This is a genomic window from Kitasatospora sp. NPDC058170, assembly GCF_042883905.1.
In the GTDB taxonomy this organism is placed as follows: Bacteria; Actinomycetota; Actinomycetes; order Streptomycetales; family Streptomycetaceae; genus Kitasatospora.
The window spans coordinates 193,272-242,883 of the sequence record NZ_JBHVUV010000009.1 but is presented as its reverse complement, the minus strand read 5'-3'; the positions used below and the strand labels follow the sequence as shown (position 1 = coordinate 242,883).

Here is a 49,612-nt window from a genome sequence, read left to right as displayed (position 1 = left end):
TCGTACTGGACGTACTTGGGCTTTCGGCCGGTGCGGCGAGAGTGCGTGCCGGGCGTCGCGACGGGGCGAAGGTTGCCTGACGCGGCACTAGTCCCCGCGGTCCCGCCGCACCTGTGCACGGCCCGCCGGGCCCCGGAGCCTCCCGCTCCGGGGCCCGGCGGCGTTCGTTAGGCTCGCCGTATGCCCGAAGCAACGCCCCTCGTGGAAGCCGTCGACTCCCTGGCGGATCGTTTCCGCTCCATGCCGCAGAGCCGGCTGCTGGGCGCGGTGCCCGGCCACGCCTCGCGGGCGGCGGCCGCGCTGGCGCTGGCCCGGTGGCTGGCGGGGGCGGCGCGGGCCGCGGAGGGGCTGGCGGTGCGGGACTTCCCGGACGCCGGGGCGTTCGCGGTCGGCGACCAGCTCGCGGTGGCCGGGCACGACCTGGCGGCCGCGCTGGCCGCCCTGCCCGAGGGCGCCCGGGTGCTGCTGCCCGGCCCGGCGGACGGCCCGGGTGCGGCCGACGGCGCCGGGGCCAACGGCACTGGGGTCGACGGTGCGGCGGTGCTGGCCGGGGCCCTGGCCGAGGTGGCGGCCACCGCCGAGCTCTGCGCCTGAGCGGCGCGGGCCCGGACAGGCGAAAGGCCGCCCGGATCGGTAACCCCCCGATCCGGCCGGCCTCCTGGTGAGGTGTCAGATGCTCGCGACCACCCGGTCGGCGAGCACGTACACGGCGTCCTCGTCGGTGGAGAAGGTCAGCGAGTACGAGCCGGAGAACCGCGAGCCGCCGAGCAGCCGGACGTCCTCGCCGGCCCGGACGGCGTCGATCAGCCGGTAGGCGGCCTCGCGGTCGCCCGGGGCCACGCAGAGCGTGGTGCCGTCGGCGAAGGCGTACACGTCCAGGGTGCCGAGCGGGCCGGGGCGGACGTCGATCAGGGCGACGCACTCCTCGGCGAGCGTGGCCAGCCGGGTGTCGGTCCACTCGCGGGACGGTGCCTGGCTGGGCACGAAGTCGGGGTGGGAGGGGTGGCGGCGGGGGTCGGGGGCGACCACCGGGGCCTCCTCGACGAGCGCCTCGGCGTCCAGCAGCCCGGCCTCCAGACCGGTGGCCAGCAGGTCCGCCTCGCGCCGGGCCCGGGCGTCACCGCCGGTCTCGGCGGACGCCGCGCCCGCCGGGTGCCCGGGGCGCAGCGGGGCGCCGCCCTCGGGGCCCGCGGTCGGCTCGGCCGGGCCGGTGCCGCCCTCGTTGATCAGGTCCTCCAGCGCGGAGCGCAGTGCCTCGCCGAATTCCGGGTCCATCGTCCCGGAGTTGTCGGCGGCGTCCTGCGGGCCGGTCGGCCGGGGGAAGAAGAGCGGCCACTCCTCGGTGCTGCCGAGCACGCTCGCGAAGGGGGAGTCGAACAGCGGCGCGTCCTCGGCCGCGCGGGCCTCCTGCTCGGCCCAGAACGCGCGGGCCTCGGTGATCTCCCGCTCGCGGTCGGCGGCGAGGGCCTCGGTCACGGCCCGGCGTATCGCGGCCTCGTCGACGGGTGCGGGCTCGGTCGCGGCCTGGGCGTCCAACCGCCGGGAGAGCCCCCGGAGGTGGAACAGCACGGTGGTCGACACGGTGATCAGGATCAGCAGCAGGATGGTGTAGACGGCGCTCACGGAACGTACTCCTAGGGAGGAGTGGAACGGGGTTACCTCTCCACACTGCCGCATGCGGGGGTGTTACCGCAGTGGCGAATGTCTAATTTGTCCGTGACTTTCGCACTTGTCCCCAAATTGTTAGGTAACACCGTTCTACGCTGCGGAGTTGATCCGCTCCGCACTGTCGATTTCCGGGCCGTTTTCGAAAGGAAAGAGGGCCGGATCGACCTCGCGGTGTGATCCGGCCCTCAATTACTCTGCGTCACTCCAAATGGGTGGTCTGGACCGCCCGGGCTTGACGCGGGAGGGTCAGCTGAGCCGCTCGATGACCATCGCCATGCCCTGGCCGCCGCCGACGCACATGGTCTCCAGACCGAACTGCTTGTCGTGCCACTGCAGGGAGTTGATCAGGGTGGTGGTGATCCGGGCGCCGGTCATGCCGAAGGGGTGGCCGACCGCGATCGCGCCGCCGTTGACGTTCAGCCGGTCCAGGTCGATGCCGAGGTCCCGGTAGGAGGGGATGACCTGGGCGGCGAAGGCCTCGTTGATCTCGACCAGGTCGATGTCGCCGATGCTCAGCCCGGCGCGGCGGAGCGCCTGCTTGGAGGCCTCGACCGGGCCGTAGCCCATGATCTCGGGGGAGAGGCCGCTGACGCCGGTGGAGACGACCCGGGCGAGCGGGGTGATGCCCAGCTCGCGGGCCTTGGTGTCGGACATGATGACCAGCGCGGCGGCGCCGTCGTTCAGCGGGCAGCAGTTACCGGCGGTCACGGTGCCGTCGGGGCGGAACACCGGCTTCAGGCCGGAGACGCCCTCGACGGTGACGCCCGCGCGCGGGCCGTCGTCGGTGCTGACCACGGTGCCGTCCGGCAGCGTGACCGGGGTGATCTCGCGCTCCCAGAAGCCGGCCTTGATGGCGGCCTCGGCGAGGTTCTGTGAGCGCACGCCGAACTCGTCCTGCTCGGCCCGGGTGATGCCCTTGAGCGCGGCGAGGTTCTCGGCGGTCTGGCCCATCGCGATGTAGGCGTCCGGGACGAGCCCGTCCTCGCGCGGGTCGTGCCACTCGCCGCCGCCCACCTCGGCCCGCTTGGCGGTCCGGGCCTGGGCCGCGTCGAAGAGCGGGTTCATGGTGCCCGGCATGCCGTCCGAGGTGCCGTTGATGCTGCGCGAGACGGTCTCCACACCGGCCGAGATGAAGACGTCGCCCTCGCCCGCCTTGATCGCGTGCAGTGCCATCCGGGTGGTCTGGAGCGAGGACGAGCAGTACCGGGTGATGGTGGCGCCGGGCAGGTAGTCCATGCCCATCTGGACGGCCACGATGCGGGCCAGGTTGTGGCCCTGCTCGCCGCCGGGCAGGCCGCAGCCCAGCATCAGGTCGTCGATGTCGCGCGGGTCGAGCTGGGGCACCTTGGCCAGCGCGGCGCCGATGATGTGCGCGGTCAGGTCGTCCGGGCGGACGTCCTTGAGCGAGCCCTTGAAAGCCCGGCCGATCGGCGAACGGGCGGCGCTGACGATGACGGCTTCGGGCATGGCGTGCTCCTCGCTGAGTGACCTTCGGGCTGGGGGCGCCCGGCCCCGGGCCGGCGGCCGGCCGGGCGGGACGGTCGGACGCCCGGGAGGAAAGTTACCGTCTGGTAGGTCAGGCGTCACCCGCCCCGGCGTGTGAGCTCGCCGACGTGTTCCCGTCCGGTGCCGCAGGGCGGGCGGCGGCCTCCTCGGCCGCCAGGGAGCCGGGCAGGCCGACCCGCAGCCGGTGGCGCAGCAGCGCCCAGCGCGTGGCCGCCCCCTCGGCTCCGACGGCGGCCACTTCGGTGCCGGCCCGGCCGGCCGCGGCCGCGGCGGCCACCGCCACCGGCAGCACGGTGTCGCCGGGCACCGGGCCGCTCGGGCGGTCCTCCTCCGGCCAGAGGCCGAGCGCCGCGCAGAGCGAGGGCAGCACGGCCATCGCGGCGGTCGCGTAGCCCTGCGCCGAGGGGTGGTAGCGGTCGGCGGCGAACATCTCCGGGCGGGCCGCGAACTCCGGCCCGAGCAGCGAGCCGAGCGAGACCGTCCGGCCGCCCGCCTCCACCACGGCGATGGTCTGGGCGGCGGCCAGCTGTCGGCTCAGCCGCCGGGCCACCCAGCGCAGCGGCGGGTGGACCGGCTTGATCGTCCCGAGGTCCGGGCAGGTGCCGACCACCACCTCGCAGCCGTTGGCCCGCAGCGCCGCGACCGCCTCGCCGAGCTGGCGGACCGCGAGCTGGGCCGGGCTGTGCCGGGTGACGTCGTTGGCGCCGACCATGATCACGGCGATGTCGGGGCGGTGCGGCAGGGCCAGCTCCAGCTGGCCGGAGAGGTTCGCCGAGCGCCCGCCGGAGCGGGCCACGTTGATCAGCCGGACCGGCCGCTCGGCCACCGAGGCGAGGCCCGCGGCGAGCAGGGCGCCCGGCGTCTCGCGGGCGCGCAGCACACCCAGGCCGGCCGCGGTGGAGTCGCCGAGGAAGGCGAGCACCAGCGGCGGCTGCGGCTCGGCGCCGCCGTCCGCGAAGGCCTCCCCGTACACGCCGTCGGCCTTGGGGGGATCGCCCTCCAGGATGCCGATGGCCTGCACGGCCAGCTTGCTCTCGGTGACCAGCAGGCCCACCAGGCCCACCCCCAGCAGGCCCAGCCCCCCGCCGCCGTACGCCGCCGCGGTGGCGATCCGGCGCGCCACCCGGGCCCGTGACTCCTGTGCCCCTGGCATCCGGTGCCCCCTTCGCGTCCTCGTGCCGCCCCCGACGGGGCCACTCCCGTTGCCTGCACACCCCTCCTACCCGCCCCCGGCCGCGAGCTATCGGCGGGCGTGGGCCATCCGTGGGGCGGCCCTCCGGCGGCCGGGCCGGGAACGGTGTGGCGCGAGGGCGGGCTGGGGCCTGTGGCACGCCCTAGGCTTTGCAGTACCGAATGCACTCGCATGCCCACAGACCGGGAGGACCCCCGTGCGGTACCACAACTCGATCATCGACCTGGTCGGCAACACGCCGCTGGTCAAGCTGAACAAGGTCACCGAGGGCATCAGCGCGACCGTGCTGGCCAAGGTCGAGTACTTCAACCCCGGCGGCTCGGTCAAGGACCGCATCGCGATGCGCATGATCGAGGCCGCGGAGGCCTCGGGTGCGCTCAAGCCCGGCGGCACGATCGTGGAGCCGACCTCCGGCAACACGGGTGTCGGGCTGGCGATCGTGGCCCAGCAGAAGGGCTACAAGTGCATCTTCGTCTGTCCGGACAAGGTGTCCACCGACAAGATCAACACGCTGCGCGCGTACGGCGCCGAGGTGGTCGTCTGTCCGACCGCCGTCGCCCCGGAGCACCCGGACTCGTACTACAACGTCTCCGACCGGCTGGTCCGTGAGACCCCGAACGCCTGGAAGCCGGACCAGTACTCCAACCCGGACAACCCGGCCTCGCACTACCACTCCACCGGCCCGGAGCTGTGGGAGCAGACCGAGGGGCGGATCACCCACTTCGTGGCGGGCGTCGGCACCGGCGGCACCATCTCCGGCACCGGCAACTACCTGAAGGAGGTCTCCGGCGGCAAGGTCAAGGTGATCGGCGCCGACCCGGAGGGCTCGGTCTACTCGGGCGGCACCGGCCGGCCGTACCTGGTCGAGGGCGTCGGTGAGGACTTCTGGCCGACCGCCTACGACCGCGCCGTCGCGGACGGGATCGTCGCCGTCTCCGACAAGGACTCGTTCCAGATGACCCGCCGCCTGGCCAAGGAGGAGGGCCTGCTGGTCGGCGGCTCCTGCGGGATGGCCGTGGTGGCCGCGCTGGAGGTCGCCAAGGGCCTCGGCCCGGACGACGTGGTCGTCGTGCTGCTGCCGGACGGCGGCCGCGGCTACCTGTCCAAGATCTTCAACGACGACTGGATGGCCGACTACGGCTTCCTGCCCTCGGCCACCGACGAGGCGCACATCAGCGAGGTGCTGGGCCGCAAGGACGCCATCGAGCACGAGGGCATCCCGCAGTTCGTCCACATGCACCCCAACGAGACCGTCGCCGAGGCGGTCCGGGTGCTGCGCGAGTACGGCGTCTCGCAGATGCCGGTGGTCTCCCCGGGTGCCGGTCACCCCGACATCATGGCCGGCGAGGTGATCGGCTCGGTGGTCGAGAAGCTGCTGCTGGAGGGCGTCTTCTCGAACGAGATCCAGCTGACCGACACCCTGGACAAGGTGATGTCCAAGCCGCTGCCGGTGGTCGGCTCGGGCGAGACGGTCACCAACCTGATGACCGTGCTGGAGAAGTCCGACGCCGCGGTGGTGCTGGTGGAGGGCAAGCCGCAGGGCATCGTCACCAGCCAGGACCTGCTGGGCTTCCTGGCCAGCCGAGTCGCGCACTGACGCCGGGTCAGCCCTGACCGCCGCCGCCGCGGCTGAGGATTCGTCCACGGCCGAAGTGGTACACCGGCGTCACCTCCGCGCAGCACGTGGTTAACAACGGTCGGGCATCGTTGTGTGCACGGCAAGACGCCGAGCGAGACGACGGCAACCGTCCGGGAGCGGCTCCCCGGCGCCCGCGGTCGTCTCCGGACACACCGGCCGGCCCTGACCCGGCCGGCCGTGTCCCGCCCTCCTTCCCCGGCATCGGGAGCAGGAGGGGCCCGCCTGTGGGAGGCGCCGTCGTCCCGCCCCTGTCCGGCTCCGGCCGGTCGACAGGGTGCGGCGGCTCCCACGGCGTTCACCGCGCCGCTTGGCGCGTCTCCGCGGCTCCCGGGTGGGGGAGCCCGGCGGAGGCGGCGGGCCGGTCCCTCCTCGGAGGGACCGGCCCTTCCCGTGTGCGTTTCCTGTTTCCCGTAACCTCGCACGCATGACCAGCACTGACACGACCGGCCAGGACGCCCCGCGCTACGTCCGGCTCAGCATCGAGCTCATCGCCGAGATCACCGACGAGCAGGCGCTCAAGGCAGCCGCCCTGCAGCAGGTGACGGCCGACGAGTACCTCGACGACGACGAGCGCGCGCAGTCCGTCGAGGCCATCGAGGTGGACCCGTCGGGTTCCCTCGCCCACTTCATCGACCCGGTCGCCCTGCTCGGCGACGTTCCCGGGGTGGAGCTCGCCTCGGCGACCTGGGAGTCCGCGCAGACCGAGTTCGACCCCGAGGGGGAGTGGGACGAGTACACGGTGGACGAGTCCGCCGAGTAGTCACCCCGGGGGGCGACCCCCGACGTCACATTGCGTGACTGCCCGGTCTGCCCTGTGCAGGCCGGGCATTTTGTCCATATTTGGCGGGAAGTTGAGTAGTCTCATACGATCGCTTCCCGTTGGTGGTGGAACCGTGAAGGGGCGGATTGCGTTTTTCTATCCGTAATGCCCGGGATGATCAGCAGGGAGAGCGTGACGTGACAGCACGGGACGGGCAGGGTCGGACGACCGGGAGCAACTGGAGCCGACGCGGCGTGCTGGCGGGTCTGATCGGGGCGCCGGTCCTGCTGCTGGCGGCCTGCAACGACGACAAGAGCGGCTCCGGGGCTTCCGGCGGCAACGCGGGCGGCGGCGGGACGGCGGGTACCCCGGGTACCGGCGGTTCGGGCGGCTCGGGCGCGGCGACGACCGCCGCGAGCAGCTCGCCGAAGACCTCGGCCGCCGTCATCACCGTCACCCCCGCCGACGGCGCCACCGGTGCCAGCTTCAGCGACCCGGTCAAGGTCACCGTCGCCAACGGCACCCTGGGCTCGGTCAAGGTCACCGACGCCGCCGGCAAGGCCCTGGCGGGTCAGCTCTCCTCCGACGGCACCGGCTGGACCTCCGCGGCCGCGCCGGTCAGCGGCACCAGGTACACGATCGCCGCCACCGCCACCGACAAGGACAGGCTGGAGGCGGACGCCAACACCTCCTTCACCACGGCGACCCCGGCCAACACCTTCGTGGGCTACTTCACCCCCGAGGACGGCTCCACCGTCGGCGTCGGCATGCCGGTCTCGATCAACTTCAGCAAGCCGGTCACCGACCGCAAGACCGTCCAGCAGGCGATCACCGTCATAGCCGAGCCGGGTGTCGAGATCGTCGGGCACTGGTTCTCCAGCACCCGTCTCGACTTCCGGCCCCAGGAGTACTGGGCGAAGGGCACCAAGGTCACCGTCAAGCTCCGGCTCAAGGACGTCGAGGGCGCCAAGGGCGTGTACGGCACCCAGTCGAAGGACGTCCGCTTCACCGTCGGCCGGGCCCAGACCAGCGTCGCCGACCTCGCCACCAAGAAGCTCACCGTCACCACCGACGGCCAGGTGAGCGCCGTCTACGCGATCTCCGGCGGCGCGCCCGAGTACCGCACCTGGGGCGGCAAGATGGTCATCTCCGAGCAGTTCCAGCAGACCCGGATGAACTCGCAGACCGTCGGCCTCGGCAGCGAGTACGACATCTCCGACGTGCCGCACGCCCAGCGCCTGACCACCTCCGGCACCTTCATCCACGGCAACTACTGGTCGTCGTCCTCGATCTTCGGCAGCCAGAACACCAGCCACGGCTGCATCGGCCTGAAGGACGCCAAGGGCGGGCAGGACCAGAGCACCGACGGCTACCGGTTCTACAGGAGCTCGATGGTCGGCGACGTCGTCGAGGTCGTGAACTCCGGCGACAAGACCGTCGAGCCGTCCAACGGCCTGAACGGCTGGAACCTGGGCTGGGCGGCCTGGCGGGCCGGCAGCGCGATCTGACCTCCGAACGGCCCGCAGGCCGGTCCGGCTCCTGCCGGGCCTGCCTGTGCTGTGTCTGCGTGTGGGGTGTCTGCCTGTGCTGTGTCTGCCTGTGCTGCGTCGGCGCGGTTCGTGCGGCGCGGTCCAACGCGACGACCGAAACCCGCCGGACTCGGCGCGGCCCCGGAGGGAGGCTGGACGGCATGACGACCACCACCGCCCCCGTCCTGACCGTCCGGCCGATCGACCCGGCCGTGCACGCCACCCTGCTGGTCCGCGACGACGCGGGCCGCCCGCCCGTGCGGTCCGTGGACCACACCGGCGGCGCCCCGCTGCGCTGCTGCCTCGGCCGGGCGCTGCCCGGTGACCGGATCGCCCTCGTCGCCTACGCCCCGCTGCGCCGCTGGGCCGCCGAAACCGGGGCCGACCCGGGCCCGTACGACGAGGTCGGCCCGGTCTTCCTCCACGACGGACCCTGCCCCGGCGCGGGCTCCGACTGGCCGACCGCGTTCCACGGCGCCGAGCGGGTGCTGCGCGCGTACGACCGGCACGGGCACATCCTGGGCGGCGTGCCCGTCACCCCCGAGACGGCCGAGGCCGGTGCGGCCGCGCTGCTCGCCGACCCCGAGGTGGCCGTGGTGCACGTCCGCGCGCTGCACTTCGGCTGCTTCATGCACGAAGTCCGGCGGGCCTGAGGACGCGGCCGACCCCCGCCCGGGGCCTGCCGACCGGCAGGCCCCGGACCGTGACGGCCGGACGGAGCGGTGCTCAGCCCCCGGTGCGGGCGACCCCGATCGGGCAGCTCGCGCCCGTGCCGCCGAGGCCGCAGTAGCCGTTGGGGTTCTTGGCGTCGGACAGGTACTGCTGGTGGTACGGCTCGGCGGGGTAGAAGGGGCCGGCCGGGGCGATCTCGGTGGTGATCGGGCCGAGCCCGATCGCGGTCAGCGCGGGCTGGAAGGACTCCCGGGTGGCGGCCGCGGTGGCCGCCTGGGTGGGGGAGTGGGTGTAGACGGCGGAGCGGTACTGGCTGCCCACGTCGTTGCCCTGGCGGTTGCCCTGCGTCGGGTCGTGGGCCTCCCAGAAGGTCTTCAGCAGCCGCTCGTACGGGATCACCGCCGGGTCGAAGACCACCCGGACCGCCTCGGTGTGCCCGGTCCGCCCGCTGCACACCTCCTCGTACGTCGGGTTGGGGGTGTACCCGCCCTGGTAGCCGACCAGGGTCGTCCAGACGCCCGGCAGACGCCAGAACGTCCGCTCGGCACCCCAGAAGCAGCCCAGCCCGAAGTCGGCCACCTCCAGCCCCTCGGGGTACGGGCCGGAGAGCGGGTGGCCGAGCACGGTGTGCGGCTCGCGCAGGGTGAAGGCCGGGGCCTCCCGGCCGGGCAGCGCCTGGTCGGCGGGGACGAGCGAGGTCTTGTCGCGGTTGAACAGCACGGCCTGCTCCAGCTGGTCGGGAGGGGTGGTGCAGGTTCCAACGCGAACGGCCGCCCGCGGATTCCTGGGGCGCGGCGGCTTTCCGGCGGGCACCGCCGCATTCCGGGAGGCACTCCCGGATTCGCCCACTACGCTCGGAGCCATGACCGAGCACCAGCTTCCCCAGGGCTTCGAGACTCTCGCCATCCACGCGGGTCAGGAAGCAGACCCCCAGACCGGGGCCGTCGTCACGCCGATCTACCAGGTGTCCACCTACAAGCAGGACGGGGTGGGCGGCCTGCGCGGCGGATACGAGTACAGCCGCAGCGCCAACCCGACCCGGACCGCGCTGGAGGAGTGCCTCGCGGCGCTGGAGGGCGGCGCCCGCGGCCTCGCCTTCGCCTCCGGCCTCGCCGCCGAGGACACCCTGCTGCGCACCATCCTCAAGCCGGGCGACCACATCGTGATCCCCAACGACGCCTACGGCGGCACCTTCCGGCTCTTCGCCAAGGTGCTGACCCGCTGGGGTGTCGAGTTCTCCGTCGCCAACACCCAGGACCTGGCGACCGTCCGCGCGGCGCTGCGCCCCAACACCCGCGCGGTCTGGGTGGAGACCCCGTCCAACCCGCTGCTGGGCATCACCGACCTGACCGCGCTCGCCGAGATCGCGCACGGCGCCGGCGCGCTGCTGGTGGTCGACAACACCTTCGCCAGCCCGTACCTGCAGCAGCCGATCGCGCTGGGCGCGGACGCGGTCGTGCACTCCACCACCAAGTACATGGGCGGCCACTCGGACGTGGTCGGCGGTGCCCTGGTGCTGGCCGAGGCCGGTCTCGGCGAGGAGGTCGCGTACCACCAGAACGCGATGGGCGCGGTCTCCGGCCCGTTCGACGCCTGGCTGGTGCTGCGCGGCATCAAGACCCTCGGGGTCCGGATGGACCGGCACAGCTCCAACGCGGAGAAGGTCGCCGAGCTGCTGGCGGGCCACCCCAAGGTCAGCCAGGTGCTGTACCCGGGCCTGCCCGAGCACCCGGGCCACGACATCGCGGCCAAGCAGATGAAGGCGTTCGGCGGCATGGTCTCCTTCCGTGTCAACGGCGGCGAGGAGGCGGCGGTCGAGGTCTGCAACCGCGCGCAGCTGTTCACCCTCGGCGAGTCGCTGGGCGGCGTCGAGTCGCTGATCGAGCACCCGGGCCGGATGACCCACGCCTCGGTGGCCGGCTCCGCCCTGGAGGTGCCCGCCGACCTGGTGCGCGTCTCGGTGGGCATCGAGTCGATCGACGACCTGCTGGCGGACCTGAAGCAGGCGCTGGGCTAGGTCGGAGGTCGGAGGTCGGGACCAGGACCTAGGTCCGGTCCGCGGCGGCCCCGCGCCAGTCGCCCGTCCGCCCGGCCGCGTAGGACTCCATCGAGTCGTTGAAGCGGGCCAGCAGGGCGCAGAACGCGCGCTGCTCCTCGGGCGGCCAGTCGGCCACCAGCCGGCGGGCCAACTCGGCCCGGCCGGCCAGCACTTCGGCCAGCCGGCGGGCGCCGAGCGGGGTCAGTGCGAGCCGTACCGCGCGGCGGTCGGCCGGGTCCTGGACCCGGCCGACCAGCCCGGCCGCCACCAGGGGGGCGACCTGCCGGGTGACGGTCGAGGAGTCGACGCCGAGGGCGTCGGCGAGGGCCTTGATGTTGGCGGGCCCGTGCCGCTCCAGGCGGTCGAGCAGGAGGTAGGCGGCCCGGTCCAGGGCGCCCACGCCGTCGGAGGTCCGGACCTGCTCCATCCGGCGGGCGAACACCGCCAGGTGGTACTGGAGCTGGCTGTGCACGGGGTCGGTGCGGTCGGTGGCCTGGGGCGAGGTCGTCGTCATCGCGGCTCACGATCGTCGTGCGGTGAGGGAGGCTCAGAAGCAGCAGCGTACGCGCGCGGGGCGGGCCCGGGAACAGTCCCGACATCCCCGGTTGGCGGTGACGACCGCCGTAGGCTGGCGCTATGCAGAGCTGGCCGATCACCCTCGACGATGTCCGCGGCGCCCAGAAGATGCTCGCCGGGGTCGCCCGGGTGACGCCGATGGAGGGCAGCCGGCACCTCTCCGCGCTGATCGGCTCACCGGTCCACCTGAAGTGCGAGAACCTCCAGCGCACCGGCTCGTTCAAGCTGCGCGGGGCGTACGTGCGGATCGCGGGGCTCTCGCCGGTGCAGCGGGCCGGCGGGGTGGTCGCGGCGAGTGCCGGGAACCACGCCCAGGGCGTGGCGCTGGCGGCCGCGCTGCTCGGGGTCCGCTCGACCGTCTTCATGCCGGTGGCCGCGCCGCTGCCCAAGGTCGCGGCGACCCGCGAGTACGGCGCGGAGGTCCGGCTGCACGGTGCCACGGTGGACGAGGCGCTGCAGGCCGCGCAGCGGTACGCGGAGGCGAGCGGCGCGGTGTTCATCCACCCGTTCGACCACTGGGACGTGGTCACCGGCCAGGCCACCGTCGGCCTGGAGATCCTGGAGCAGTGCCCCGAGGTGCGCACCATCCTGGTGGGGGTGGGCGGCGGGGGACTGCTGGCGGGGATCGCGGCGGCGGTCAAGCCGCTGCGCCCGGACGTGCGGGTGATCGGGGTGCAGGCGGCGGCCGCGGCCGCGTACCCGCCCTCGCTGGCGGCCGGGCGGCCGGTGACGCTGGAGCACTTCGCGACGATGGCCGACGGGATCATGGTCGGCCGGCCCGGGGACATCCCGTTCGAGGTGGTCAACACCCTGGCCGACGGCATCCGGACGGTCTCCGAGGACTCGCTGTCGCGGGCCCTGCTGCTCGGGCTGGAGCGCCTGAAGCTGGTGGTGGAGCCCGCCGGGGCGAGCCCGATCGCGGCGCTGTTGGAGCAGCCGGAGTCCTTCGAGGGACCGGTGGTGGCGGTGCTGTCCGGCGGCAACATCGATCCGCAGCTGATGCAGCGGGTGCTGCGGCACGGGCTGGCGGCGGCCGGCCGCTACCTCTCGCTGCGGGTGCGGCTGGCGGACAAGCCGGGCGCGCTGGCGGACCTGCTCGCGGTGCTGACCCGGGTGGACGCCAACGTGCTGGACGTGGCGCACGTCCGGATCGACCCGCAGCTGGGCCTGACCGAGGTCGAGGTGGACCTGCACCTGGAGACCAAGGGGCCGGAGCACTGCGCGGTCGTGGTCGGCGAGCTGCGGGACGCGGGGTTCGTCGTGTCGCGGTAGTGCCCGGGCCGACCGGGGCGGGCCCGGTCTGACCGGGCCGTGGCCCGGGTGGGCCGGGATGGCCGACCGGAGTGGCCCGGATCACATAAACCCCTTGACGCGATATATCGTGAGCTGCCAGGCTCGCGATACATCGCGTTCTTCGTGCTGGGTGGGTCCGAGCGCGCGGAAACCGAGTCGCCCGCATGCCGGTGTTCGGGGCAGAGTGGGACAGATCACCCCATATCGTCCGAGGAGATGAGGCAGGCCCATGCCGCCAGCCATCCAAGCCGAGAACCTGGTGAAGACCTTCGGAGACGTACGAGCCCTGGACGGCGTCAGCCTCGACGTCCCCGAGGGCACGGTGCTCGGGCTGCTCGGCCCGAACGGCGCGGGCAAGACCACCACCGTGCGCGTCCTCACCACCCTGCTCCAGCCCGACTCCGGCCGCGCGGTGGTGGCGGGGGTCGACGTGCTCAAGCACCCCAACCGGGTCCGCAGCCTGATCGGCCTCTCCGGCCAGTACGCCGCCGTCGACGAGTACCTCACCGGCTTCGAGAACCTGCAGATGGTCGGCGAGCTCTACCAGATGAGCAGCCGCAAGGCGAAGGCCCGGGCGCTGGAGCTGCTGGAGTGGTTCAACCTCGCCGAGGCCAAGGACCGCATCGCCAAGACCTACTCCGGCGGTATGCGCCGCCGGCTCGACCTGGCCGCCGCCCTGGTCGTCCGGCCGCCGGTGATGTTCCTGGACGAGCCGACCACCGGCCTCGACCCGCGCAACCGGCTCGCCCTCTGGGAGGTCATCGAGACCCTGGTCGAGCAGGGCACCACCCTGCTGCTCACCACCCAGTACCTGGAGGAGGCGGACCGCCTCGCCCACGACATCGCCGTGGTCGACCACGGCCGGGTGATCGCCCGGGGCACCGCCGACCAGCTCAAGGCGCAGATCGGCGGTGAGCGGATCGAGGTCGTGGTGCACCGCGCCGACCTGGTCGCCGAGGCGGTCACCGCGCTGTCCGCGTACGCCAAGGGCGAGGCCGCGGTGGAGAAGAACACCCGGAAGATCACCGTGCCGGTCAGCGGCGGCGCCCGGGTGCTCGCCGACGCGATCCGCGAGCTGGACTCCCGCTCGATCGAGATCGACGACATCGGCCTGCGCCGCCCGACCCTCGACGACGTCTTCCTCTCGCTCACCGGCCACGTCACGGAGGCCGAGGAGGAGGAGGGCGCCGCGGGCAAGGGCAAGGGCAGGGGCCGCGGGCACGGCGGCAGCGGGTCGGGCGGCGACGACCAGGGCCCGGACAAGCAGGCCGTTCCGGCCGGCAAGGAGCTGTGAGATGACGACCGCCACCGAGCACGCCATCGGCGGGGCGATCCCCAAGCAGCGCCGGGGGGCGGCAGCCACCCTGCACGACTCCTGGGTGGTCGCCAAGCGGAACCTGCGCCGGATGACCAGGATCCCCGAGATCGTGGTCTTCGGCCTCATGCAGCCGGTGATGTTCGTGCTGCTGTTCTCGTACGTCATGGGCGGGGCCATCCAGATCCCCGGGACGCAGGCCAGCTCGTCCACGTACATCCAGTTCCTGATGGCCGGCATCTTCGCCCAGACCGTCACCTTCGCCACGGCCGGCGCCTCCGCCGGCATCGCGGAGGACATGACCAAGGGCCTGGTCGACCGGTTCCGCTCGCTGCCGATGGCCCGCTCGGCGGTGCTGGTCGGCCGCACCCTCGCGGACCTCTGCCAGACGGCGTTCACCCTGGTGGTGCTGGCGGTGGTCGCGCTGCTGGTCGGCTGGCGGATCCACAACGGCGTGCCGAAGGCGCTGGGCGCGTTCGCGCTGCTGCTCCTGCTCGGCTACGCCTTCTCCTGGATCGGCGCGCTGATCGGCCTCTCGGTGCGCAGCCCGGAGGCGGCCACCTCGGCGGGGCTGATCTGGCTCTTCCCGCTGACCTTCATCTCCAACGCCTTCGTGCCGATCAGCAGCATGCCGGGCTGGCTCCAGGGGATCGCCTACTGGAACCCGTTCAGCGCCACCGTGCAGGCCTGCCGCGACCTGTTCGGCAACCAGGTCGGCCCGGTGGACAGCGCCTGGCCGATGCAGCACGCGGTGCTGATGTCGGTGCTGTGGTCGCTGGTGATCACCGCGGTGTTCTCCTGGCTGTCGGTGCGCAAGTACCGCTCGGCCTCGGGCTGACCGGGCCCGCGCGGGTACGAACGGGCCGGCGCGGGTACGAACGGGCACGCGCGAGGGCGGCCGTGGATCGCCTCCACGGCCGCCCTCGTCGGTGCTGCGCGGGGTCAGCCGGCGTGCGGCTTGACCTCGATGATCTTGACCGAGGCCTGCTTGCCGTTCGGCAGCTCGTAGCTGGCGTCGTCGCCGATCGCCTTGCCGTCGATGGAGCGGCCCAGCGGGGACTGCGGGGAGTAGATGTTCAGGTCGGCGCCGCCGGCCATCTCGCGCGAGCCCAGCAGGAAGGTCATGGTGTCGTCCTCGTCGCCGTCGAAGGCGACCGTCACGACCATGCCCGGGGCCACCACGCCCGAGTCCGCCGGGGCCTCGCCGACCTTCGCGCGCTCCAGGAGCTGGGTGAGCTGGCGGATGCGCAGCTCGTACTTGCCCTGCTCCTCCTTGGCGGCGTGGTAACCGGCGTTCTCCTTGAGGTCACCCTCTTCGCGCGCCGCCTCGATCTTCTGGGCGATCTCGATGCGCCAGGGGCCGGTCAGGTGCTCCAGCTCGGCCTTGAGCTGGTCGTAGCCGGACTGAGTGAGCCAGGTCACGTGGTCGCTGGTCTGGGTCACGGGTGCTCCTCGTAGGTGCTGGGGCTGTGCTGAGGGTGTGAGTCGTCAGCAGGGGTGTGGTGGTGATATCGGTCTTAACTACAAAGCAACGCCCGCTCCCGTACCATCCGGTGCGAGAGGGGCGAAACCACGAGCCTAACAACTCCTGCCGACAAGCGGGAGGGTCGTTGGCGCGCCATTGACGACGGCATTGCGCCAAGGTGTACAGGACCGGTGCGTCGGACTTCCTGAACCGATTCCCGCTCGCCGGATCGAATATGCGCCGGGGCGGGCGGCAACCGCCACCGAATACCCGGCCTGGCGCGGGGGCCGGCCGGTCCTCTCCGGCCCTACTCGGCCGGAGTGCATCCCAGCAGCTCGGCGGTGGTGCCGCGGGCGGTGGTCCGCAGGCTCACCCAGGCGTCGTAGCTGTCGTGCTCGGCCGGGACGGGGAAGTCGGCCACCCCGACCACCGCGCCGTCCGCGCTCTGCGAGCGGACGGTACAGCTGCCCGCGGTGCCGTCGCTCTTGCGGACGGCCAGGTGCAGCTTCACCTCGGAGTCCGAGACCGCCTGGAAGGCCGGGACGCTGCCGTTGATGGTGGTCTCGCGGATCAGGTACGAAGCGCCCAGCCAGGCCACCAGGCCGAGCGCCAGGACGGCGACGACGGCGCCCACCACCTTGAGCCGGCGGTCCGCCTCGCGGTCGCTGCGCCGTCCGTAGCGGCCCTCGGGCAGCTGCGGGGCGGTGGTACCTGCGCTCATCGGGCTCAGTCCTCTCCTCGGAGGGCCGCCAGGGTGGTGCGGGGAATGTAAGGGTCCTCCAGTCCGTCACTATAGGAGGGGCACGCCCGCGGCCGCTGCGGCGGGGGCGGGGCTCGGCCGTGTCGGTGGCATGTCCGGCGGCCGGTCCCGCGGCGACGCGGTCCCCGAACCGAGCGGCTCGGACGATGGGCAGGCCGGAGACGACGGCAGGCCCGGACATTGGTGGAAGGAACGCAGGCGTTGACTGAGCAGTTGCGACTGATGGCGGTGCACGCCCACCCGGACGACGAGTCCAGCAAGGGCGCGGCGACCATGGCCATGTACGTCGAGCAGGGGGTGGACGTACTGGTGGCCACCTGCACCGGGGGGGAACGGGGATCCGTCCTCAACCCGAAGCTGCAGGGGCGTCCGGAGATCGAGGAGAACATCCACGAGGTCCGGCGCAAGGAGATGGACGAGGCCCGCGCGATCCTCGGGGTCAGGCAGGCCTGGCTGGGATTCGTCGACTCCGGCCTGCCGGAGGGGGACCCGCTGCCCCCGCTGCCCGAGGGGTGCTTCGCCCTGCAGGAGGTCAAGGACGCGGCCGAACCGCTGGTCCGGCTGATCCGCGAGTTCAAGCCGCAGGTCATCACGACCTACGACGAGAACGGCGGCTACCCGCACCCCGACCACATCATGACCCACAAGATCACCATGCTGGCCTTCGACGCCGCCGGGGACCCGGACGCCTACCCGGAGGCCGGCGAGCCCTGGCAGCCGCTGAAGCTCTACTACAACCACGGCTTCCCGATGGGCCGCATCCGGGCGCTGCACACGTACCTCAGCGAGAACGGCCACGAGTCGCCGTACGGCGAGTGGATCGAGGGCTGGGAGAAGAGCGGCCGCAAGGAGCGCGAGATCACCACCCGGGTCCGCTGCGACGACTGGTTCGACACCCGGGACCGCGCGCTGATCGCGCACGCCACCCAGATCGACCCGGACGGGCCGTGGTTCCGCGTCCCGCTGGAGGTCCAGCGGGAGGTCTGGCCGACCGAGGACTACGAGCTGGCCCGCACCCTGATCGACGCCGACCTGCCGGAGGACGACCTGTTCGCCGGCCTGCGCACGCCGAGCCTGGCGGCCGAGGCCGCCGACACGCGCGACTGACCCACCCCCGGTGGCCCGGCTCCCCGTGAGCCGGGCCACCATGGAGAGATGAGCACCCCCGTGAACCTCACCAGCCTCGCCGCCGACCTCGTCCCCGACGAGAAGGTGACCCCGGGCCTCCTGGGCTTCGTGGTCTTCGCCGCCCTCGGCGTCGCCACGTGGTTCCTGGTCAAGTCCATGAACAAGCAGTTCAAGCGCGTGAACTTCGTCGAGGAGCCGGAGCCCCCGAAGGAGTGACGCAGGCCCTGCGGGCGGACGTGCGGCGGCCGGCCCGGCGCCGACCGGGCGCGCGCCGACCCGTGGCCACGGCGTTCCCTCCGGGCCCGGGCCGCCGTGAGAGGGTGGCGGGGTGAATCGTCTCGCCGACGCGACCTCGCCGTATCTGCAGCAGCACGCCGACAACCCGGTGGACTGGTGGCCCTGGGGGCCCGAGGCCTTCGACGAGGCACGCCGGCGGGGGGTGCCGGTGCTGCTGAGCGTGGGGTACGCGGCGTGTCACTGGTGCCACGTGATGGCGCACGAGTCCTTCGAGGACGAGGCGCTGGCCGAGTACGCCAACGAGCGGTTCGTCGCGGTGAAGGTCGACCGTGAGGAGCGGCCGGACGTCGACGCCGTGTACATGGAGGCGGTGCAGGCCGCGACCGGGCAGGGCGGGTGGCCGATGACGGTCTTCCTCACGCCCGACAAGGACCCGTTCTACTTCGGCACGTACTTCCCGCCCGAGCCCCGCCACGGCATGCCGTCCTTCCGGCAGGTGCTGGAGGGTGTGGACAGCGCCTGGCGCGAGCGGCGGGAGGAGGTCGGCGAGGTCGCCGCCCGGATCCGGGCCGATCTGGCCGAGCGGGCCTCGGTGTACTCGACGGGCAGCGGGGTGCACCAGCCGCCCGGGGAGGCCGACCTGCACCAGGCGCTGGTCGCGCTCAGCCGCTCCTTCGACGCCGCCCGCGGCGGTTTCGGCGGGGCGCCCAAGTTCCCGCCGGCCATGGTGGTCGAGTTCCTGCTGCGCCACCACGCCAGGACCGGCTCCGAGGCCGCCCTGGAGATGGCCGTCCGCACCGGTGAGGCGATGGCCCGCGGCGGCATCCACGACCAGCTCGGCGGCGGCTTCGCCCGCTACTCGGTGGACGCGGGCTGGGTGGTGCCGCACTTCGAGAAGATGCTCTACGACAACGCGCTGCTGCTTCGCGCGTACCTGCACCTCTGGCGCGCCACCGGCGACGGGCTGGCCCGTCGCGTCGCGCTCGCCACGGCCGACTTCCTGCTGCGCGAACTGCGCACCCCCGAAGGCGCGTTCGCCTCGGCGCTGGACGCGGACAGCCTCGACCCGGCGAGCGGCAAGCCGGCCGAGGGGGCCTACTACGCCTGGACGCCGGAGCAGTTGGCCGAGGTGCTGGGCGAGGCGGACGGCGGCTACGCGGCGGAGCTGTTCGAGGTGACGCCGGAGGGCACCTTCGAGCACGGCTCGTCGGTGCTGCAGCTGCTGCGCGACCCCGAGGACCGGGCCGCGGCCGAGCGGGTCCGGGCCCGGCTGTTCGAGGCGCGGGCCGGGCGGCCGGCGCCCGCCCGGGACGACAAGGTGGTCGCGGCCTGGAACGGCCTCGCCATCGCCGCGCTCGCCGAGACCGGCGCCCTGCTGGAGCGGCCCGACCTGGTCGAGGCCGCCGAGCGCGCCGCCGACCTGCTGCTCGCCGTCCACCTGACACCCGAGGGCCGGTTGCTGCGGACCTCCCGGGACGGCCGGGCCGGTGCCAACGCGGGTGTCCTGGAGGACTACGCCGACACCGCCGAGGGCTTCCTCGCGCTGTACGCCGTCACCGGCGAGGCGGAGTGGCTGCAGCTGGCCGGCGGGCTGCTCGACACCGTGCTGAAGCACTTCGCCGACGAGGCGTCCGGCGCGCTGTACGACACCGCGGACGACGCCGAGGAGCTGATCCGGCGCCCGCAGGACCCGACCGACAACGCCACCCCGTCCGGCTGGACGGCTGCCGCGAACGCCCTGCTCGGCTACGCCGCGTACACCGGTTCGGCGCGCCACCGCACCGCGGCCGAGCGGGCGCTCGGCATCGTCGGGGCGCTCGCCTCGCGGGCCCCGCGCTTCATCGGCTGGGGCCTGGCCGCCGCCGAGGCGCTGGCGGACGGCCCGCGCGAGGTCGCCGTGGTCGGCCCGGCCGGCGATCCGGCGACGGCCGCGCTGCACCGGGCCGCCCTGCTGGGCACCGCGCCCGGCGCGGTGGTCGCCCTCGGCGAGCCGGGCGCGGACGGCGGTCCGGGTTCGGACGGGGTGCCGCTGCTGGCGGACCGCCCGCTGGTCGGGGGTGCGCCCGCCGCGTACGTCTGCCGGCACTTCAGCTGCGACGCGCCGACCACCGACCCTGAGGTCCTGGTGGAGCGGCTGGGCGGTACCGCCCGGTAGCAGGGGCGCGGTCCGGCGGAAAATCGCTTTGTCCCCGGCCGGGCCGGCGCGGGACAATGCGCCATGACCTGGACGGTGAGCAGCTCCCTCGACGACTTCCGCGCGCACACCGACGCCTTCCTGGCCGAGCGCCCGGCGGAGAACACCGTGCTGCTCACGGTCGTGCACCGGCTCGCCGGGCACGGGTTGGACGTCTTCGGGGAGCTGCCGCCGGTCTTCGGCTGGTGGCGGGCCGAGCCGGGCGGCCCGGTCGCGGGTGCCTTCGTGCAGACCCCGCCGTTCGAACCGCGGCTGGGCGTGATGCCCGTCGAGGCCGCGGCCGAGCTCGCCGAGGTGCTGGCGGCGGCCGGTGCGGACGTCCAGGGGGTGTCCGGCGGCGAGGCCCCGGCGCGGGCGTTCAGCGCGGCCTGGCAGGCTGCCACCGGGGCCACCGACTCCGTCAAGAACAACCAGCGGCTCTACCGGCTGGGCGAGTTGACGCTGGACCCGGCCCGTACCCCGGCCGGGCACCACCGCCTGGCGGTTCCGGCCGACCGCGAGCTGCTGATCGGGTGGTATCGGGCGTTCCTGGCCGAGACCGGGGTGCTGCTGCCCAACATCGCTCGCAGCGTGGACGATCGGACGGCCGCGGGCGGGCTGCACGTCTGGGAGGTCGCCGGCCGCCCGGTCACGATGGCCGGCGTCAGCCCGGTGATCGCCGGGATGTCCCGGATCGGCCCGGTGTACACCCCGCACGAGCTGCGCGGGCGCGGCTACGCGAGCGGGGTCACCGCCGCGGCCTCGGCGCACGCGCTGCGCAGCGGGGCGGCCGAAGTGCTGCTCTACACCGACCTGGCCAACCCGACCAGCAACAACATCTACCAGCGGATCGGCTACCGTCCGGTGGAGGACTGCCTGACGCTGGACTTCCGGCGCTGAGCGGCCGACGGCCGGCCCGCGGCCGCCGGCCCGGGGGTCTGCCGTGCCGCCCGTCCGGGTAGGCCGGGGGGTGGGGGTGTCAGGATGATGGACGAACTGCTGGCGTGGGCGGGCCGGTTGGGCCCTGCGGAGGTGGCGGCCGGCGCACTGGCCGCCAACCTCGGGCTGCTGGCGGTGTCGCTGGCCGCCGGCACGCTTCTGGTCCGGCGCTTCGGCGGGCGGCGGGTGACCCCGGCGCCCCCGCCGCCCGACCGGCGCGAGCTGGCCCTGGTCGTGGTCGCCGTCCTGCTCAACTCCGCCGTCGGTGTGGCCGGATGGGCGCTGTGGCAGGCCGACTGGATCCGGCTGACGGCCGACACCGGACTGCGGGCGGCCGCCGAGCTGCTGGTGTTCACCCTGGTGATGGACGCCCTGATGTACGTCGGCCACTGGCTCGCCCACCAGCGCCGGCTGTACCGGCTGGCGCACGAACTGCACCACCGCTACCCGGACCCGAGGCCGTCCACCCTGTTCGTCCTGCACCCGCTGGAGGTGCTGGGCTTCGGCGGCACCTGGCTCGCGGTGCTCTGCCTCCGGGAGATCTCCCTCGTGGCGCTGGCCGGGTACGTCGGTGTGAACCTGGTCTTCGGCCTGCTCGGGCACCTCGGCGTGGAGCCCTTCCCCGCCCGGATCCGGCGGCGCGCGCTGTTCCGCTGGGTGGCGCTGCCGATGTTCCACGCCGGCCACCACGCCGACCCGGGGGTGAACCTGGGCTTCTACACCACCGTCTGGGACCGCCTGTTCGGCACGATCGACCCGGCGTACGACCGCAGGCGGTCGGCGGAGCACCCGGCCCTGATCGACGCGTAGGGTCCGTCGGAGGGGTTACTCCCAGTCCCATCGGATGCCCAGGAGGCACGGCTGCAGGGCGGTGGCCACCAGGTGGACGCAGCGGTGGCCGTCGAGGGTCAGTTCCTCCGTCTCGTAGGGCGTCTCGCCGGGGGAGCGCAGGGCGAAGCGGTGGCAGCGGACGGGGAGGGCGTCGGGGTGGAAGGTGACCTGGAGGACGTACTGGCCGGCGCCGGAGTTGAAGCCGCGGACGTACTCGCAGCTGGGCTCGGGTGACGGGGCGTCGTCGAAGCCGTAGCCGAGCAGATGGGTGTCGCCGGCGCGCAGGCGGCGGTCCAGCAGGAGTTCGGCGACGAGCAGGTCGTGGGCCTGGTCGCGGCGGACGCGGCCGGGGCGGCAGTTCTCCTCGGCGCGGACCCCGACGCGGGCGATGTCGCAGCCAGGGTCGCCCTGGTAGAGGGCGAGGTAGCGGTCGATGCCGTCGCGGTGGGCGCGCAGGGCGTGCTGGGAGTCGCGGCGCAGCAGGGCGCGGTCGGCGCCGATGCGGATGCGCTCGATGTGGGTGATGGTGTGCAGCCCGGTGTCGCGCGGGCCCGAGATGGCGGCGAGCAGGTCGTCGACGGCACCGGGCGGGGCGATCAGGTCCCGGTAGGGGCGGACGGGCGGGCCGGCCGGGTCGGCGGGGGTGGCTCTTCGGGGGCCGAGGAGCCGGGTGAGGGAGTGCTCGGGTAGGTCCAGGACCTCCTCCAACGCCCTTACCGCGCGCAGGGATTCGGCGCGTTCGGGGCGGCGGCGCCCCTGTTGCCAGTAGCTGAGGCTGGTGAGCCCGACGTGGACGCCGCGCTGGGCGAGGTGCTCGCGGACCCGGTGCAGGGCGAGGCCGCGGGCGGCGATGGCGGTGCGCAGGGCGAGGTGGAACGGTCCGCTGCGCAGTGCGGTGGCGAGGTCGGTGTGGTCGCTGCGCGGCATGGCTCCTCCTCGGCCGGCGGGCACCCGGCTGGTCGTGAATATTCACATGCGGAGCCCGGTTTGTCACTGGTCGGGCCCTGTCGCGCGGGGATTTCCGCGGGCACGTTCACACCTGCCCGGGGCTGTTCACACCCCGGTGCGGGGGGACGTGGAGCCGTTGACCTGACTGTGTCAACGGCGCGATGCTCAGGACGCGATCCGGACCGCACCCCCACACTCCAACTCCTGCCCTGTGCAAGGAGGATTCCCCATGTCTCCACGTTCACGGACACGCCTGCGCCGTGCGGTCTCGGCGCTCGCGCTCGGTGTGCTCGGCCCGGCCCTCACCGTCGCCGCCACCACCCCGGCCCACGCCGCCCCCACGGCGTCGGCCCAGGTCAGGCCGGCCGCCGCGGCGGGCAGTACGGCCGACCTGGCCGGTACGTACAAGAAGCTCAACATCACCATGCAGCAGCAACAGCAGACCAACTGGTGCTGGGCGGCGAGCGGGAACACCATCGCCACCTGGTTCGGCTACACCTACAGCCAGAACCAGTTCTGCAACGCCGCGTTCGGCCGCTCGGTCAACTCCAGCTGCCCCAACAACCAGGCCACGCTGGGCGATGTGCAGAACGGCCTGAGCTGGGTCGGCATCAACCCGGGCTCCTACGTGACCGGCTACCTGCGCTACAGCACGGTGCAGACCGAGGTGAACGCCAACCGGCCGATCGAGACCCGGATCCAGTGGAGCTCCGGCGGCGGCCACATGCACGTGCTGTACGGCTACGACACCGGCAGCAACTGGGTCTACTGGGGCGATCCGTGGCCCTCCAACAACCGCTACAACTGGGCGGACTACAACTACTACGTGTCCAACGGCACGTTCTCCTGGACCCACTCCCTGTACCGGATCGGCGCGTGAGGGGCGATCATGACTGACCTCAGCAAGGCCCGCCGGGCAGCCGTCACCGTCCTGCTCGCGGCCGGCCTCGGCCTGGCCGTCACCCCGGCCGCGCACGCGGACACCCCGGCCGGCGCCCCCACGCCGGTCACCGCCGCCGAGCTGGCGCAGGCCCGCGGTGCGGCCCAGAACCCGGCGGTCCTGGACCGGTTGGGCCACTTCTTCGCCCGCAAGGGCGTGCCGCCGACCCAGCAGCTGACCATCGGCGCGGCCGAGGAGGCGAGGGCGGCCACGGCGGCCGCGCCGACGCTGGCGGGCGAGACGGTGCCGGTCTACACCCTGGACGCGGCCTTCGTGGCCGGGACCCCGGGCGTGCCGGTGGCGAAGGCCGAGTTCACCGCGAGCCGGGCCGTGTCGGCGGACGGCCAGGTCGCCTCGGTCTGGACGGTCAAGCAGGGCGACACCTGGCAGGTCGTCAACATCGCCTCCGGCGGCGACGAGGGCGACTACGCGGCGAAGGCGGCGGCGGGCGGCGGCACGGCGTTCCGCGAGCCGCAGCTCAACGCCTGGTACGTGCTGCGCGAGGGCCGGGTGCTGCCGCTGGACGACGAGGCGCGGCGCTCGGTGGGCGCGTCCGGGGTGAGCCTGGCGGCGTACCAGCAGCTGGTCCACCAGCGGTACGGCGACAAGCTGCCCGGCTCGGCGTACGACCGGGCCGGGAAGGGCGGCGGGTACCAGCCCGACGCCACGTCCGGGGCGGCGGCGGACGGTGGCGGCACGGCGCTGCCCGCCGTCACGGCGGCCGCCGCCCTGGGCGTCACGGCGCTCGCGGGCGCGGGCATCGCCCTGCGGCGGCGGGCGGGTGCCCGACGAGGGTAGGGCGCCCGCCCGTGCGCGGGGGCGGTGGATCCGGCGGCGGCCGGTCCCACCGCCCCCGCGACAACGCGACAACGCGACAACGCGACAACGCGACAACGCGACAACGTCGTCGTCGCGGAGTCGGGCCTCAGACGCCGCGGAAACCGCGCTCCAGGACGGCGAACGCGTGGTCGACCAGGTCGGCGATGTCGTCCTGGCCGCCGCTCTCGGCCCAGTGCAGCACCACCTCGGTGGTGGCGGCGCCGACGGCGGCGGCGGTGATCCGCATGTCCAGGGTCGGCTGCTCGACCCCGGCCCGCCGGGTGAGCACGGTGAGGTACAGCTGCTGCGGGTCGTTGGGCGCCTCGTGCATCCGGGCCCGCAGCACGGGGACGTCGTTGACCAGCCGCATCCGGGTGAGGAGCTCCTCGCGTTCGTGCTGGAGCAGTTCGCGCATCAGGCCGATCACGGCCTCCCGGCAGGAGTGCAGGAACGGCTCGTCGGCCGGGCGGGCCAGCAGCGCGGTGACCATCGCCGGGTCGTACTCGTCGGTGAGGACGAGGTCCTCCTTGGTGGCGAAGTACCGGAAGAAGGTGGACTGCGATACCTCGGCCGCCGCCGCGATCTGGTCGACCGTGGTGTTCTCGTACCCCTGCTCGGCGATCAGCCGGTACGCCTCGCGGCGGATCGCCTGGCGCGTCTTCAGCTTCTTCCGTTCGCGCAGCGACAGCGGCGCCTCCAGCATCGCCTGGACCAGGTTGGTCGGGCCTGCCGGGGGTGCCGCTGTCGGCTGCAGTGCGCTCATATCTTCGATTATCCGCGATCGGCGGCGGGCACGGCGGCCGGTCCCGAACCCGGCTCCGGCGCGGCCTCGGGTGCGGGCCCGGCGGCGGCCTGCGGTTCGGCGGCGGGCATCCGCAGGGCGACCAGCACCGCCGACAGGACGGCGATCACCCCGGCCACCAGCAGCACCAGCGTCATGCCGTGGACGTAGGCGGCGTGCGCGGAGGCGGCCAGCGCCGGGTTTCCGGTGGCGGTGGCGACGCCGTCGGCGGCGACCACCGACTGCCCGGCCTTGTCCGCGGCCCCGGCGGGCAGCCCTGTGGTGTCCAGCGCGTGCCGGTACGACCCGGCCAGCAGGCTGCCGAACACGGCGACCCCGATCGCACCGCCGACCTGGCGCAGCGTCTGCATCAGTCCGGAGCCGACGCCGGCCCGGGCGGGCGGCAGGGTGAGCAGCGCCGAGGCCTGCGCGGTGATGATCGACATCCCCATGCCGAGCCCGAGCAGCGGGAGCCAGACCGCGGCCAGGCCGTAGCCGTCCGAGACGTCGGTGGTACTGCCCAGCAGGAGGGAGGCGGCCAGCACGGCGAGCCCGATGGAGATCACGGCGCGCGGGCCGATCCTGGTGACCAGCCGGTCGCTCAGCTTGGCGGCCACCATCAGGCCGCCCATCAGCGGCATCAGCCGCAGACCGGTGCCCAGGGCGTCGGCGCCGAGCACGTTCTGGAAGTACTGCGGCAGGACGAAGAACCCGCCGAACAGCACGACCGACACCAGCGTCGCGGCCACCGCCGACCACCGGAAGGTCGGGTCGGCCAGCAGCGCCAGGTCGAGCATCGGGCTGCGCTGGCGGCGGCTGCGCAGCACCAGCGCGGTGAGCGCGACCACCGAGCCGCCGAGCACGCCGAGGACCAGGGGGTCGGCCCAGCCGCGGGCGGGGATCTCGATGATCCCGTAGGTGAGCGCCGACAGTCCGCCCGCACCGAGCACGGTGGCCACCAGGTCGATCCGCGGCGCGTCGGGGTTGAGGCTCTCCGGGAGCAGCAGCAGACAGGCGGTGATGCCGACGGCCACCAGCGGCAGGTTGATCAGGAAGATCGATCCCCACCAGAAGTGCTGGAGCAGGAAGCCGCCGATCAGCGGGCCGAACGGCATGCCGGCGGCGAGTGCGCCGGCCAGGATCGCGGTCGCGCGGCGCTGCTCGCCGGCCGGGAACAGCCCGGGGATCACCGCCATGGACATCGGCATGACCAGCGCACCCGCCAGGCCCATCGCGGCCCGGGCGGCGATCAGGGTGCCGGGGCTGTCGGCGAGCATGCCGACGGCGGAGGCGAGCCCGAACAGGGCGAGGCCGGTGGTGAGGGTGCGGCGGCGGCCGAAGCGGTCGCCGATCAGCCCGGCCGGGAGCATCACGGCGGCGAAGACCACGGTGTAGGAGTCGACGATCCACTGCAGTTGCCCGGTGGTGGCCTCCAGCTGGGTGGCCAGGGTGGGCAGGGCCACGTTGAGGATCGTCATGTCGAAGCTGATCACCAGGACGCTGAGCGCGACCGCGACCAGTGCGAGCCAGCGGCGTGGGTCGGGAACGGACGGCATGGCCAACCTCCGGGAAGCCCAGGGAAAGTCTCTGTCAAATGACAGTAACTCCCAAAAGGTGGGGGCCGTCAACATCTGGACCTATGACGAGTGTGCGACGCTCGGTGACGTGTCTGGGAAGTGCGCGTTCCGCACACGGAATTGACGCAACGTTGATCTGTCGTTCGCCGCCTCAGGGGCCTGGCGGGTGACTGTCGGTAGATACCATGTGGCAATCGGTCAGTGCGGACCGACGCGTGCCGAGAGCGGAGAAGGGGTGGGGCGGCAGGAGCCGACCACAAGCCCGGGCGCAGGAAGGAGAGCCGAATGGCCGGTAAGGAAACAGGTGGCGCCCAGGTGTGGGGTGCCGCCGTGGTGGTGGCATCCGCGCTGGCCGTGGTCGCCGCCTACCTGATCAACGGCGCCGCGCTGGTCCTGGCGGTCGCCGGGGTCGAGACGCTGCTGCTGATGGTCTACGTCGCCCGGCGGTGGCGGGCGCTGCACCGGCCGTCCGAGCCGAGCGGCCACCGCGAGCACCGGCGCGGTGCCCCGGTCGCGGCGCACTGCGAGCGCTGTGCGCGGGCCCGCGAGGCGCTGGACGCCCGCCACGTCCGCCGGGCCCCGGGCCGGCCTCCGGGCCGCCCGCCGGGCGGGATCGCAGAACGGGCGGCCGACCGGTCCGTGGACCGGCCTGCCGCCCGTCACGGGCTGTCCGGCTCAGCCGGCCGTGCTGTACGCCACCAGTGAGACCCCTACGTACTGCACGATGAAGGCTCCGAGGGTGAAGGCGTGGAACACCTCGTGGAAGCCGAACCAGCGCGGTGACGGGTTGGGCCGCTTGAGGCCGTACACCACGCCGCCGAGGCTGTAGAGCACGCCGCCGACGATCATCAGCACCAGGACGGTCACGCCGCCGGTGCGCAGGAAGTCCGGCAGGAAGAACGCGGCGGCCCAGCCCAGGGCGATGTAGACCGGCGTGTACAGCCAGCGCGGTGCGCCGACCCAGAACACCCGGAACGCGATGCCCGCCAGCGCGCCGCCCCAGACCGCCCAGAGCAGCACCTGCTGCGAGGCGCCCTGCAGCAGCAGGATGGTGAACGGGGTGTAGGTGCCCGCGATGATCAGGAAGATGTTCGCGTGGTCGAGCCGGCGCAGCACGGCGTCGCCGCGCGGGCCCCAGTCGAAGCGGTGGTAGACCGCGCTCACCCCGAACAGCAGCCAGGCGCTGGCCGAGTAGATCGCGCACGCGATCTTGGCGGGTGTGGACTCGGCCAGGCAGATCAGCACGATCCCGGCGGCGACGGTGGCGGGGAACATTCCGGCGTGCAGCCAGCCGCGCCACTTCGGCTTGCTCTCGGAGAGCTCAGCAGTCATGCGCAGCATGCTACCGGCTACCTACGGATGCGTAGGTTACTCGCCCGTAGGAAGTGGCGATCGTCACTCTTGGACGTTTTGGAGTGTTCGAGGTGATGGTGCGCATGCCCTCGCTCGGCCGGAAGCGACTTGTTACTGGCAAGTAATAGTACTGAAAGTAGTAAAAGATGCGTCAATTTCACCGCTGTGCCGTATTCGAGCCTTGAGGCCGGAGCTACGCTGCAAGCACCCTCAAACCCCCGCTACGCCGTCTCCCTGCCGAGATGGCGTGAAACGGAGCGATCGTGTCGTACGAGAACTCTGCTCTCAGCGCATCCGCGCCCACCCGCCACAAGCGACTGCTGGCCTGGGTGAGCGAGATCGCGGAGCTCACCCAGCCGGCTCGCATCGAGTGGTGCGACGGTTCCGAGGAGGAGTACCAGCGCCTCGCGGACCTGCTGGTGGCCCAGGGAACCTTCAAGAAGCTCAACCAGGAGAAGCGCCCCAACTCCTACTACGCCGCCTCGGACCCCACGGACGTGGCGCGCGTCGAGGACCGGACCTACATCTGCTCCGAGCAGGAGAAGGACGCGGGCCCGACCAACAACTGGAAGGCGCCTGCCGAGATGCGGGAGGTCTTCCAGGGGGAGAACGGCCTGTTCCGCGGCTCGATGAAGGGCCGCACGATGTACGTCGTGCCCTTCTCGATGGGCCCGGTGGGCTCCCCGCTGGCCGCGTACGGCGTCGAGATCACCGACTCCGCCTACGTCGCCGTGTCGATGCGCGTGATGACCCGCATGGGCCGGGCCGTGATCGACCAGCTCGGCGAGGACGGCGAGTTCGTCAAGGCCGTGCACACCGTCGGGGCCCCGCTGGCAGAGGGCGAGGCGGACGTCGCCTGGCCGTGCAGCACCACCAAGTACATCTCGCACTTCCCGGAGACCCGGGAGATCTGGTCCTTCGGCTCCGGCTACGGCGGCAACGCCCTGCTCGGCAAGAAGTGCTACGCGCTGCGCATCGCCTCGACGATGGCCCGCGACGAGGGCTGGCTGGCCGAGCACATGCTCGTCCTCAAGCTCACCCCGCCGAGCGGCGAGGCCAAGTACGTGGCGGCCGCCTTCCCGTCCGCCTGCGGCAAGACCAACCTCGCCATGCTCCAGCCCACCATCCCGGGCTGGAAGGTCGAGACGATCGGCGACGACATCGCCTGGATGCGCTTCGGCGCCGACGGCCGCCTGTACGCCATCAACCCCGAGGCCGGCTTCTTCGGCGTCGCCCCCGGCACCGGGGTGGACACCAACGCCAACGCCATCGAGACCCTCTGGGGCAACACCGTCTACACCAACGTCGCGCTGACCGACGACGGCGACGTGTGGTGGGAGGGCCTGACCGAGGAGCCCCCGGCCCACCTCACCGACTGGCGCGGCAACGACTGGACGCCGGAGTCCGGCACCCCGGCCGCCCACCCGAACGCCCGCTTCGCCGTCCCGGCGGCGCAGTGCCCGACCATCGCTCCCGAGTGGGAGGACCCGGCGGGTGTGCCGATCTCGGCCATCCTGTTCGGCGGCCGCCGCGCCACCGCCGTCCCGCTGGTGACGGAGTCCTTCAACTGGCAGCACGGCGTCTTCCTGGGCGCCAACATCGCCTCCGAGAAGACCGCCGCCGCCGAGGGCACCGTCGGTGAGCTGCGCCGCGACCCGTTCGCGATGCTGCCGTTCTGCGGCTACAACATGGGCGACTACTTCGGCCACTGGCTGAAGGTCGGCGCCCAGGCGGACGCCGCGAAGCTGCCGAAGATCTACTACGTGAACTGGTTCCGCAAGAACGGCGAGGGCAAGTTCGTCTGGCCCGGCTACGGCGAGAACAGCCGCGTGCTGAAGTGGGTCGTCGAGCGCCTGGAGGGCGACGGCGCGGGCGTCGAGACCCCGATCGGCGTGCTGCCGACGGTCGACGGCTTCGACCTGAACGGTCTGGAGCTGTCGAAGGAGGACCTCGACCTGCTCTTCACCGTCGACGCCGACATCTGGCGCCAGGAGGCCGCGCTCGTCCCGGCCCACCTGGAGCTGTTCGGCGAGCACACCCCCACCGAGCTGTGGGATGAGTACCGAGACCTGGTCGCGCGCCTCGGCTGAGCCTGAGCCTCAGCCGGCATGACGGCCGGTGCGTGGCACGAATCGCGCACCGGACGAGCGACAGGACGGCCGGAGCCCCGCCGGATGATCTTTCCCCGACCAAGGAGATCGTCCGGACCGGGACTCCGGCCGTAGCTTTTTCCGGTCCCGGGGCGCGCCCGCAGCGCCGCCGGGGCTGCGGGCGGCGTCCCCAGGGCCGCGTGTGGTGCTGTCAGGGCTGGGTGCGGCGCCGTCAGGGCTGGGTGTAGCCGCCGAGGAAGTCGCCGATCCGGGTGACGGCGTCGGTGATCTCCTCGGCGCGGGGGAGGGTCACCAGGCGGAAGTGGTCCGGCTCGGGCCAGTTGAAGCCGGTGCCCTGGACCAGCAGGATGCGCTGGGAGCGCAGCAGGTCCAGCACCATCTGCGCGTCGTCCTTGATCTTGTAGACCTTCGGATCCAGCCGCGGGAAGGCGTACAGCGCGCCCTTCGGCTTGACGCAGCTGACGCCCGGGATCTCGTTCAGCAGCCGGTACGCGGCGTCACGGGACTCCAGCAGCCGGCCGCCGGGCAGCACCAGGTCCTTGATCGACTGCCGCCCGCCGAGCGCCGCCGCCACCGCGTGCTGGGCCGGCATGTTGGCGCACAGCCGCATCGAGGCGAGCACGGTGAGGCCCTCGATGTAGCTGGCGGCCCGCTGCCGGTCGCCGGAGAGCACCATCCAGCCGGAGCGGAAGCCCGCCACCCGGTAGGCCTTGGACAGGCCGTTGAAGGTGACGCAGAAGAGGTCCGGCGCCAGGGTCGCCAGCGGGACGTGCTCCGCGTCGTCGTAGAGGATCTTGTCGTAGATCTCGTCCGCGTAGACCACCAGCTTGTGCCGGCGGGCGATCTCGACGATGCCCTCCAGCACCTCGCGCGGGTAGACCGCGCCGGTCGGGTTGTTCGGGTTGATCACCACGATCGCCCTGGTCCGGTCGGTGACCTTGGACGCGATGTCGGCGAGGTCCGGGTACCACTCGGACTGCTCGTCGCAGCGGTAGTGCACGGCGGTGCCGCCGGCCAGCGAGACCGAGGCCGTCCAGAGCGGGTAGTCCGGGGCGGGGACGAGCACCTCGTCGCCGTCGTCCAGCAGCGCGGTCATCGCCAGCTGGATCAGCTCGGAGACGCCGTTGCCGAGGAAGACGTCCTCGACGGTGAGCCCGTGCAGACCGCGGTCCTCGTAGTGCATCACCACGGCGCGGCGGGCGGACAGCAGGCCCTTGGAGTCGCCGTACCCGTGCGCGGAGGCCAGGTTGCGGAGGATGTCCTGGAGGATCTCCGGGGGCGCCTCGAACCCGAACACGGCGGGGTTGCCGGTGTTGAGCTTCAGGATGCGGTGGCCCTGCTCCTCCAGCCGCATCGCCTCGTCGAGCACCGGGCCGCGGATGTCGTAGCAGACGTTGGCGAGCTTGCTGGACTGGATGACCTGCATGCCTGCCTACTTTAGGGGTACGGCGGGGCCCCGCGGCGCGTGGTCCGGGACACGTGCCGCACCGCCCGCGAGGGCGTCCTTCGATCGGCAGGCGGGGGTGGCGACCGGCCTTCCGGATCAGTGGCCGGGCCTGCGGAACGCTGCCGAAGGCGAGGAATCCTCGCGTGGTGGGAGAAGGGGAGGAGACGGACCGCACACCGTTGCCGGCGCCGGCCGTCCGCCCGGCGCCCGGCCCGGCGCCGAGTCCGCCCTCGATGGCGGCCCGCGTGACGTGGATGATGTGGTCCGTGCGGTGCCCGGGTTCGACCGGGGAGCCGCCGACGTCGGACGCCGAGGAGCGCCGGGCGGCCCTCCGGGGCCGGGGCCGGCGGGGTGAGCGAGAGGGGGCGCCGTGATCGCAGCCGCGCTCGGGGCGGTGCTGGGGGGCCTGCTGGTGGCGCCGGCCCTGCGAGGTCTGGTGGTGCGCCACGCCGTGCCGGAGGGCGAACCGGCGTGCACGAGCTGCCCGGCGTGCGGGCGGGCGCTGCGCGGGCTGCCGCCCACCGGCCGGTGCCCGGGGTGCCGGGAGCGGCTCGGCCCCGGCGCCTGGCAGGTGGAGGCGGTCACCGTCGCGGTGGCGGCGGCCGCGCTCTCGGCGGCGCACCCGGCCGACGCGGTGCTGCTGCTCTGGGCGGCCGGCCCCGGTGTGGTGCTCGGCTTCGTGGACGCCCGGGCGCGCCGGCTGCCGTACGCGCTCAGCTGGACGCTGGCGGCGGGCCTGGCGCTGCTGCTGACGGTGGTGGAGCTGTCGGCCGGCCGGCCGGACGTCCTGCTGCGCTGCCTGCTGGTCGCGCTCGCCGCCGGTGCGCTGTACGAACTGCCGGTCTGGCTGGGGCTGATGGGCGGCGGGGACTCCGTCCTCGCGCTCGGCCTCGGCGCGCTGCTCGGCCGGTACGGCTGGTCCGCCGCCTTCACCGGGCTGTTCGCGGCCTCGGTGCTCGCCGGGCTCTGGTCCGTCGGCCTGGCCGTGGCCGCCCTGGTCCGCCGCCGCCGGGTGCGCGGGCTGGACGTGCCGATGGGCCCGTTCCTGCTGCTCGGCACGCTCACGGCGGCGCTGCTCGGCTAGGCCCGGCCCCGGATGGCTCGGACGGCTCGGACGGCTCGGACGGACGGACAGACGGGCAGACGGACAGACGGCCGGCCGGGAACGGGACGGGGCCCGCCGTACCGGTCCGGTACGACGGGCCCCGCCGTCGGCGCGCAGGCCCCACCCTCAAGGAGCGGCGCGCCGCGGGAGTTACGGCATCTGGTGGACGAACGGGCCGACCGCGTTGGAGAAGGCGTTCCCGTTGTTGGCGTCCCAGTTGGTGGACCAGGTCATCGCGCCGCGGATCGTCGGCCACTTGGCCGGCGGGACGAAGCTGCCGCAGTTCTTGCCGGTGGCCAGGCAGTCCAGCGCGTTGTTCACCACGGTCGGCGAGACGTAGCCGCCGCCGGCCGCCTTGCTGGAGGCCGGGACGCCGATGCCGACCTGGTCGGGCCGCAGGCCGCCCTGGATCTGGGTGCAGACCTGCGAGGTGATGAAGTCGATGGTGCCCTGGGTGTAGACCTTGCCGTCGCAGCCGTTCATGCCGCCCGAGTTGTAGAACTGGGTGTTGACGACGGTCAGGATGTCCTTGGTGTTCAGCGCCAGCTGGAAGTAGGCGCCGGCGGTGCTGTACATCCCGATGGTCTCGGGGGCCATGGTCAGCACGAAGTTCGGGCCGACCTTGCTCTGCAGGCTGTGCAGCGCGTTGCCGAGGTAGGTCGGGTTGACGCCGTTCTCCAGGTCGACGTCGATGCCGTCGAAGCCGTAGTCCTTGATGATCGCGTAGGCGCTGTCGGTGAACGCGGTCGCGGCGGCGGTGTCGCCGACGGCGATCGCGCCGTTCTGGCCGCCGATCGAGAGGATGACCTTCTTGCCGGCCGCCTGCTTGGCCTTCACGTCGGCGCGGAACTGCGCGTCGGTGTAGCCGCCGAGGGCCTTGGAGAGCGCCGGGTCGAGGGTGAAGCTGATCGCGCCGCCCTTGGTGGGCACGGCGTCGGCGAAGGAGACCGCGATGATGTCGTACGCGCTCTGGACGTCGCTCAGCTTCTGGACGGTGGCGCCGTTGTCGAAGTTGTGCCAGTAGCCGGTGACGACGTGCTTGGGCAGACCGGTGACCGGCGGGGTGGTGGTCGCGGTGGCCGTGGGGGTCGGCGTGGCGGTCTGGGTCGGCGTCGCGGTCTGCGTGGGCGTCGCGGTCGCGGTCGGGGACGCCGTCTGGGTCGGCGTGGCCGTGGCCGTCGGCGAGGCGGTGGCGGTCGCGGTCGGGCTCGGGGTGGCCGTCGGGGTCGGCGAGGCGGTGCCGGCCGGGCCGGTCAGCGTGATGTCGTCCGCGAAGTAGGCGCTCTGGCCGTACCAGCCGTGCACGTACAGCGTGATGCTGCGGGCGGAGGCGCCGGTGGTGAAGGTGGTGGAGAGCTGGTTCCAGCTGGTCTGGTTGGACCAGGCGCTCGGGTCGGTGCCGCCGGTGCCCCGCGCGCCGAGGTACACGTACGGGCCCTGCACCCAGGAGCTGAGCGTGTAGCTGGTGTTGGGCAGGACGCTGACGGTCTGGGTGCACTCGGCGGTGTCCGCGGCGCCCGGGGTCGCCTGCAGCGCGCCGGTGCCGGAGTGGACCGGGGTGGAGACGGCGCTCGCGGCACCGGTACAGCTCCAGCCGGCCAGGTTGCCGGTGTCGAAACCGCCGTTGGAGACCAGGTTGCCGACCGCCGCGTTGGCGCCGCCGGCGAAGAGGGCGAGGCCGGTGCCGGCCAGGGCGAGGGCGGTGGCGCCGGCCGCGAGGGCCGGAAGGGTGCTGCGCCGGCGCTTGTGCGCGGGCTGGTTCAGCGTACGGGCCATGGCGTGCGCTCCTGGGAGAGGAGGGCGGCCGCCGCGGTGGGGGTCGCGGCGGCCGCGTGTGGGGGAGGGGAGGTCCGCAGTACTGCCTCGGGGTGGGGCGGTCGGGGTGCTCGTTCCGCCTTGGTCAAAAGCTGGACTAGACCACTGGTGGTCGTCAAGCATCGAACGTCGGCTTACGGATTCCTTAAGGAATCGGAGACCGTTCCGTATCCGGAGTAGTCGGGACCGGCCGGCCGGCCCCCGAACGCCTTCCGGCCACATCCGCCACGCCGGTCGCAATGGACTCCACACAGGACCGTGACCGGACCGCTACCTGCGGCTTTACCGCCTGCCTCCGGGCGGGAGTAGGCTGCGCCGGGGGTTGTGACGCACCCCGGTGAAGAGTTACGGAGGGGCCGAAAACCATGGGTCTGCGCGATGTCGTCGAACGTACGCCGGGGCTGCGCACCCTGCTGGACGGTATGTACGGCCTCTACGGCCGCCGGGTCGAGGTCCACCTCGCCCGCACCCCCCACCACATCGGCGTGATCCTGGACGGCAACCGCCGCTGGGCCAAGGCCACCGGCGGCTCCACCGCGTACGGCCACCAGCGCGGCGCCGACAAGATCAGCGAGTTCCTCGGCTGGTGCGACGAGACGCACGTCAAGGTCGTCACGCTGTGGATGCTCTCCACCGACAACCTCTCCCGCCCGGCCGACGAGCTCGTCCCGTTGCTCGGGATCATCGAGGACGCCGTCACCGGCCTGGCCGCCGCCCGCCGCTGGAAGGTCAACCCGGTCGGCGCGCTGGACCTGCTGCCGCAGCACACCGCCGACGTGCTCAAGCGGGCCGCCGAGGAGACCGCCGGGATCGAGGGGATCACCGTCAACGTCGCCGTCGGCTACGGCGGTCGGCACGAGATCGCCGACGCCGTCCGCTCGCTGCTCCAGGAGCACGCCGGGCGCGGCACCTCGATCGAGGAACTGGCCGAAATCCTCGACGTCGAGCACATCGCCGAGCACCTCTACACCAAGGGCCAGCCGGACCCGGACCTGGTCATCCGCACCTCGGGCGAGCAGCGGCTCTCCGGCTTCCTGCTCTGGCAGAGCGCCCACAGCGAGTTCTACTTCTGCGAGGCGTACTGGCCGGCCTTCCGCAAGGTCGACTTCCTGCGGGCGCTGCGCGCGTACGAGGAGCGGCACCGGCGGATGGGTCTCTGATCCCGGTCGGACGGGACCAGGACCCCAGTAGGGCTGGCCTACCCGGCCGCCGGGCGAGGCCAAACGTTCACCGGCAATGATCCGTCAGTTCTCCGATGACGCGAATGCACCGCCCCTCGCCTGGGAATACTCCACTCAGACCGGCCCCGAGGCCACCGGGGCAGCGGGGGCCGGCTTGCCGCGGATGACGCAGGGTCATCCGCTCTGGAGGCCTAGTGGTCAGTTCCAAGAGCCGCCGGACGCCAGACCGGCGCACGTACGTTCTCGACACCAGTGTGCTCCTGGCGGACCCTCTCGCCATGACCCGCTTCGAGGAGCACGAGGTCGTCCTCCCCGTGGTCGTGGTCACCGAGCTGGAGGCCAAACGCCACCACCCGGAGTTGGGCTACTTCGCCCGCCAGGCGCTGCGCCTGCTCGACGACTACCGGATCCGCTTCGGCCGGCTGGACGAGCCGATCCCGGTCGGCGAGCTCGGCGGGACCATCCGGGTCGAGCTCAACCACTCCGACACCTCGATACTGCCGGCGGGCTACCGGGCCGGGGGCGGCGAGGCGGACACCCGGATCCTCGCGGTGGCCCGCAACCTGCAGGCCGAGGGGTACGACGTCACGGTCGTCTCCAAGGACCTGCCGCTGCGGATCAAGGCCAGCTCGGTGGGCCTGCTCGCCGAGGAGTACCGCGCCGAGCTGGCGATCACCTCCGGGTGGACGGGCATGGCCGAACTGCACGTCGCCGGGGACGACGTGGACGCGCTGTTCGGCGCGGGCCACGACGCCGGGGTGGACATCGAGGGCGCGGCCGAGCTGCCGGTCCACACCGGACTGGTGCTCAGCTCCGAGCGCGGCCGCGCGCTCGGCCGGGTCGCCGGCGACGGCCGGGTGCGGCTGGTGCGCGGGGACCGCGAGGCCTTCGGGCTGCGCGGGCGCAGCGCCGAACAGCGGGTCGCGCTGGACCTGCTGCTCGACCCGGAGGTCGGCATCGTCTCGATGGGCGGGCGGGCCGGCACCGGCAAGTCCGCGCTGGCGCTCTGCGCCGGGCTGGAGGCCGTCCTGGAGCGCCAGCAGCACCGCAAGGTGATGGTGTTCCGGCCGCTGTACGCGGTCGGCGGCCAGGAGCTCGGCTATCTGCCGGGCTCCGAGACGGAGAAGATGAGCCCCTGGGCGCAGGCGGTCTTCGACACCCTCTCCGCCGTCACCACCCCGGCCGTGATCGAGGAGGTCATCTCCCGCGGGATGCTGGAGGTCCTGCCGCTGACCCACATCCGCGGGCGCTCGCTGCATGACGCCTTCGTGATCGTGGACGAGGCGCAGTCGCTGGAGCGCAACGTGCTGCTGACGGTGCTGTCCCGGATCGGGCAGGGCTCGCGGGTGGTGCTCACCCACGACGTGGCGCAGCGGGACAACCTCCGGGTCGGTCGCTACGACGGCGTGGTGGCGGTGGTGGAGAAGCTCAAGGGGCACCCGCTGTTCGCCCACATCACGCTGACGCGTTCGGAGCGTTCGCCGATCGCGGCTCTGGTCACGGAGATGCTGGAGGACATCAACCCGTGAGCGACGACTGATCCGGGCGTTCTGCCCATAGTCGGACAATCCGGTCAACTTTCGGCGCGGGGTCCGCTCCTGACGGAGCGGGCCCTGCGTCCCTTTCATCACATCGAGTGCTTTCTGTCCGGAGAACTCCGGTGCGGTGAATGTGAGATGCGCCACGCAACAGGGAATTGCGTCGACAGTGCCCGGTGCGGCATGGTGAGGGTTCTGTCAGGCCCCGCGTACGGCATGACAGGGCTTCCGCGCAGCGGGATCCCGGCTCGGACGGTCCGCCAACTCCGGTCAGTGGACGCACAATTGAACACCGATGAGCCGTACGCCGCCCGTTCACAACGCCCGGTCGCCCCAACGCGGTCGGACGCCGGGTCAGTACCTCCCGTGACCAGCACCGCACGGAGGGCAGCGCCAAGGGGCATGTTGCGCCCGTACGGTCACGCGTGGGCGATGCTGGAAGGAATCCATGTGACTCGGATCTCGGTCCGGGGAGTTGCTGTGGCCTCCGCCACCGCGGTCACCGCTGTCGGTGCCGTTGTGGGTGTGGCCTCGGGCAGCGAGGGCAAGACGATGCAGACGGTCGATGTCGCCGGCGCGACGCTGCTTGCCGAAGTCCCCTCTGGCGCCCAGGCGCAGACCATCAGTGACAACATCGGCCAGCAGGCTTCCGCGCAGCAGGCCTCGGCCGACGCCGCCGCGAAGGCGGCCGCCGAGCAGAAGGCTGCCGAGGAGGCCGCGCGCCAGAAGGCCGCCGCCGACGCCCAGGCGAAGGCCGATGCCCAGGCGAAGGCCGACGCGGAGAAGGCCGCCAAGGCCGCCGAGGAGAAGCGCAAGGCCGACGAGGCCGCTGCGAACCGCTCCAAGGCCCGCTCGGCGATGGCCGCCACCGACTCCGCCACCACCCAGGCGGCTCCCCCGGTCTCGGTCAGCCCCGGTTCGGTCCAGGCACTCGCCCAGCAGATCGTCGGCAGTGACGCGCAGTTCCAGTGCTTCAGCCAGATCGTGAAGCGCGAGAGCGGCTGGGACTACACCGCGACCAACAAGAGCTCCGGCGCCTACGGCCTCGTCCAGGCGCTGCCCGGTTCCAAGATGTCCTCGGCGGGTGCCGACTGGCGCACCAACCCGGCGACGCAGATCAAGTGGGGCCTGGACTACATGAACAGCCGCTACGGCAGCCCCTGTGGCGCCTGGTCGTTCTGGCAGTCGCACCACTGGTACTAAAGAGACCGGACGGCTTCTTCGTCGACGGCCCCCGACCGCGCCGAGCGGTCGGGGGCCGTCGACGTCCTGCTCGTACGACAGGCGAACCGCGCCGCCCGGGCTGCGCTGACCAGTGCGCCCACGGGCGGTGCGGTCCTGGTGCGGACGCGGGGCGCGGAAGGGGTCCTGGTTGCTTCCGGCGCCGGTCCGCCGACAGATGGCTCCGGTCCTCGTCGGACTCCTCCCCGCTGCCCGACGCCTGAAACCACCCGGTACAGACGGCTTTGACCGGTAATGCCCTGCGGCGGCTCGGTGCATCGAGGTCGTACCGACCCTTAGTCATCCCCGAGATCCCCCGTCCGGGCGGACTCGCGGCGGGTGGGGCGGGTAGCGTCGTCCCCGACGGCCGTGGCGGGACCACGGCGTACCGCCGGGCTCGGCGGCCCAGCGGTGAGCGGTGGTAGTGAGGATGGCGCGGGGCGGGAAGGCCTTCAAGGCCGTGGCCAAGGGCGTGGCCGTGGTGGCGAGCGCGGCCGCCGTGATCGAACGGCGCCGACGGGCCGCGATGGCGGCCGACTTCCACGAGCCCCCGCTGGCCGGTGTCGGGCTGGACGGTCCGGTGGGTCCGCTCCCGGCGCCGCGCGCCGAGGCGCTGCCCGCCGCTCCGGTCGCCACCCCCGTCGCCGCCCCTGGCGCGGTGTCGACCGCGGCGCCCGCGGCCGTGGCCGCGCCGGTCGCGGCCGACGCGCAGGCCGGCGCCGTCGCCCCGGTCACGCACGGTGCGTTCGGCCGGGAGCTGCACCCCGGGCGGCCCGCCACCCCGGCCGAGGCGGTGCCGTGGGGCCTGCGGGTGGCCGCCGAGTCGACCTGGCGGCTGCTGCTGCTGGGCGCCGCGCTCTACGTCGTCTTCATGGTCGTCGACATGCTGCGGCTGGTGGCCTTCGCGGCGCTCGCCTCGGTGCTGATCTCCGCGCTGCTGGAGCCCACCGTGTCCTGGCTGCGCCGGCACGGGGTGCCGCGGTCGCTGGCCGCGGGCGGGGTGTTCATGAGCGGCCTGGCGGGGATCGGGCTGGTCGGCTGGTTCGTGGTCTGGCAGGTGACCACCAACCTGTCGACGGTCACCAGCAAGGTCCAGGCCGGTGTCGACCAGCTGCGGGACTGGCTGATCACCGGACCGCTGCACCTGACCCAGCAGCAGATCACCGACTTCGCCAACCAGATCACCAAGGCGATCAGCACCAACACCGAGCAGATCACCTCGGCCAGCCTCACCGGCGCGCAGATCGCCGTGGAGGTGCTGACGACGGTCCTGCTGGCCTTCTTCACCACCTTCTTCCTGCTCTACGACGGCGAGCGGATCTGGAACTGGGCCCTGCGCGGACTGCCGCGGCACTCCCGGTACGCCATGGCCGGAGCCGGTCCGAAGGCCTGGGCGACGCTCACCGCGTACGTCCGCGGCACCGTCTGCGTGGCCTTCATCGACGCGGTCTGCATCGGCGTCGGCATCCAGATGCTGGGTGTCCCGATGGCACTGCCGCTCGCGGTGATCATCTTCCTGGGCGCCTTCGTCCCGCTGGTCGGCGCGCTCGTCACCGGCACCGTCGCGGTGCTGATCGCCCTGGTCACCGAGGGGCCGTTCACCGCGCTGATGGTGCTGGTGGTGCTGATCGCCGTCCAGCAGATCGAGGGCCACATCCTCCAGCCGCTGATCCTCGGCCGCGCCGTCCGGGTCCACCCGCTGGGCGTGGTGCTCGGCGTCGCCGCCGGCGGCATCATCGGCGGCATCGGCGGTGCGATCGTCGCCGTCCCCCTGATCGCCGTCACCAACACCGTGGTCACCCACCTGCGCCGCCGCAACGAGGCGGGCCAGGCCGTCTTCACCGCCCTCGAAGCCGCCCGCGAAGCCGCCGAACGCACCGCCGCCACCCCGCCCCCGGCGCCCCCCGCTCCGGCCCAGGCCCCGGCCACGTCGGCACCCGCCCCGGCCGGGCAGGCCTAGGGTCCGTCTTCAAACTCCCGCCTGCTTGGCGACGCCCGGGCACGCACCTCGCCGCGTTGTCGTCAGTCGCCAATGCTCCGCAGTGGCTCCCTCCTCCGCCTTGCGATGCACGCACCCGAACGCCGCCAAGCCCGCCCTGCGGGCGAACGACGGGAGTTTGAAGACGGACCCTAGGGCTTGTCCGACAGGCGCTAGAGGGCGAACAGGAAGGGCATGGCCAGGCAGCCCAGGAGGGCGGCCTGGCCGGTCAGGGCTGCTCTGACCGGGCGGGCCCAGTGGCGGGCGGGGGTCAGGGCCAGGGCGGACCAGCCGAGCAGGGTGCCGAGGGCCGGTCCGGCCAGCGGGGGGAGGACGGCGGACAGGGCGGCGCCGTCCCGGCCGAAGTCCGTGGCCAGGGAGGCGATCGCCACCCAGCCGGCCACCACGATGGCGGCCAGCCCCCAGCCGATCGTCGCGAGGGTCGGCCAGGCCGAGCCCGGTGGTGGACGGTGCAGGTCGGGCATGGCGGTTCCCCCCGGAGTCGATCTTCCTTGGGCTCGGACGCCCGGATTGCCCGGCGCGGTTCCGAACACGCGAGGGCCCCGCCGGACGGGGTGTCCGGCGGGGCCCTGCGAGGTGTCGCGTCGGGTCAGGCGTCGACGGTGGCCAGGACGGCCTCCGAGTCGAGCACGCCCGCCACGGCCTGGAGAACGGCGGCGATCTTGATCGAGGTCTGGATGACCTCGCGGGCGACGCCGGCCTTGTTCAGCACGTTCTCGTGCGAGTCGAGGCACTGGCCGCAGCCGTTGATGGCGGAGACCGCGAAGCACCAGAGCTCGAAGTCGATCTTCTCGACGCCCGGAGTGCCGATGATGTTCATCCGCAGACCGGCCCGCATCCCGCTGTACTCCTTGTCGGAGAGCAGGTGGGTGGTCCGGTAGTAGACGTTGTTCATCCCCATGATCGCGGCCGCGCCCTTGGCGGCGGTGTACGCCTCCGGGGACAGGTTGGCCTTGGCCTCGGGCTCCAGCGCGCGCAGGACGGCGGCGCTGCGGGTGGCCATCGCGCAGGAGAGCACGGTGCCCCAGAGCTGCTGGGCGGGGAGGTCGGAGTTGCCGATGACCGCGCTCAGGTTGAGCTTGAGGTCCTTGGCGTAGTCCGGGAGGGCGGACTTCAGGTCGTCGAGGGCCATGGGTCAGCCCGCCAGCAGGGCCTGGGCGTCGAGGGTGTCCTCGCCCTTGGTCCAGTTGCACGGGCACAGCTCGTCGGTCTGCAGGGCGTCCAGCACCCGCAGGACCTCCTTGGGGTTACGGCCGACGGAGCCGGCGGTCACCATGACGAACTGGACCTCGTTGTTCGGGTCCACGATGAACACCGCGCGCTGGGCGGTGCCGTCGGCGCCCTCGACGCCGCACGCGCGCATCAGGTCGTGCTTGACGTCGGCCAGCATCGGGAAGGGCAGGTCGCCCAGGTCCTTGTGGTCCTTGCGCCAGGCGTGGTGCACGAACTCGGAGTCGCCCGAGACACCGAGGATCTGGGCGTCGCGGTCGGCGAACTCCTCGTTCAGCTTGCCGAACGCGGCGATCTCGGTCGGACAGACGAAGGTGAAGTCCATCGGCCAGAAGAAGACGACCGACCAGCCCTTCTGGTCCTCGGAGGAGTAGTCCTTGAACTCCAGCTTGTCAGCGGAAGGCCCCTCGACGCCCTTGAGGTTGTAGGCGGGGAACTGGTCACCGATCGTGAGCACGTTCGCTTCTCCTGAAGTGAGATGAGGGGAGGTTTGTCCGGATTGCGGTACGAGTTCCACGATTCCACATCGTGGACTGATCAGGGAAATAGCTACACTCGATGTGTCTGATCGGAGAGAGTTATCAATACCCCTCAGCGCCCGTCCCGGCCCCAGCCCCGCAGGGGCGCCCCGCGCAAACCCGAACCCGGTGTGGCGAGTCCCACAGCCCGCGGCCCCCGTGCGCCGACGGTCGCCCAGCTCAGGGCGTTCGTCGCGGTGGCCGAACACCGGCACTTCCGGGAGGCCGCCGCCGCCACCGGGACGAGCCAGCCCGCGCTCTCGGGCGCGGTCGCGGCCCTGGAGGAGTCCCTGGGCGCGCAGCTGGTCGAGCGTACGACGCGCAAGGTGATTGTCACCCCACTGGGGGAGCGCGTGGTCGAGCACGCGCGCCGGGTGCTCGGCTCGCTCCAGGCGCTCACCGAGGAGGTCGAGGCCGCCCGCCGACCGTTCACCGGCCCGCTGCACCTGGGCGTCATCCCGACCGTTGCGCCGTACCTGCTGCCGAACGTGCTGCGGCTGGTCCGCGGCCGCTACCCCGATCTGGAGCTGCACGTCCACGAGGAGCGCACGCCCTCGCTGCTGGAGGGGCTGGCGGCCGGGCGGCTGGACGTGCTGCTGCTCGCCCTGCCGGCCGGCGGGACCTCGTCGACCCGGGACATCCCGCTGTTCGACGAGGACTTCGTCCTGGTCACCCCGCCCGGGCACGCGCTGGCCGGGCGGATCGACGTCCCGCGGGACGTGCTGCTCGACCTGGACGTGCTGCTGCTGGAGGAGGGCCACTGCCTGCGCGACCAGGCGCTCGACATCTGCCGGGAGGTCGGCTCCGACCAGTCCGGCTCCACCACCCGGGCGGCCGGGCTCTCCACCCTCGTCCAGCTGGTGGCCGGCGGCCTCGGGGTCACCCTGCTGCCCGCCACCGCCCTGGACGTCGAGGCCGGCCGCACCGACCGGCTGGCCGCCGTCCGCTTCGCCGCGCCCGCGCCCGGGCGCCGGATCGGCCTCGCCACCCGGCCGGGCTCGGCCCGCAGCGCGGAGTACGACCGCTTCGCCGCCTCGCTGAGGGAGGTGCTGGCGGAGCTGCCGGTCCGGATCGTCCAGTGATCCCGGCGGCTCAGGGGGCCGAGACGCAGAGGCCGACCGTCGTGGCGACCAGCAGGTCCAGGGCGCGCAGCGCCTCCGCGTCGGCCTGCTCGTCGGCCGGGCCGAGCACCAGGTAGCGGCCGCACAGGCCGTCGAAGCCCGCCAGGAACTGCACGGCGACATCGCGCGCGGGCACCGCCAGCGCCTGGCCGTGCGCGTCGGCGAGCGCGCTGAGCATGCCCGCCGCGATCTGCTCGGTCTCGTCCTGGAGGCCGCGGATGACCTCCCGCAGCTCCGGATCGCGCAGCGCCAGCGTCTCGACCTCGGACAGCAGGATGCACCGCCCCGGCTCGGAGACGGTGCTGGTCCACAGTGCGTGCACCAGGGTCCGCACCTGCTCCCCGAACGGCCCGTCGCCCGGGGAGGCGGCGCGCACCTGGCCGATGAAGTCGGCCATCAGCTGCTCCACCACCGCCCGGTAGAGGTCCTTCTTGGTGCCGAAGGTGTAGTGCACCGTCGCCTGTGCCACCCCCAGCTCGGCCGCGATGGCCCGGGTGCTGCCGGCGGCGACGCCCTCGCGGGTCATCAGGTCGATCGCGGCCCGGATCAGTTGCGGGCGTCTTTCGGAGGCGGGGACATGAGCCATTGGGCCAGGGTAGCGCTCCGATCATGCAACCAGGTCGGACGAATCTGTCGGCTGCCCCTGTCGGTCGACTTTGTCACCTGAACAAGTTATGCGTACGGTGGGTCCCGACCCGCTCGGGCACTCGCCTGCCCGACCGACCTGACCGAAGGCTCACTCATGGCCACGTACCTGTACCGCCTAGGCCGCTACTGCTACCGCCGCAGGCGCGCCGTGCTCGCCGTCTGGATCGCCGTGCTGATCGCCGTCGGCGGCGCCGCCGGGGCGTTCGCGGGCAAGACCAGCGACGAGTTCAAGGTGCCCGGCACCGAGGCGCAGACCACGCTGGACCGCATCAAGGACACCTTCCCGGCGCAGGGCCACGGCTCCGGCCAGGTCGTCTTCGCCGCCGGATCGCCCGGCGGGATCGCCGCACCCGAGGCCCGCCGGGCCGTCGAGGAGGCGGTCGCCCGGATCGCCGCGGCCCCCGGCGTCGCGGCCGCGCCCGACCCGTACGCCACCGGAGCGCTCTCGCCGGACGGCCGGGCCGCGATCGGCCTGGTCTCCTTCGACCGCAAGCTCGGCGACATCACCGAGGAACAGCGCGACGCGGTGAAGGCCGCCGCCGAACCGGCCCGCGCCGCCGGGCTGACGGTCGCCTTCGGGGGCGACGCGTACAACCGGATGGCCCAGGTCGAGGGCGGCGAGGCGGTCGGTCTCGCGGTGGCCGGCGTGGTCCTGGTGGTCACCCTCGGCTCGCTGGTCGCGGCCGGGCTGCCGCTGCTCACCGCCTTCGTGGGGGTGGGCGTGGCGATGGCCGCGCTGCTGGCCCTCTCCGGCTCGTTCGAGATCATCACCACCGCGCCGGTGCTGGCGCTGATGGTCGGCCTGGCGGTCGGCATCGACTACGCCCTGTTCATCGTCTCCCGGCACCGCCGCCACCTCGCCGAGGGCCTGGAGCCGGACGAGGCCGCCGCCCGGGCCAACGCGACGGCCGGTAGCGCGGTGGTCTTCGCCGGTCTGACGGTGGTGGTCGCGCTCGCCGGGCTGGCCGTCGCCGACGTGCCGTTCCTGACCGTGATGGGCCTGGCCGCCTCCGGCGCGGTGGTGGTGGCGGTGCTCGTCGCGATCACCCTGCTGCCCGCGCTGCTCGGCTTCGCCGGGCGGTCCATCGACCGGCTGCCGGTCCGCCGCCGCGCGCCGAAGGCACCCCGGGGCGGGCCGCTGGGCGAGCGCTGGGCCCGGTTCGTGGTGCGCCGCCCGCTGCCCGTGCTGCTCGCCGGGCTGGCCGCGCTGATCACCCTCGCGGTGCCCGCCGCCAGCCTCGACCTCGGCCTGCCGGGCGGTGGTTCACAGGCGGCCGGCACCGACGCCCGCAAGGCCTACGACCTGGTCGGCGAGAGCTTCGGTCCGGGCTTCAACGCCCCGCTGGTGGTCGTCGTGGACGCCGCCGGCGCACCGCGGCCCGAGCAGGCGGTGCAGGGTGTGGCCGAGCGGCTGGGCACGCTGGAGGGGGTCCGGACGCTGCTGCCCCCGACCGTCGACGCGTCCGGCCGGACGGCCCTGCTGACGGTCATCCCGGAGACCGGGCCCGACCACGCCGACACCAAGGCGCTGGTCTCCGACATCCGCGGCCAGCGCGACGCGCTGGTGGCCGAGACCGGCGCGCGGATCGACGTCACCGGCACCACGGCCGCCAACATCGACGTCTCCACCAAGCTCGGGCAGGCCCTGCCGCCCTTCCTGCTGGTGATCGCCGGCATCGCGATGGTGCTGCTGGCGCTGGCCTTCCGCTCGGTCCTGGTGCCGCTCAAGGCGGTGGCCGGCTTCCTGCTCAGCATCACGGCCTCGCTGGGCGCGGTGGTCGCGGTCTACCAGTGGGGCTGGCTGGACGGTGTGATCGACGTGCCGAAGGTCGGCCCGGTGGTGAGCTTCGTGCCGATCCTGCTGATCGGGGTGCTGTTCGGGCTGGCGATGGACTACGAGCTGTTCCTGGTCTCCGGGATGAAGGAGCAGCACGTGCACGGCATGGCCCCCCGGGACGCGGTGGTCGCCGGGGTCCAGGGCGGCGCCCGGGTGGTCACGGCGGCGGCGCTGATCATGGTGGCGGTCTTCGGCAGCTTCGTCTTCGGCCACGACCCGATCGTCCAGCCGATCGGCTTCGCCCTCGCGGTGGGCGTGCTGGTGGACGCCTTCGTGGTGCGGATGGCCCTGGTGCCCGCGGCGATGGCGCTGTTCGGCCGGGCGGCCTGGTGGTTCCCGAAGAGCCTGGAGAAGGTCGTGCCGAGGGTCGACATGGAGGGCGAGCAGCTGATGGCCCGACTGGCGGCCGAGGCCACCGGCCCGGCCGAGGCCAGGGTGGCGGAGCGGGTCTGAGCCGTCCGACGCGAGGTGCCCGGCGGTCCGCACGGACCGTCGGGCACCTGTGCGCGCGGTCCGTGGCGGGCTCCTGCGACAGGCATCAGGCTCCCCGGACAGGGCTCCCAGGGCAGGGCTTTCAGGGCAGGGCTCCCAGGGCAGGGCGCCTAGGGCAGGCGCTGCTCGAACCAGACGACCTTGCCCGCCCCCAGCCGGGTGGAGCCCCAGCGCTCGGCGCACCTGGCCACTATCTGCAGCCCGCGGCCCCGCTCGTCCTCCGGTCCGGCGCGCTGCGGCCGGGGCAGCAGCGGGCTGTCGTCCCCGACCTCGCAGCGCAGCCGGGTGGTGCGCACCAGGCTGAGGGTGACCGGCCGGGTGGCGTGCTGGACGGCGTTGGTCACCAGCTCGCTGACCATCAGCTCGGTGGCCTCGCTGAGCTCTTCGAGCCCCCAGCGGCGCAGGGTGTGCGCGGCCAGCCGGCGGGCCCGCCCCGGGGTCTCGTTGCGCGGCTGGAGGTACCAGTGCGCGACGTCGCCCGCCGGGATGCCGTCGAAGCAGGCGGCGAGCAGCGCGATGTCGTCGCCCCGGTCGCCCGGCGGCAGGATCCGCAGCGCGTCCTGGCAGAGGTGCTCGGGGGAGTGCCGGTGGGCGTTGGCGAGCCGGGCGCGCAGCAGTTCCAGGCCGTCGCTGAGCGGGCGGCTGCGGGTCTCCACCAGGCCGTCGGTGAAGAGCAGCAGCGCCGAGCCGGGCGGTGCGGGCAGCTCGACGGAGGTGAAGTCGACGCCGCCGACCCCGATCGGTGCCCCGGACTCCAGCTCCAGCAGCTCCGCCGTCCCGTCCGGCCGGACGAGCACGGGCGGGACGTGTCCGGCGTTGGCGAGCACGACCCGGTTGGCGATCGGGTCGTAGACCGCGAACACGCAGGTGGCCAGGTGCTGTTCGCGGCCGAGCCGCTGGGCCTGCTCGTCGAGGTGGTACAGCACCTCGTGCGGTGGCAGGTCGAGCGCGGCCAGGGTCTGCGCGCTGGTGCGGAGCTGGCCCATGATGGCGGCCGAGGTGAGCGAGTGGCCCATCACGTCGCCGACGATCAGCGCCACCCGGTTGCCGGGCAGCGGGACGGCGTCGTACCAGTCGCCGCCGACCTGGGCGCCGCGCTCGCCGGGCAGGTACCGCTGGGCGAGCCGGACGCCGTGCGGCTGGGGCAGGCGCAGCGGCAGCATGCTGCGCTGGAGTTCGTTCGCTATCTCCCACTCGCGGGCGTACCGCAGGGCGGTGTCGACGGCGAGGCCGGCCTGGGTGGCGAGGTGGGTGGCGGTGGCGGTGTCGGTGGCGTCGAAGCCGGGGCGGCCGGTCTTCTCCGGCGGGCGGCGGATCAGCACCAGCAGGCCGAGGACGGCCTTGCGCCCGCGCAGCGGGAGGGCCAGGACGGAGGCGCCCGTGCCGAGCCGGGCCAGCCCGCGGGCGCCGTACAGCTCGCGCAGCAGCGTGGCGGTCCGCTCGTCGCCGGGGGTGCCGAGCACGACGGGTTCGACGGGGCGACGGCTGAGCAGGGCGTGCGCGAGCGCGCCGCCGCGGGTGACGGGGGTGGCGGGCCCGGTGTCGGCGGAGGAGCGCGAGCCGTACCGGGTGCCGTAGCGGGAGCTGCGGTGGTCGTCCCCGGTGCTGGGCCGGCCGCGGCGGCCGAGCCGGGTGCCGTGGCTGTGGTGGATGCGCAGCTCGTCGGGGAACCCGGGCTCGCGCTCGACGTTGGGCAGCGGGTCGCGCAGGTGGACGACGGCGGCGTCGGCCAGGGTGGGGACGAGCACCCGGCCGATGTTGCGCAGTGTCGCGGCGAGGTCGAGCGCGCTGTTGATCCGCCGGGTCGCGGAGTCGAGGTAGGCGAGCCGTTCGGCGACCCGGTCGTCGTCCTGGGGCGGCGGACGGCGCTGACTCGGGACGGCAGGCGGCTGCCCGGCCTGTGGTTTGAGCTGGTCGCGCACGGCTGCCTGTCCTGGGGAGTGGTGTGGGGTGCTGGCTTTTCCTTGGTGGGCCGGGTTCAGCCGACGCGTCGACAGCACAGGAACAGTTGCTCCTCCGGCGGCAGCGAGGTACTGGCCGGTGCGTAGGGGTGCCCCGACTGTTCCTCGACGGCGAACCCGGACTCCACCAGTACCCGTTCGAGATCCTCCCGCAGATAGCCGCTGATCCGCAGCTCCCGGCCGAGGAACGGCAGCGGGACGTGGTCCAGGTCCGCCTCGACCATGCCGAGCGCCAGCAGCCCGCCGGGGCGCAGCAGCTCGCGGATCCGGGTGAGGACGGTGGGGATCTCCTCCTGGGGGAGCAGGATCAGGGAGAAGAAGGCGGTGACGGCGGCGAACCCGCCGCGGCCGCGCGGTCCGAGGGCGGGGACGTTCCAGGCGTGGTCGGCGCGCTCGGTGGCGAGGTCGTACATGTCGATGCGGTGGAGGACGGGGGCGTGCGCGCCCGGGTGGTCGGCCTGTCGTGCCAGTGCGAGCATGACGTCCGAGAGGTCTATACCGGTGACCCGAAGCCCGCCGGCGGTCAGCTGCCGGACGGTCGGCTCGCCGGTACCGCAGCCGACGTCCAGGACGGCGGCGCCCGGTTCGAGCTCGGCCAGCAGCCGGCGCCCGCAGGCGAGCTGGCCGCTCTTGGCGGGGAAGGCCTCGCCGTAGTCCGCGCCGATGGTGTCGAAGGCGACCGCCTGCAGGGCGCGCTCGGCCCTACGGCGCAGTACGTCGTCCTGGCCGTCCCCCGCGTCCTCGCCGACGGGGAACGGGTCGGATATCTGTCCGGTCGTCACGATTGAGAGGCACCTTTCCACCCTGGCCTCCGGTCGGCTGTACGGGGCTTGGGCCGCCCCGCCCTCCCGGCGCCCGTGCTGCCCCGCCGGCCCGCTGCCGGTGGCGGTACGTCACGCTCCCCGCGTCACACTGACTGCACTCTGACACACTGCACAGGGACACTCTGCACTGTCGGAGCGCCGCCGCGCTGCCGTTTCCGGGATGCTTCCCCGGACAGGTCGGTCGACCTGCCCGGTTGGACGACCCGGTGCTGCACTCGTGTGTGTACTGGCATCTGAGAATAAGCGTGATCACTGCGCCATGGGGTCCGTTTCCGGCCAACTCGCGCCGGTTGGCGTGCGGCGGCCCCTCTCGCGGAAGCACGGGGTGCGGGCCGGGGTGGTGCGGACGGGGTGCGCGCGCCGCACGGCGCGCCGGAGCGGCCCGTCCGACCTGCGGTTTTCCGCTTCTCCGGGCCGACAATCCG

Annotated in this window: 44 protein-coding genes; 25 read left to right on the top strand and 19 right to left on the bottom strand. The window is 73.0% G+C overall.

The window, feature by feature from the left end; genetic code table 11:
- The first annotated feature begins 180 nt into the window (after positions 1-180).
- Positions 181-594 carry a hypothetical protein gene (locus ACFVVX_RS13095; RefSeq protein ID WP_387944628.1) on the top strand — a complete coding sequence of 138 codons (414 nt, stop codon included), beginning with the start codon at positions 181-183 and terminating at the stop codon, positions 592-594.
- Between the two features lie 75 nt (positions 595-669).
- On the opposite strand, the gene ACFVVX_RS13090 is transcribed toward ACFVVX_RS13095, so the two are convergent.
- The 3 genes from ACFVVX_RS13090 to ACFVVX_RS13080 all read right to left on the bottom strand — a co-directional run bounded on the left by ACFVVX_RS13090 (position 670) and on the right by ACFVVX_RS13080 (position 4,327).
- Positions 670-1,623: a hypothetical protein gene (locus ACFVVX_RS13090; RefSeq protein WP_387944626.1), complete on the bottom strand. Its 954-nt coding sequence runs from the start codon at positions 1,621-1,623 to the stop codon at positions 670-672.
- A 291-nt stretch (positions 1,624-1,914) separates the two neighbouring features.
- Positions 1,915-3,135, bottom strand: a complete 1,221-nt coding sequence (locus ACFVVX_RS13085) for an acetyl-CoA C-acetyltransferase (RefSeq protein ID WP_387944624.1) — start codon at positions 3,133-3,135, stop codon at positions 1,915-1,917.
- A 109-nt stretch (positions 3,136-3,244) separates the two neighbouring features.
- Entirely contained in the window at positions 3,245-4,327 is a 1,083-nt protein-coding gene (locus ACFVVX_RS13080; protein WP_387944622.1) for an SGNH/GDSL hydrolase family protein, read from the bottom strand.
- A 235-nt stretch (positions 4,328-4,562) separates the two neighbouring features.
- On the opposite strand from ACFVVX_RS13080, the gene ACFVVX_RS13075 reads away from it, so the two are divergent.
- From ACFVVX_RS13075 to ACFVVX_RS13060, 4 genes are all read left to right on the top strand, one after another.
- Entirely contained in the window at positions 4,563-5,963 is a 1,401-nt protein-coding gene (locus tag ACFVVX_RS13075; protein WP_387944620.1) for a cystathionine beta-synthase, read from the top strand.
- 466 nt (positions 5,964-6,429) lie between these two features.
- Complete coding sequence (locus tag ACFVVX_RS13070) at positions 6,430-6,765, top strand: hypothetical protein (RefSeq protein WP_387944618.1); 336 nt, start codon at positions 6,430-6,432, stop codon at positions 6,763-6,765.
- 197 nt (positions 6,766-6,962) lie between these two features.
- Positions 6,963-8,273: an Ig-like domain-containing protein gene (locus ACFVVX_RS13065; protein ID WP_387944616.1), complete on the top strand. Its 1,311-nt coding sequence runs from the start codon at positions 6,963-6,965 to the stop codon at positions 8,271-8,273.
- Between the two features lie 182 nt (positions 8,274-8,455).
- Positions 8,456-8,947 carry a DUF1203 domain-containing protein gene (locus ACFVVX_RS13060; protein WP_387944614.1) on the top strand — a complete coding sequence of 164 codons (492 nt, stop codon included), beginning with the start codon at positions 8,456-8,458 and terminating at the stop codon, positions 8,945-8,947.
- Positions 8,948-9,020: 73 nt separating this feature from the next.
- On the opposite strand, the gene msrA is transcribed toward ACFVVX_RS13060, so the two are convergent.
- Positions 9,021-9,686, bottom strand: coding sequence for a peptide-methionine (S)-S-oxide reductase MsrA (gene msrA, locus ACFVVX_RS13055; protein WP_387944612.1), 666 nt, complete (start codon positions 9,684-9,686; stop codon positions 9,021-9,023).
- A gap of 142 nt (positions 9,687-9,828) precedes the next feature.
- Here msrA and ACFVVX_RS13050 point away from each other — a divergent pair, with 142 nt between their 5' ends.
- Positions 9,829-10,983, top strand: coding sequence for a cystathionine gamma-synthase (locus ACFVVX_RS13050; protein WP_387944610.1), 1,155 nt, complete (start codon positions 9,829-9,831; stop codon positions 10,981-10,983).
- A gap of 28 nt (positions 10,984-11,011) precedes the next feature.
- Here the strand turns inward: ACFVVX_RS13050 and ACFVVX_RS13045 are convergent, their stop codons facing one another.
- Entirely contained in the window at positions 11,012-11,518 is a 507-nt protein-coding gene (locus ACFVVX_RS13045; RefSeq protein ID WP_387944608.1) for a MarR family winged helix-turn-helix transcriptional regulator, read from the bottom strand.
- Positions 11,519-11,640: 122 nt separating this feature from the next.
- Here ACFVVX_RS13045 and ilvA point away from each other — a divergent pair, with 122 nt between their 5' ends.
- From ilvA to ACFVVX_RS13030, 3 genes are all read left to right on the top strand, one after another.
- Positions 11,641-12,852, top strand: coding sequence for a threonine ammonia-lyase (ilvA, locus tag ACFVVX_RS13040; RefSeq protein WP_387944606.1), 1,212 nt, complete (start codon positions 11,641-11,643; stop codon positions 12,850-12,852).
- A gap of 250 nt (positions 12,853-13,102) precedes the next feature.
- Positions 13,103-14,167: an ATP-binding cassette domain-containing protein gene (locus ACFVVX_RS13035; protein ID WP_387944604.1), complete on the top strand. Its 1,065-nt coding sequence runs from the start codon at positions 13,103-13,105 to the stop codon at positions 14,165-14,167.
- A 1-nt stretch (position 14,168) separates the two neighbouring features.
- Positions 14,169-15,026, top strand: coding sequence for an ABC transporter permease (locus ACFVVX_RS13030; protein ID WP_387944602.1), 858 nt, complete (start codon positions 14,169-14,171; stop codon positions 15,024-15,026).
- 104 nt (positions 15,027-15,130) lie between these two features.
- Here the strand turns inward: ACFVVX_RS13030 and greA are convergent, their stop codons facing one another.
- Both greA and ACFVVX_RS13020 read right to left on the bottom strand, forming a co-directional pair.
- Entirely contained in the window at positions 15,131-15,631 is a 501-nt protein-coding gene (gene greA / locus ACFVVX_RS13025; RefSeq protein WP_387944600.1) for a transcription elongation factor GreA, read from the bottom strand.
- A gap of 329 nt (positions 15,632-15,960) precedes the next feature.
- Positions 15,961-16,374 (bottom strand): DUF4307 domain-containing protein, encoded by a 414-nt coding sequence (locus tag ACFVVX_RS13020; protein ID WP_387944598.1) that lies wholly within the window; start codon positions 16,372-16,374, stop codon positions 15,961-15,963.
- A gap of 240 nt (positions 16,375-16,614) precedes the next feature.
- Between ACFVVX_RS13020 and mca the strand changes: the two genes are divergently transcribed.
- From mca to ACFVVX_RS12995, 5 genes are all read left to right on the top strand, one after another.
- On the top strand, positions 16,615-17,520 hold the full coding sequence (gene mca, locus ACFVVX_RS13015; protein WP_387944596.1) for a mycothiol conjugate amidase Mca: 906 nt from the start codon (positions 16,615-16,617) through the stop codon (positions 17,518-17,520).
- Positions 17,521-17,568: 48 nt separating this feature from the next.
- Positions 17,569-17,757 (top strand): hypothetical protein, encoded by a 189-nt coding sequence (locus ACFVVX_RS13010; RefSeq protein ID WP_387944594.1) that lies wholly within the window; start codon positions 17,569-17,571, stop codon positions 17,755-17,757.
- A gap of 112 nt (positions 17,758-17,869) precedes the next feature.
- Positions 17,870-19,933 carry a thioredoxin domain-containing protein gene (locus ACFVVX_RS13005; RefSeq protein ID WP_387944592.1) on the top strand — a complete coding sequence of 688 codons (2,064 nt, stop codon included), beginning with the start codon at positions 17,870-17,872 and terminating at the stop codon, positions 19,931-19,933.
- Positions 19,934-19,996: 63 nt separating this feature from the next.
- Positions 19,997-20,851: a GNAT family N-acetyltransferase gene (locus ACFVVX_RS13000; RefSeq protein ID WP_387944590.1), complete on the top strand. Its 855-nt coding sequence runs from the start codon at positions 19,997-19,999 to the stop codon at positions 20,849-20,851.
- A gap of 84 nt (positions 20,852-20,935) precedes the next feature.
- Positions 20,936-21,700: a sterol desaturase family protein gene (locus ACFVVX_RS12995; RefSeq protein WP_387944588.1), complete on the top strand. Its 765-nt coding sequence runs from the start codon at positions 20,936-20,938 to the stop codon at positions 21,698-21,700.
- A 15-nt stretch (positions 21,701-21,715) separates the two neighbouring features.
- On the opposite strand, the gene ACFVVX_RS12990 is transcribed toward ACFVVX_RS12995, so the two are convergent.
- A complete protein-coding gene (locus ACFVVX_RS12990; protein ID WP_387944586.1) occupies positions 21,716-22,648 on the bottom strand; it encodes a hypothetical protein in 933 nt (310 codons plus the stop codon).
- Positions 22,649-22,898: 250 nt separating this feature from the next.
- On the opposite strand from ACFVVX_RS12990, the gene ACFVVX_RS12985 reads away from it, so the two are divergent.
- Together ACFVVX_RS12985 and ACFVVX_RS12980 are read left to right on the top strand one after the other, a co-directional pair.
- Positions 22,899-23,549, top strand: a complete 651-nt coding sequence (locus ACFVVX_RS12985; protein WP_387944584.1) for a papain-like cysteine protease family protein — start codon at positions 22,899-22,901, stop codon at positions 23,547-23,549.
- Between the two features lie 9 nt (positions 23,550-23,558).
- A complete protein-coding gene (locus ACFVVX_RS12980) occupies positions 23,559-24,407 on the top strand; it encodes a hypothetical protein (RefSeq protein ID WP_387944582.1) in 849 nt (282 codons plus the stop codon).
- Positions 24,408-24,534: 127 nt separating this feature from the next.
- Here the strand turns inward: ACFVVX_RS12980 and ACFVVX_RS12975 are convergent, their stop codons facing one another.
- Both ACFVVX_RS12975 and ACFVVX_RS12970 read right to left on the bottom strand, forming a co-directional pair.
- A complete protein-coding gene (locus ACFVVX_RS12975; protein WP_387944580.1) occupies positions 24,535-25,191 on the bottom strand; it encodes a TetR family transcriptional regulator in 657 nt (218 codons plus the stop codon).
- An 8-nt stretch (positions 25,192-25,199) separates the two neighbouring features.
- Positions 25,200-26,765, bottom strand: coding sequence for an MFS transporter (locus ACFVVX_RS12970; RefSeq protein ID WP_387944578.1), 1,566 nt, complete (start codon positions 26,763-26,765; stop codon positions 25,200-25,202).
- Positions 26,766-27,071: 306 nt separating this feature from the next.
- Here ACFVVX_RS12970 and ACFVVX_RS12965 point away from each other — a divergent pair, with 306 nt between their 5' ends.
- Positions 27,072-27,491: a hypothetical protein gene (locus ACFVVX_RS12965; RefSeq protein ID WP_387944576.1), complete on the top strand. Its 420-nt coding sequence runs from the start codon at positions 27,072-27,074 to the stop codon at positions 27,489-27,491.
- Here the strand turns inward: ACFVVX_RS12965 and ACFVVX_RS12960 are convergent.
- Positions 27,462-28,127: a hemolysin III family protein gene (locus ACFVVX_RS12960; protein WP_387944574.1), complete on the bottom strand. Its 666-nt coding sequence runs from the start codon at positions 28,125-28,127 to the stop codon at positions 27,462-27,464. The two genes, ACFVVX_RS12965 and ACFVVX_RS12960, sit on opposite strands and share 30 nt — an antisense overlap.
- Positions 28,128-28,402: 275 nt before the next feature.
- Here ACFVVX_RS12960 and ACFVVX_RS12955 point away from each other — a divergent pair, with 275 nt between their 5' ends.
- Complete coding sequence (locus tag ACFVVX_RS12955) at positions 28,403-30,229, top strand: phosphoenolpyruvate carboxykinase (GTP) (RefSeq protein ID WP_387944572.1); 1,827 nt, start codon at positions 28,403-28,405, stop codon at positions 30,227-30,229.
- Positions 30,230-30,461: 232 nt separating this feature from the next.
- Here the strand turns inward: ACFVVX_RS12955 and ACFVVX_RS12950 are convergent, their stop codons facing one another.
- Positions 30,462-31,676 carry a pyridoxal phosphate-dependent aminotransferase gene (locus tag ACFVVX_RS12950; protein ID WP_387944570.1) on the bottom strand — a complete coding sequence of 405 codons (1,215 nt, stop codon included), beginning with the start codon at positions 31,674-31,676 and terminating at the stop codon, positions 30,462-30,464.
- Positions 31,677-32,067: 391 nt separating this feature from the next.
- On the opposite strand from ACFVVX_RS12950, the gene ACFVVX_RS12945 reads away from it, so the two are divergent.
- Positions 32,068-32,781, top strand: coding sequence for a prepilin peptidase (locus ACFVVX_RS12945; RefSeq protein WP_387944568.1), 714 nt, complete (start codon positions 32,068-32,070; stop codon positions 32,779-32,781).
- A 171-nt stretch (positions 32,782-32,952) separates the two neighbouring features.
- Here ACFVVX_RS12945 and ACFVVX_RS12940 read toward each other — a convergent pair whose 3' ends face one another.
- Positions 32,953-34,578 carry a chitinase gene (locus ACFVVX_RS12940; RefSeq protein ID WP_387944566.1) on the bottom strand — a complete coding sequence of 542 codons (1,626 nt, stop codon included), beginning with the start codon at positions 34,576-34,578 and terminating at the stop codon, positions 32,953-32,955.
- A 404-nt stretch (positions 34,579-34,982) separates the two neighbouring features.
- On the opposite strand from ACFVVX_RS12940, the gene ACFVVX_RS12935 reads away from it, so the two are divergent.
- The 4 genes from ACFVVX_RS12935 (at position 34,983) to ACFVVX_RS12920 (ending at position 40,517) form a co-directional block, all read left to right on the top strand.
- Entirely contained in the window at positions 34,983-35,777 is a 795-nt protein-coding gene (locus ACFVVX_RS12935) for an isoprenyl transferase (protein ID WP_209417189.1), read from the top strand.
- Positions 35,778-35,992: 215 nt separating this feature from the next.
- Positions 35,993-37,327, top strand: coding sequence for a PhoH family protein (locus tag ACFVVX_RS12930; protein WP_387944564.1), 1,335 nt, complete (start codon positions 35,993-35,995; stop codon positions 37,325-37,327).
- A gap of 459 nt (positions 37,328-37,786) precedes the next feature.
- Positions 37,787-38,539 (top strand): transglycosylase SLT domain-containing protein, encoded by a 753-nt coding sequence (locus tag ACFVVX_RS12925; RefSeq protein WP_387944562.1) that lies wholly within the window; start codon positions 37,787-37,789, stop codon positions 38,537-38,539.
- Positions 38,540-38,987: 448 nt separating this feature from the next.
- Positions 38,988-40,517: an AI-2E family transporter gene (locus tag ACFVVX_RS12920; RefSeq protein ID WP_387944560.1), complete on the top strand. Its 1,530-nt coding sequence runs from the start codon at positions 38,988-38,990 to the stop codon at positions 40,515-40,517.
- A 191-nt stretch (positions 40,518-40,708) separates the two neighbouring features.
- On the opposite strand, the gene ACFVVX_RS12915 is transcribed toward ACFVVX_RS12920, so the two are convergent.
- The 3 genes from ACFVVX_RS12915 to ACFVVX_RS12905 all read right to left on the bottom strand — a co-directional run bounded on the left by ACFVVX_RS12915 (position 40,709) and on the right by ACFVVX_RS12905 (position 42,243).
- Entirely contained in the window at positions 40,709-41,020 is a 312-nt protein-coding gene (locus tag ACFVVX_RS12915) for a hypothetical protein (RefSeq protein ID WP_387944558.1), read from the bottom strand.
- Positions 41,021-41,145: 125 nt separating this feature from the next.
- Positions 41,146-41,688, bottom strand: a complete 543-nt coding sequence (locus tag ACFVVX_RS12910) for an alkyl hydroperoxide reductase (RefSeq protein WP_387944556.1) — start codon at positions 41,686-41,688, stop codon at positions 41,146-41,148.
- Between the two features lie 3 nt (positions 41,689-41,691).
- Positions 41,692-42,243, bottom strand: coding sequence for a peroxiredoxin (locus ACFVVX_RS12905; protein WP_387944554.1), 552 nt, complete (start codon positions 42,241-42,243; stop codon positions 41,692-41,694).
- Positions 42,244-42,435: 192 nt separating this feature from the next.
- Here ACFVVX_RS12905 and ACFVVX_RS12900 point away from each other — a divergent pair, with 192 nt between their 5' ends.
- Positions 42,436-43,386: a LysR substrate-binding domain-containing protein gene (locus ACFVVX_RS12900; protein WP_387944552.1), complete on the top strand. Its 951-nt coding sequence runs from the start codon at positions 42,436-42,438 to the stop codon at positions 43,384-43,386.
- Between the two features lie 10 nt (positions 43,387-43,396).
- Here ACFVVX_RS12900 and ACFVVX_RS12895 read toward each other — a convergent pair whose 3' ends face one another.
- The gene (locus tag ACFVVX_RS12895; protein WP_387944550.1) at positions 43,397-44,011 is read right to left on the bottom strand and encodes a TetR/AcrR family transcriptional regulator; all 615 of its coding nucleotides are present in this window, start codon (positions 44,009-44,011) and stop codon (positions 43,397-43,399) included.
- 156 nt (positions 44,012-44,167) lie between these two features.
- On the opposite strand from ACFVVX_RS12895, the gene ACFVVX_RS12890 reads away from it, so the two are divergent.
- Positions 44,168-46,363 (top strand): MMPL family transporter, encoded by a 2,196-nt coding sequence (locus tag ACFVVX_RS12890; protein WP_387944548.1) that lies wholly within the window; start codon positions 44,168-44,170, stop codon positions 46,361-46,363.
- Between the two features lie 149 nt (positions 46,364-46,512).
- Here the strand turns inward: ACFVVX_RS12890 and ACFVVX_RS12885 are convergent, their stop codons facing one another.
- Complete coding sequence (locus ACFVVX_RS12885) at positions 46,513-48,324, bottom strand: SpoIIE family protein phosphatase (protein WP_387944546.1); 1,812 nt, start codon at positions 48,322-48,324, stop codon at positions 46,513-46,515.
- Between the two features lie 56 nt (positions 48,325-48,380).
- Positions 48,381-49,076 (bottom strand): class I SAM-dependent methyltransferase, encoded by a 696-nt coding sequence (locus tag ACFVVX_RS12880; protein ID WP_387944654.1) that lies wholly within the window; start codon positions 49,074-49,076, stop codon positions 48,381-48,383.
- Positions 49,077-49,612: the final 536 nt, after the last annotated feature.

What these genes read in the sequence shown, in the direction of transcription:
- ACFVVX_RS13095 (WP_387944628.1), top strand. Translation starts at nt 181, where the DNA reads ATGCCCGAAGCAACGCCCCTCGTGGAAGCCGTCGACTCCCTGGCGGAT.
- ACFVVX_RS13085 (WP_387944624.1), bottom strand. Translation starts at nt 3,135, where the DNA reads ATGCCCGAAGCCGTCATCGTCAGCGCCGCCCGTTCGCCGATCGGCCGG.
- ACFVVX_RS13080 (WP_387944622.1), bottom strand. Translation starts at nt 4,327, where the DNA reads ATGCCAGGGGCACAGGAGTCACGGGCCCGGGTGGCGCGCCGGATCGCC.
- ACFVVX_RS13070 (WP_387944618.1), top strand. Translation starts at nt 6,430, where the DNA reads ATGACCAGCACTGACACGACCGGCCAGGACGCCCCGCGCTACGTCCGG.
- ACFVVX_RS13060 (WP_387944614.1), top strand. Translation starts at nt 8,456, where the DNA reads ATGACGACCACCACCGCCCCCGTCCTGACCGTCCGGCCGATCGACCCG.
- ACFVVX_RS13050 (WP_387944610.1), top strand. Translation starts at nt 9,829, where the DNA reads ATGACCGAGCACCAGCTTCCCCAGGGCTTCGAGACTCTCGCCATCCAC.
- ACFVVX_RS13045 (WP_387944608.1), bottom strand. Translation starts at nt 11,518, where the DNA reads ATGACGACGACCTCGCCCCAGGCCACCGACCGCACCGACCCCGTGCAC.
- ilvA (WP_387944606.1), top strand. Translation starts at nt 11,641, where the DNA reads ATGCAGAGCTGGCCGATCACCCTCGACGATGTCCGCGGCGCCCAGAAG.
- ACFVVX_RS13035 (WP_387944604.1), top strand. Translation starts at nt 13,103, where the DNA reads ATGCCGCCAGCCATCCAAGCCGAGAACCTGGTGAAGACCTTCGGAGAC.
- ACFVVX_RS13030 (WP_387944602.1), top strand. Translation starts at nt 14,169, where the DNA reads ATGACGACCGCCACCGAGCACGCCATCGGCGGGGCGATCCCCAAGCAG.
- ACFVVX_RS13020 (WP_387944598.1), bottom strand. Translation starts at nt 16,374, where the DNA reads ATGAGCGCAGGTACCACCGCCCCGCAGCTGCCCGAGGGCCGCTACGGA.
- ACFVVX_RS13010 (WP_387944594.1), top strand. Translation starts at nt 17,569, where the DNA reads ATGAGCACCCCCGTGAACCTCACCAGCCTCGCCGCCGACCTCGTCCCC.
- ACFVVX_RS13000 (WP_387944590.1), top strand. Translation starts at nt 19,997, where the DNA reads ATGACCTGGACGGTGAGCAGCTCCCTCGACGACTTCCGCGCGCACACC.
- ACFVVX_RS12995 (WP_387944588.1), top strand. Translation starts at nt 20,936, where the DNA reads ATGATGGACGAACTGCTGGCGTGGGCGGGCCGGTTGGGCCCTGCGGAG.
- ACFVVX_RS12990 (WP_387944586.1), bottom strand. Translation starts at nt 22,648, where the DNA reads ATGCCGCGCAGCGACCACACCGACCTCGCCACCGCACTGCGCAGCGGA.
- ACFVVX_RS12985 (WP_387944584.1), top strand. Translation starts at nt 22,899, where the DNA reads ATGTCTCCACGTTCACGGACACGCCTGCGCCGTGCGGTCTCGGCGCTC.
- ACFVVX_RS12980 (WP_387944582.1), top strand. Translation starts at nt 23,559, where the DNA reads ATGACTGACCTCAGCAAGGCCCGCCGGGCAGCCGTCACCGTCCTGCTC.
- ACFVVX_RS12975 (WP_387944580.1), bottom strand. Translation starts at nt 25,191, where the DNA reads ATGAGCGCACTGCAGCCGACAGCGGCACCCCCGGCAGGCCCGACCAAC.
- ACFVVX_RS12970 (WP_387944578.1), bottom strand. Translation starts at nt 26,765, where the DNA reads ATGCCGTCCGTTCCCGACCCACGCCGCTGGCTCGCACTGGTCGCGGTC.
- ACFVVX_RS12965 (WP_387944576.1), top strand. Translation starts at nt 27,072, where the DNA reads ATGGCCGGTAAGGAAACAGGTGGCGCCCAGGTGTGGGGTGCCGCCGTG.
- ACFVVX_RS12960 (WP_387944574.1), bottom strand. Translation starts at nt 28,127, where the DNA reads ATGCTGCGCATGACTGCTGAGCTCTCCGAGAGCAAGCCGAAGTGGCGC.
- ACFVVX_RS12950 (WP_387944570.1), bottom strand. Translation starts at nt 31,676, where the DNA reads ATGCAGGTCATCCAGTCCAGCAAGCTCGCCAACGTCTGCTACGACATC.
- ACFVVX_RS12940 (WP_387944566.1), bottom strand. Translation starts at nt 34,578, where the DNA reads ATGGCCCGTACGCTGAACCAGCCCGCGCACAAGCGCCGGCGCAGCACC.
- ACFVVX_RS12935 (WP_209417189.1), top strand. Translation starts at nt 34,983, where the DNA reads ATGGGTCTGCGCGATGTCGTCGAACGTACGCCGGGGCTGCGCACCCTG.
- ACFVVX_RS12920 (WP_387944560.1), top strand. Translation starts at nt 38,988, where the DNA reads ATGGCGCGGGGCGGGAAGGCCTTCAAGGCCGTGGCCAAGGGCGTGGCC.
- ACFVVX_RS12915 (WP_387944558.1), bottom strand. Translation starts at nt 41,020, where the DNA reads ATGCCCGACCTGCACCGTCCACCACCGGGCTCGGCCTGGCCGACCCTC.
- ACFVVX_RS12910 (WP_387944556.1), bottom strand. Translation starts at nt 41,688, where the DNA reads ATGGCCCTCGACGACCTGAAGTCCGCCCTCCCGGACTACGCCAAGGAC.
- ACFVVX_RS12895 (WP_387944550.1), bottom strand. Translation starts at nt 44,011, where the DNA reads ATGGCTCATGTCCCCGCCTCCGAAAGACGCCCGCAACTGATCCGGGCC.
- ACFVVX_RS12890 (WP_387944548.1), top strand. Translation starts at nt 44,168, where the DNA reads ATGGCCACGTACCTGTACCGCCTAGGCCGCTACTGCTACCGCCGCAGG.